This window comes from Pedobacter sp. N36a (assembly GCF_014472395.1).
Classification (GTDB): Bacteria; Bacteroidota; Bacteroidia; order Sphingobacteriales; family Sphingobacteriaceae; genus Pedobacter.
On record NZ_JACSZW010000002.1, the window covers coordinates 115,344 to 173,014 of the forward strand.

Annotated in this window: 48 protein-coding genes and 1 pseudogene (1 of these 49 only partly in view); 28 read left to right on the forward strand and 21 right to left on the reverse strand. The window is 42.2% G+C overall.

All coding sequences use genetic code 11. The features are described 5' to 3' along the window. The 8 genes from H9X96_RS04285 to H9X96_RS04320 all read left to right on the forward strand — a co-directional run. Positions 1 to 273 carry the 3' portion of a RagB/SusD family nutrient uptake outer membrane protein gene (locus tag H9X96_RS04285; protein ID WP_187665106.1) on the forward strand. The gene continues 1,170 nt to the left of window position 1, outside the view, so 273 of the gene's 1,443 nt are visible here — the last part of the coding sequence; the start codon falls outside the window, past its left edge; the stop codon is at positions 271 to 273. Positions 274 to 291: 18 nt separating this feature from the next. Continuing rightward, complete coding sequence (locus H9X96_RS04290; protein WP_187665107.1) at positions 292 to 1,050, forward strand: DUF4397 domain-containing protein; 759 nt, start codon at positions 292 to 294, stop codon at positions 1,048 to 1,050. A gap of 61 nt (positions 1,051 to 1,111) precedes the next feature. Further along, a complete protein-coding gene (locus H9X96_RS04295) occupies positions 1,112 to 2,035 on the forward strand; it encodes an ABC transporter ATP-binding protein (RefSeq protein WP_187665108.1) in 924 nt (307 codons plus the stop codon). Between the two features lie 14 nt (positions 2,036 to 2,049). Beyond that, positions 2,050 to 4,359: a Gldg family protein gene (locus H9X96_RS04300; protein ID WP_187665109.1), complete on the forward strand. Its 2,310-nt coding sequence runs from the start codon at positions 2,050 to 2,052 to the stop codon at positions 4,357 to 4,359. 2 nt (positions 4,360 to 4,361) lie between these two features. Next, positions 4,362 to 7,028 (forward strand): hypothetical protein, encoded by a 2,667-nt coding sequence (locus H9X96_RS22830; protein ID WP_255430987.1) that lies wholly within the window; start codon positions 4,362 to 4,364, stop codon positions 7,026 to 7,028. Between the two features lie 7 nt (positions 7,029 to 7,035). Further along, positions 7,036 to 9,819, forward strand: a complete 2,784-nt coding sequence (locus H9X96_RS04310; RefSeq protein WP_187665110.1) for a pitrilysin family protein — start codon at positions 7,036 to 7,038, stop codon at positions 9,817 to 9,819. 10 nt (positions 9,820 to 9,829) lie between these two features. Beyond that, positions 9,830 to 12,118, forward strand: a complete 2,289-nt coding sequence (locus tag H9X96_RS04315; RefSeq protein ID WP_187665111.1) for a Gldg family protein — start codon at positions 9,830 to 9,832, stop codon at positions 12,116 to 12,118. 1 nt (position 12,119) lies between these two features. Further along, positions 12,120 to 12,911, forward strand: coding sequence for a sterol desaturase family protein (locus H9X96_RS04320; protein WP_255430988.1), 792 nt, complete (start codon positions 12,120 to 12,122; stop codon positions 12,909 to 12,911). 223 nt (positions 12,912 to 13,134) lie between these two features. On the opposite strand, the gene H9X96_RS04325 is transcribed toward H9X96_RS04320, so the two are convergent. After that, positions 13,135 to 15,495 carry a mechanosensitive ion channel family protein gene (locus H9X96_RS04325; protein WP_187665112.1) on the reverse strand — a complete coding sequence of 787 codons (2,361 nt, stop codon included), beginning with the start codon at positions 15,493 to 15,495 and terminating at the stop codon, positions 13,135 to 13,137. A gap of 144 nt (positions 15,496 to 15,639) precedes the next feature. On the opposite strand from H9X96_RS04325, the gene H9X96_RS04330 reads away from it, so the two are divergent. From H9X96_RS04330 to H9X96_RS04350, 5 genes are all read left to right on the forward strand, one after another. After that, entirely contained in the window at positions 15,640 to 16,086 is a 447-nt protein-coding gene (locus H9X96_RS04330) for a GMC family oxidoreductase (protein ID WP_187665113.1), read from the forward strand. Next, the gene (locus H9X96_RS04335; RefSeq protein ID WP_187665114.1) at positions 16,086 to 16,355 is read left to right on the forward strand and encodes a hypothetical protein; all 270 of its coding nucleotides are present in this window, start codon (positions 16,086 to 16,088) and stop codon (positions 16,353 to 16,355) included. The genes H9X96_RS04330 and H9X96_RS04335 overlap by 1 nt, the downstream gene beginning before the upstream one ends. A 20-nt stretch (positions 16,356 to 16,375) precedes the next feature. Next, positions 16,376 to 16,777, forward strand: a complete 402-nt coding sequence (locus H9X96_RS04340; protein WP_255431022.1) for a gluconate 2-dehydrogenase subunit 3 family protein — start codon at positions 16,376 to 16,378, stop codon at positions 16,775 to 16,777. Positions 16,778 to 17,230: 453 nt separating this feature from the next. After that, complete coding sequence (locus H9X96_RS04345) at positions 17,231 to 18,595, forward strand: glycoside hydrolase family 105 protein (protein WP_187665115.1); 1,365 nt, start codon at positions 17,231 to 17,233, stop codon at positions 18,593 to 18,595. Between the two features lie 18 nt (positions 18,596 to 18,613). Next, positions 18,614 to 19,870, forward strand: a complete 1,257-nt coding sequence (locus H9X96_RS04350; RefSeq protein WP_187665116.1) for a DUF2264 domain-containing protein — start codon at positions 18,614 to 18,616, stop codon at positions 19,868 to 19,870. Between the two features lie 43 nt (positions 19,871 to 19,913). On the opposite strand, the gene H9X96_RS04355 is transcribed toward H9X96_RS04350, so the two are convergent. After that, positions 19,914 to 20,072, reverse strand: a complete 159-nt coding sequence (locus H9X96_RS04355) for a hypothetical protein (RefSeq protein ID WP_187665117.1) — start codon at positions 20,070 to 20,072, stop codon at positions 19,914 to 19,916. A gap of 54 nt (positions 20,073 to 20,126) precedes the next feature. Continuing rightward, positions 20,127 to 20,678, reverse strand: coding sequence for a type 1 glutamine amidotransferase domain-containing protein (locus H9X96_RS04360; RefSeq protein ID WP_187665118.1), 552 nt, complete (start codon positions 20,676 to 20,678; stop codon positions 20,127 to 20,129). A gap of 165 nt (positions 20,679 to 20,843) precedes the next feature. Here H9X96_RS04360 and H9X96_RS22835 point away from each other — a divergent pair, with 165 nt between their 5' ends. Together H9X96_RS22835 and H9X96_RS04370 are read left to right on the forward strand one after the other, a co-directional pair. Further along, a complete protein-coding gene (locus H9X96_RS22835; RefSeq protein WP_255430989.1) occupies positions 20,844 to 21,059 on the forward strand; it encodes a mechanosensitive ion channel domain-containing protein in 216 nt (71 codons plus the stop codon). Positions 21,060 to 21,274: 215 nt separating this feature from the next. Next, a complete protein-coding gene (locus H9X96_RS04370) occupies positions 21,275 to 22,486 on the forward strand; it encodes an FN3 domain-containing metallophosphoesterase family protein (RefSeq protein ID WP_187665119.1) in 1,212 nt (403 codons plus the stop codon). Positions 22,487 to 22,644: 158 nt separating this feature from the next. Here H9X96_RS04370 and H9X96_RS04375 read toward each other — a convergent pair whose 3' ends face one another. From H9X96_RS04375 to H9X96_RS04415, 9 genes are all read right to left on the reverse strand, one after another. Continuing rightward, complete coding sequence (locus tag H9X96_RS04375; protein WP_187665120.1) at positions 22,645 to 23,223, reverse strand: Crp/Fnr family transcriptional regulator; 579 nt, start codon at positions 23,221 to 23,223, stop codon at positions 22,645 to 22,647. 35 nt (positions 23,224 to 23,258) lie between these two features. Then, positions 23,259 to 24,275, reverse strand: coding sequence for an NAD-dependent epimerase/dehydratase family protein (locus H9X96_RS04380; protein WP_255430990.1), 1,017 nt, complete (start codon positions 24,273 to 24,275; stop codon positions 23,259 to 23,261). A gap of 468 nt (positions 24,276 to 24,743) precedes the next feature. Continuing rightward, positions 24,744 to 25,889 carry a TlpA disulfide reductase family protein gene (locus tag H9X96_RS04385; RefSeq protein WP_187665121.1) on the reverse strand — a complete coding sequence of 382 codons (1,146 nt, stop codon included), beginning with the start codon at positions 25,887 to 25,889 and terminating at the stop codon, positions 24,744 to 24,746. 18 nt (positions 25,890 to 25,907) lie between these two features. Further along, positions 25,908 to 27,320 carry a RagB/SusD family nutrient uptake outer membrane protein gene (locus H9X96_RS04390; RefSeq protein ID WP_187665122.1) on the reverse strand — a complete coding sequence of 471 codons (1,413 nt, stop codon included), beginning with the start codon at positions 27,318 to 27,320 and terminating at the stop codon, positions 25,908 to 25,910. Between the two features lie 3 nt (positions 27,321 to 27,323). Continuing rightward, positions 27,324 to 30,824: a SusC/RagA family TonB-linked outer membrane protein gene (locus H9X96_RS04395; RefSeq protein WP_187665123.1), complete on the reverse strand. Its 3,501-nt coding sequence runs from the start codon at positions 30,822 to 30,824 to the stop codon at positions 27,324 to 27,326. Between the two features lie 269 nt (positions 30,825 to 31,093). Next, the gene (locus H9X96_RS04400; protein WP_187665124.1) at positions 31,094 to 32,275 is read right to left on the reverse strand and encodes a FecR family protein; all 1,182 of its coding nucleotides are present in this window, start codon (positions 32,273 to 32,275) and stop codon (positions 31,094 to 31,096) included. 100 nt (positions 32,276 to 32,375) lie between these two features. Next, positions 32,376 to 32,918: a sigma-70 family RNA polymerase sigma factor gene (locus H9X96_RS04405; RefSeq protein WP_187665125.1), complete on the reverse strand. Its 543-nt coding sequence runs from the start codon at positions 32,916 to 32,918 to the stop codon at positions 32,376 to 32,378. Between the two features lie 388 nt (positions 32,919 to 33,306). Then, positions 33,307 to 34,149 carry a hypothetical protein gene (locus H9X96_RS04410; protein WP_187665126.1) on the reverse strand — a complete coding sequence of 281 codons (843 nt, stop codon included), beginning with the start codon at positions 34,147 to 34,149 and terminating at the stop codon, positions 33,307 to 33,309. Between the two features lie 220 nt (positions 34,150 to 34,369). Further along, complete coding sequence (locus H9X96_RS04415; protein ID WP_187665127.1) at positions 34,370 to 34,705, reverse strand: helix-turn-helix domain-containing protein; 336 nt, start codon at positions 34,703 to 34,705, stop codon at positions 34,370 to 34,372. Positions 34,706 to 34,805: 100 nt separating this feature from the next. Here H9X96_RS04415 and H9X96_RS04420 point away from each other — a divergent pair, with 100 nt between their 5' ends. After that, on the forward strand, positions 34,806 to 35,162 hold the full coding sequence (locus tag H9X96_RS04420) for a DUF4440 domain-containing protein (protein WP_187665128.1): 357 nt from the start codon (positions 34,806 to 34,808) through the stop codon (positions 35,160 to 35,162). Next, complete coding sequence (locus tag H9X96_RS04425) at positions 35,155 to 35,991, forward strand: DNA alkylation repair protein (RefSeq protein WP_187665129.1); 837 nt, start codon at positions 35,155 to 35,157, stop codon at positions 35,989 to 35,991. The genes H9X96_RS04420 and H9X96_RS04425 overlap by 8 nt, the downstream gene beginning before the upstream one ends. 87 nt (positions 35,992 to 36,078) lie before the next feature. Here H9X96_RS04425 and katG read toward each other — a convergent pair whose 3' ends face one another. After that, positions 36,079 to 38,361 carry a catalase/peroxidase HPI gene (katG, locus tag H9X96_RS04430; protein ID WP_187665130.1) on the reverse strand — a complete coding sequence of 761 codons (2,283 nt, stop codon included), beginning with the start codon at positions 38,359 to 38,361 and terminating at the stop codon, positions 36,079 to 36,081. Positions 38,362 to 39,017: 656 nt separating this feature from the next. On the opposite strand from katG, the gene H9X96_RS04435 reads away from it, so the two are divergent. Further along, positions 39,018 to 40,022, forward strand: a complete 1,005-nt coding sequence (locus H9X96_RS04435) for a metallophosphoesterase (RefSeq protein WP_187665131.1) — start codon at positions 39,018 to 39,020, stop codon at positions 40,020 to 40,022. Positions 40,023 to 40,064: 42 nt separating this feature from the next. Here H9X96_RS04435 and H9X96_RS04440 read toward each other — a convergent pair whose 3' ends face one another. From H9X96_RS04440 to H9X96_RS04450, 3 genes are all read right to left on the reverse strand, one after another. Further along, positions 40,065 to 40,244 carry an AraC family ligand binding domain-containing protein gene (locus H9X96_RS04440; protein WP_187665132.1) on the reverse strand — a complete coding sequence of 60 codons (180 nt, stop codon included), beginning with the start codon at positions 40,242 to 40,244 and terminating at the stop codon, positions 40,065 to 40,067. 164 nt (positions 40,245 to 40,408) lie between these two features. Then, positions 40,409 to 42,394, reverse strand: coding sequence for a sialate O-acetylesterase (locus tag H9X96_RS04445; protein ID WP_187665133.1), 1,986 nt, complete (start codon positions 42,392 to 42,394; stop codon positions 40,409 to 40,411). Positions 42,395 to 42,427: 33 nt separating this feature from the next. After that, positions 42,428 to 42,823: a GH36 C-terminal domain-containing protein gene (locus H9X96_RS04450; RefSeq protein ID WP_255430991.1), complete on the reverse strand. Its 396-nt coding sequence runs from the start codon at positions 42,821 to 42,823 to the stop codon at positions 42,428 to 42,430. Between the two features lie 146 nt (positions 42,824 to 42,969). Here H9X96_RS04450 and H9X96_RS04455 point away from each other — a divergent pair, with 146 nt between their 5' ends. Both H9X96_RS04455 and H9X96_RS04460 read left to right on the forward strand, forming a co-directional pair. After that, on the forward strand, positions 42,970 to 45,096 hold the full coding sequence (locus H9X96_RS04455) for an FUSC family membrane protein (RefSeq protein ID WP_187665134.1): 2,127 nt from the start codon (positions 42,970 to 42,972) through the stop codon (positions 45,094 to 45,096). A gap of 160 nt (positions 45,097 to 45,256) precedes the next feature. Beyond that, the gene (locus H9X96_RS04460) at positions 45,257 to 45,865 is read left to right on the forward strand and encodes an SDR family NAD(P)-dependent oxidoreductase (RefSeq protein WP_187665135.1); all 609 of its coding nucleotides are present in this window, start codon (positions 45,257 to 45,259) and stop codon (positions 45,863 to 45,865) included. Between the two features lie 93 nt (positions 45,866 to 45,958). Here the strand turns inward: H9X96_RS04460 and H9X96_RS04465 are convergent, their stop codons facing one another. Then, positions 45,959 to 46,225 carry an alpha-L-fucosidase gene (locus H9X96_RS04465; protein WP_187665136.1) on the reverse strand — a complete coding sequence of 89 codons (267 nt, stop codon included), beginning with the start codon at positions 46,223 to 46,225 and terminating at the stop codon, positions 45,959 to 45,961. Between the two features lie 501 nt (positions 46,226 to 46,726). Here H9X96_RS04465 and H9X96_RS04470 point away from each other — a divergent pair. Further along, the gene (locus tag H9X96_RS04470; RefSeq protein ID WP_187665137.1) at positions 46,727 to 47,113 is read left to right on the forward strand and encodes a hypothetical protein; all 387 of its coding nucleotides are present in this window, start codon (positions 46,727 to 46,729) and stop codon (positions 47,111 to 47,113) included. 137 nt (positions 47,114 to 47,250) lie between these two features. After that, positions 47,251 to 48,666, forward strand: a complete 1,416-nt coding sequence (locus H9X96_RS04475; RefSeq protein WP_187665138.1) for a PLP-dependent aminotransferase family protein — start codon at positions 47,251 to 47,253, stop codon at positions 48,664 to 48,666. A gap of 26 nt (positions 48,667 to 48,692) precedes the next feature. Here H9X96_RS04475 and H9X96_RS04480 read toward each other — a convergent pair whose 3' ends face one another. The 3 genes from H9X96_RS04480 to H9X96_RS04490 are packed head-to-tail and all read right to left on the reverse strand — an operon-like array spanning position 48,693 to position 50,266. Continuing rightward, positions 48,693 to 49,073 carry a DUF2809 domain-containing protein gene (locus tag H9X96_RS04480; RefSeq protein ID WP_187665139.1) on the reverse strand — a complete coding sequence of 127 codons (381 nt, stop codon included), beginning with the start codon at positions 49,071 to 49,073 and terminating at the stop codon, positions 48,693 to 48,695. 25 nt (positions 49,074 to 49,098) lie between these two features. After that, positions 49,099 to 49,692 (reverse strand): pentapeptide repeat-containing protein, encoded by a 594-nt coding sequence (locus H9X96_RS04485; protein ID WP_187665140.1) that lies wholly within the window; start codon positions 49,690 to 49,692, stop codon positions 49,099 to 49,101. A 25-nt stretch (positions 49,693 to 49,717) separates the two neighbouring features. Then, on the reverse strand, positions 49,718 to 50,266 hold the full coding sequence (locus H9X96_RS04490) for a TetR/AcrR family transcriptional regulator (RefSeq protein WP_187665141.1): 549 nt from the start codon (positions 50,264 to 50,266) through the stop codon (positions 49,718 to 49,720). Between the two features lie 90 nt (positions 50,267 to 50,356). On the opposite strand from H9X96_RS04490, the gene H9X96_RS04495 reads away from it, so the two are divergent. Continuing rightward, positions 50,357 to 50,617: a hypothetical protein gene (locus H9X96_RS04495; protein ID WP_187665142.1), complete on the forward strand. Its 261-nt coding sequence runs from the start codon at positions 50,357 to 50,359 to the stop codon at positions 50,615 to 50,617. An 18-nt stretch (positions 50,618 to 50,635) separates the two neighbouring features. On the opposite strand, the gene H9X96_RS04500 is transcribed toward H9X96_RS04495, so the two are convergent. After that, positions 50,636 to 51,187, reverse strand: coding sequence for a hypothetical protein (locus H9X96_RS04500; RefSeq protein WP_187665143.1), 552 nt, complete (start codon positions 51,185 to 51,187; stop codon positions 50,636 to 50,638). Between the two features lie 36 nt (positions 51,188 to 51,223). On the opposite strand from H9X96_RS04500, the gene H9X96_RS04505 reads away from it, so the two are divergent. The 5 genes and pseudogenes from H9X96_RS04505 (at position 51,224) to H9X96_RS04520 (ending at position 57,650) form a co-directional block, all read left to right on the forward strand. After that, complete coding sequence (locus H9X96_RS04505; RefSeq protein ID WP_187665144.1) at positions 51,224 to 51,610, forward strand: hypothetical protein; 387 nt, start codon at positions 51,224 to 51,226, stop codon at positions 51,608 to 51,610. A gap of 110 nt (positions 51,611 to 51,720) precedes the next feature. Next, a complete protein-coding gene (locus H9X96_RS04510; RefSeq protein ID WP_187665145.1) occupies positions 51,721 to 52,101 on the forward strand; it encodes a hypothetical protein in 381 nt (126 codons plus the stop codon). Positions 52,102 to 52,180: 79 nt separating this feature from the next. Then, a complete protein-coding gene (locus tag H9X96_RS04515) occupies positions 52,181 to 55,948 on the forward strand; it encodes a CusA/CzcA family heavy metal efflux RND transporter (RefSeq protein WP_370576709.1) in 3,768 nt (1,255 codons plus the stop codon). 21 nt (positions 55,949 to 55,969) lie between these two features. Beyond that, a pseudogene (locus tag H9X96_RS23060) lies at positions 55,970 to 56,512 on the forward strand (TolC family protein); the annotation flags it as partial. Position 56,513: 1 nt separating this feature from the next. After that, a complete protein-coding gene (locus H9X96_RS04520) occupies positions 56,514 to 57,650 on the forward strand; it encodes an efflux RND transporter periplasmic adaptor subunit (protein ID WP_187665146.1) in 1,137 nt (378 codons plus the stop codon). The last annotated feature ends 21 nt before the right edge of the window (positions 57,651 to 57,671 follow it).

The following is a 57,671-nucleotide window of genomic DNA, read 5'->3' on the forward strand; positions in this document are numbered from 1 at the left end:
AACGTCATTCGTGCGCGCGCTGGTGTTACTGAGCTCCCAATGGGGCTTTCCAAGGCAGCGGTAGTGCTCGCGATTGAGAAAGAAAGAAGAACAGAGTTTTTCGTAGAATGGGGACACCGCTGGTTAGACCTGAAAAGAACAGGAAAGGCACATGATGTGCTCTCTGTTATTCCTATAAAACAACCTTGGGCAGGAGATTATCAGTTGCTATATCCAATTCCTGTTTCTGAGATCCAGTCAAATAATAAACTGACTCAAAATCCGGGTTATTAACTTCCTAAACTGAACCACATGAAAACTTATAAATTTCAATATATACTATTCATCAGCCTGCTGTGCTTTGCTATTGTTTCCTGCAAAAAAACAGAAGAAGCACCGGTACTTACGCATCTCACGCTATTTAATGCGATGCCTGGGGAGCTCAGGCTGTTGCCTAGCTTTAGAGGAACCGAACCTTTAAATCGCTATTATGATGCTACACTATTTTATTATGGGTCCTTTAATTTAGTTGGCAAATATGCAATTACCAAAGAAGATCAGCCGCTTGCAATTTACAGCTACCCAGATACCCTGGTGCCTAGTAAACCGCTATTTGACCTTCAGCTTAAATTAAAAAAAGGCAGTATCAATACGTTATATTTTCTAGGGAAAAAGGAGGCTCCTGATTACCTGCTGGACACTTATCTTCCGCCTGCGCATCAGGCAGCAGACAGTACATTTGGCGTTCGCTTTATGAATCTTTCTTATGGAAGTCAACCTGTCAGTGTGTACCTGATTAAGGATGGGGAACGTAAAGAAGTGGAAGGATTGGCTTATAAAGACAGGACTGACTTTAAAAGTTATACTGCAACTTTAGAAACCGGCAACTATACCTTTGAATTCCGTGATCAGGCTACACAGCAGCTCCTTGCGAGTTATACCACGGCAGAATTTGGAAAGCCTTCTGAGAACAAATGGCGATTCAGGAATTTTACCATTGCCCTGATTGGCTTGCCTGGGGAAAGTTCCGAGCTGCTGAAACAAAAAACCTTTTTGTTCGACAACTATTAACACACCAAAGCAGGCTTTATTAAGCCTGCTCTTCAATACATTTTCTTAATCCAATTTAACTATGGAACCAATCGTTCGTATTAGCGGTTTGTCGCATCGTTATAGTACCAGCTGGGCTATACGTGACATCAATATTGAGATCCCAAGGAGTGGGATTGTAGGCTTATTAGGCTCCAATGGAGCAGGTAAATCTACAACCATGAATATTCTTTGCGGCGTACTGTCACAAACCGCAGGAGAAGTCATCATCAATGGGATCAACCTGAGTAAAGAGCCGGAACGGGCTAAACAGGAAATCGGATTTTTACCGCAGACTCCTCCGCTGTATATGGATTTAACGATAGATGAGTACCTCAGACATTGTGGGATTCTGCGTTCTATAGATAGCAAAAAGCTGAAATTTGCCATGGATGAAGTGAAAGAGCGCTGTGGGTTGACACAGATCAGCAAGCGATTGATCAAGAATTTATCCGGTGGTTTTAAGCAAAGGGTAGGGATTGCTCAGGCCATCATTCACCATCCAAAACTGGTGGTATTTGATGAGCCCACCAATGGACTGGATCCCAACCAGATCATTGAAGTCCGAGGTCTCATCAAAGACATTGCCACAGAACGTGCAGTGATTCTTTCTACTCACGTGCTGACGGAAGTACAGTACCTCTGTAAGCAGATCGTGATGATTGAAAGCGGCAGGATTGTGTTTTCAGATACCATGGAAGCTTTCGACAATTATGTGGCACCACACAGCATGATGGCGCTGATGGAAAATGCGCCTGCGGTTGATGCATTGCTGGCTATTGAAGGGATTACCAGAGTAGAATACCTCACTGAAAAACAGCTCAGACTCTATTTTAATGGCGATCGCAGCATCTCTGAAACGCTGGTGCTGGAAAGTGCAAAGCAAGGATGGCGATTGCGCGAGCTGAATATGGAGAAGAGTTCATTAGATGAAACCTTTGCCCAATTGTCCAGATTCTCTAATTAAGTACGACCACACAAATGAAAAAAATAGTACAAATAGCCAGACTGGAATTGAGCCTGCTATTTTATTCCCCAATAGCCTGGCTGCTCATTATGATCCTGTTCCTGCAAATGAGCTTTGACTTGATTCCGGCGATAGACGAAATACAACATATCCAGCAATACATTCCTGCTTTTTCTTTCCTGACGGATAAATTTTTTACCATCAGTATCAAAGTAGGGAACCTTCCATATGGGATCTTTTTTGGCATTCTTTCCAGCTTGTATTTATATACTCCTCTGGTGACGATGGGAATGATCAGCAGGGAAACCAGCAGCGGGACGATTAAATTGCTGTACTCCTCGCCAGTAAAATTGAGCCAGATCGTTTACGGGAAGTTTCTTGCCATGCTGGTATATAACCTGGTGATCATTGCTTTAATGGGGCTTTTCCTGATTGTCGGGATTTTATTTATTGAGAATTTCGACTATCCGCACCCATTGGTGGCCTTATTGGTTACTTTTTTACTGTTGAGCACTTATGCGGCAATCGGGATATTTATGTCCAGCTTAACCACTTATCAGGTGGTAGCAGCAATCTGTACTTTCGCCCTGCTGGCATTTATGAATTACATCGGTAATTTCGGACAAAGTCTGGATTTTGTGCGCGACCTGACTTACAGTCTTTCCATGCCAAGCAGAGCGGAACGTATGGTTGCCGGCCTTTTGAATAGTCGTGATGTGATCTATTACCTGGTGGTTGCAGGAATTTTTCTCGGTTTTACGATTGTTAAATTACAGCTGGGTAGAGTCAGCAAACCATTTCTTTATCATGCGGGCAGGTATCTGCTGGTATTGATCATTGGCTTGTCGGTCGCGTATCTAAGTTCTCGTCAGCCTGCAATTGTCTATTATGATGCGACCTATACAAAAGTCAATACCATTGTTCCAGCCACTCAGGAGATTTTAAAAGCCATGGGCGAGGAGCCATTGGAAGTGACCGCTTATGTGAATGGCCTACATGGTTCCTATAGTTTTGCGGCACCTGCTGGCCGTATTCCGGCCACCGCACGCTGGGAACCTTACCTGCGTTTCAAATCTAATATCAACCTGAAATGGGTTTATTATTATGATTATCGCGATCCTCAGTTCTATATCTTGAATCAGGGGAAAAGCTTAAAAACATTATTCTCAGAACGTGCCAAGGCATTCGAGATGGATACTGCTGGATTTTTAAATCCGCAAGAGATCCGTAAACAGGTAGACTTGCGCGGCGAAAATGACAGGCTGGTATTCCAGCTGAAATATAAAGGTAAAACCACTTTCCTAAGGACTTTTGATGATGCTACTTTCTGGCCGGGAGAGCCTGAAGTCGCAGCAGCGATGAAACGGTTAATTGTGACTCCTCCAAAAGTTGTTTTTGCAACAGATGGCTATCAGCGGAGCATGGATAAATTGGGCGACAGGGATTATAAAATGTTGGCAAATAATAAATTTGGCAGATCCTCGATGATCAATATTGGCTTTGATATAGACAGTGTTTCTTTGGAGAATAGCGAGATTCCAAGTGACATTGCCACATTGGTAATTGGTGATCCCAGAGTTCAGTTTAGTCCGGCTGCAAAAGCCAAACTTCAGAAATATATAGCAGATGGTGGTAACCTGTTGATGGCAGGAGAGCCAGGTAAACAATCCATAGTAAATCCTTTACTGGATTCCCTGGGCGTAAAAATGTTGGAAGGAACTCTTGTGCAAAGCAGTACAGACTTTTCTTATGGATTGGTGACGCCAACATTTGCCGCTGCGGCAGTCACCATGGCGGCTGATTTAGAAAAAGCTTACAAAGAAAAGGCGAAAATAGCGATGCCTGGCGCAGCAGCGTTAAGCGATCAGCATATCGAGGCTTTCCAAGTCCAACCGCTTTTAATGACCAATGAAAAGATCGCCTGGATTAAAAACGGACAGTTTGTACTGGATTCTGCGGCTTTAATGTTCGATGCGAAAAGCGGTGATCAAAAAGGTGCTTTTCCTACTGCATTGATGCTGACCAGGAAATTGAAGAATAAGGAACAACGGATTATAGTGGCCGGCGATGCTGATTTCTTTAGCAATAAAGAATTGACCAGGAGTAATATAGAGGTGCTGAACGGGACTTTTGGCATCAGCTTTTTCAGCTGGTTTGCCCACCAGGAATTCCCTGTAAATATGTCCCGTTCAGAATCCAGAGATAACAAATTACTGCTGACGAAAACTGGCGTCGGCACTTTAGAAATATTGTATTATGGGCTGATTCCAGGCACCATACTCCTGTTCGGAATGGTGCTGCTGATTCGCAGAAAACGTAAATAATTATGAGCTTTATAACTGATAAACAAACGATCGATGATCTGAATATCTTCTCCAAATCTGGGAGTGATTCGATCTACCATATTTTTAATAAAACCTATACCCAAGGTGGGGCTGCACTACTGGAAGACCTGTTTCGAAATCCGCTTTCGGATGAGAAACTGATCAATGAAAGGGTGGCCATCCTACGGTATTTTCAGGGAAATAAAGCTGTTTTTCCTTTGCAGGGAAACCGTTTTGAAGAAGCAGAAAGATACCTGGCCAATACTGATCCCCGCAGCCGCCTTTCTAACCAGGGCTTTAGCATGGCAGATTTTAAAGCGGCCGGAGAAAGTGTCACCGCATTAACGGAAATCTTACAGGGATTGAGAAGCTTTATGCTGGAAATTCAGCCAAAAGTGACCGATCATCCCTACGGTAAAGAAGTAGAAAAAATCCTGGAACTTGTGAATTCCAGAGCATTGGAAATTATATTTACAGACCATGGAAAGGGCAAAATCTCTTCCGGTAAAATTGTAGAATACGACAATATTTTACGCTTTCAGCAGCGTCCGCTGATGGAGAAAATCCTGCAGCACATTTACCACCTGGATGTATATATTTCTATAGCCAGGGTAGCTGAGGAACGAGGTTACAGCTTTGCTACGGCATTAAAGCGTGATGCCAACCGATTAAAGCTGATAGGTTTAGGTCATCCATTGCTGAATAAACCGGTGACCAATGCTTTGGAGATGACGCCAGACAGCAATATTGTATTCCTCACCGGAGCCAATATGGCGGGCAAGTCTACCTTTATGAAATCACTTAGCATTGCAATGTACCTTGCACATCTTGGTTTCCCAATTGCGGCAAAGCAAATGGAGTTTTCCGTATGTGATGGCATGTACACCACCATTAACCTGCCGGATAACCTGGCCATGGGTGCCAGTCATTTCTATGCAGAAGTACTGAGGGTAAAAAAAGTAGCGGTTGAACTTGGTGCCGGAAAGAACCTGTTTGTTGTGTTTGATGAGCTGTTTCGTGGAACCAATGTGAAGGATGCTTATGAAGGGACGATTGCCATTATGGAAGCATTTGCTGGTAAGCCGCATTCGTTATTTGTGATTTCTACACACATTATGGAAGCTGGAGCGGTCTTACAGCAGAAATGTAATCACATGATTTTCCGCTATTTGCCTACCCGAATGGAAAATGGAAAACCAGTTTATACCTATACGCTAACGGAAGGGATTACCGACGATAGACATGGGATGATCATCATCAACAATGAAGGTGTATTAGAGCTGATCAGCGGTAAAAAAGAAGCTAAAAAAACACAGGCCAATCTTACTGCTGATCAGCAAACTATTGAGGATCTGAATTTGCAGGGAAAGTTCAAACAGCAATCTGTCTACAGTCTGTTTAATCGCCTGCAAACCAGGGGTGGAGAGCAGGTACTGGAAGGTATGTTTGCACAGCCTTTGAATCATCCAGAACTGATCAATAAACGCAGTGCTTTATTCGCTTTTTTCCAGCAGCACCGGGTGGTTTTTCCAGTGATCCGCTCACAGGTGGAGTCGATGGAAGATTATTTAGCCGGAGGAGCAGGCGCAGCATTGCCAAGCGTGGCCTGGAGCATCTTTACTAAGAAATTTCAGCAAACGCTATTCCATAGTGCAGCGCTACTGCAATTACAAGCCGGACAATCTGTAACAATTGAAGTTTTACAAGCATTTCAGGAGTTCTTCGCTGAGCTGAAAGGAAAAGCTGGTGTTGGCGTGTATCAGCAAAATCTGGATACGGCCATAAATATCCTTCAGGATGCCAGGTTACAGGCTATTCTTACTAAAGGAGCGGAGCAGCCTTCCTTGATCCAGCTGATCAAAAACGATCATGTCATTCGTCATGCGATGATGAACCAGATGGAAACATTGCTGAAACTCATTTATGAACTGGATGTATTTGCAGGTGTAGCCGCAGTTGCCGCCGAAAATGATTTTGTGTATGCTACAGCATTACCTGGCGATCAAATGGTCTTGAATATGCAGGCTTTCCGCCATCCCGGATTGAGGAATGGGATTGCGAATAACCTGCATTTAACGAAGGATCGCAACGTCCTGTTTTTAACCGGTGCAAACATGGCCGGGAAATCTACCTTCATGAAGTCTATGGGAATCGCTGTTTACCTCGCCCACATGGGTTTCCCTGTAGCAGCAAAAAGCATGGTGTTTTCAGTGAAAGATGGTTTATTCTCTTCGATCAACGTTTCCGATAATCTGGATATGGGTTACAGCCATTTTTATGCAGAAGTATTGCGCACTAAAACTGTGGCCAAAGCCGTAAGCGAATCCCTGGATCTTTACGTTCTTTTTGATGAGTTGTTTAAAGGAACCAACGTAAAAGATGCTTACGACGCCACATTAGCGGTTACAAAAGCTTTTGCAGCAAATAGGAACAGTTTCTTTGTGGTCTCTACACACATTATTGAAGTGGGAGAAGCGTTAGGAAAAGAATGTGATAACCTGCAATTCTCTTTCTTGCCTACGGTCATGAAAGATGGCGTTCCTACCTATCCGTATACACTGGCCTCCGGTATTACTACCGACAGACAGGGTATGATCATCATTGAAAACGAAAAGATTGTGGACATCATTAAAGCCAACGATCAGGTCATTCAAAAATCTTCTTTATAAGCGTATCATGTTCATCAAATATAAATATTTAAGCTTTTTATTTCTTGCGGCGCTTTGTATTCCTTTTGCCTGTAAAACGACGAAGGAAGCACAATTGCTGCTGCTGGATCCAGAAGTAAGAATGGGTAAACTCCCGAATGGTTTTACCTATTACATCCGTAAAAATAAAACACCGGAAAAAAGGGTGACCATGTACCTGGCCAATAAAGTGGGCTCTATTCTGGAAACAGATCAGCAAAGGGGGATAGCCCATTTTGTAGAGCACATGAACTTTAATGGAACCAAGCATTTTCCTAAGAAAGAACTCTCCAATTACCTGGAAAAATCAGGGATACGTTTTGGTGCAGATATCAATGCCAATACTGGTTTTGATGAAACAGTATACCAGCTTCCTTTGCCTTCGGATAACCCGGAATTGCTAGCTAATGGCCTGCAAATTATGCGAGACTGGGCGCAGGATGCTAATATGGCAGCGGAAGACGTGGAACGTGAACGTCATGTGATCCTGGAAGAAAAACGTTTCCGTCAGGGAATATCACAGCGTTATCTAGAGAAAAGTGTTCCCTTTTATACCAATGATTCCCGTTATGGTTCACGTTTACCTATCGGAACAGAAGAAGTATTGCTAAAGGTGAGCCCAGAAGAAATCCGCAGTTTTTATAAGGAATGGTATCGTCCGGATCTTCAGGCAATTTTGGTAGTCGGAGATGTGGATGTAGACCAGATGGAAAAAGACATCAAGGCCAAATTCTCAGACTTGAAAAATCCGGAAAATGCAAAAGAACGTCCGGTTTATCGTGTTGGCCTGACCGGTAAAAACCAATATATGCAGTTCATAGATGCAGACCTCACTGGAGTTTCCTTAGACATCATGAAGAAACAGCTGGCGGATACCATCAGAACCAACGCAGATTACCGTGAGGATCTGAAGAAAAAATTGCTGGCGGAACTGGTGAGCATCCGGTTTAGAAGACTACCGATTGTCGGTTTTACCCCGCTTTCAGGTGGAATAACCTCCTTATCTGTGAACCTGAGCACTAAGCCAGGAGAAACCGAGCAGGCATTGAAAAGTGTATGGCTCGAACTTCGTCAGATGGAGGAACAAGGTTTTACAAAGTCAGAATTGGAAAGGGTTAAAAAAGCCTATAAATTCCAAATGGATGAAGCTTTGAGAGAAAAAGATAAGACCAGTTCTGAAGTATTGATCAAACCTTATCTTCAGCATTTCTTAAGGGGCAATGCTTCACCTGGTATGATTCAAGAGTCGGAACTGACCAAAGAATTACTTCCGGAAATCTCATTGGATGAAATCAATGACTTGATGAAGGAGTATATGAAAGCGGAGAATCGGGACATTATTGTGAAATCCTCCGCTTACAATAAAACATTTCTTCCAGATGAAGCGACCCTGCTGAAATGGATAGAAAGTGTATATACGCAAACCTTACCAGCTGTAGAGGAGGAGGAATTAGACCTGCCGCTGCTGAGACAAGCACCTGTTCCAGGAAAGATTACCGCTGTAGAAGAAGTTAAAAAAGCTGGTATTCAAAAGATTAAGCTGAGCAACGGCATGACGGTATTGTTGAAAAAAACAGACTTTCAGAATGATCAGATCCTGATCAAAGGCTTTGCAGCAGGAGGAACTTCTTTATCTGGCGATGCGGATTATGAAAGCGCCTTGAATGCGGCAAATATTATTGCTGCGGCCGGTGCTGGTAATTATGATGCCCTGCAGCTGGGGAAAATCATGACCGGAAGAAAGGTGCAGTTGAGCCCTTTTATACTGGATCAGTATCAGGGATTTAACGGCAGAACCTCGGAAGAAGACTTGCCAGCTACGCTGGAGCTGCTGCATGCTTATTTTATGGAACCCCGCAAGGATGAGGAGTCTTTTCAAATGCTGATCGGAAGAGCAAAAGAGCAGCTGATCAATAAAGAAGATAATCGATCACAAGTGTTTATGGACAGCGTGAACCTGGTTTTGGGAAATTACAGCAGTCGTAAAAAGCCGCAAAGCATCAGTCGCCTGGAATCGATCAAGCTAGATCGTGCCTTTGAGATTTACAAAGCACGTTTTGCCAACGCTGCTGCTTTTACCTTCCTTTTTGTAGGTAATATCGATCCCGAAAAAGTTAAACCTTTATTGGAAAAATACCTGGGCTCCCTACCTTCGAAAGGAGCAGTTGAAAAGGCTAAGGATCTTGGAATTAATATCCCTGCCGGTCGGATTGCTAAAACCGTATATAAAGGCACAGAGCAGAAATCAAGTGTGATCTTAGCCAATTCAGGTGATTTCGACTACAATTTTGAGAACACAATTAAAATGAATGCAATAGCGGATGCCTTAACTATTCGTCTGACGCGGCGTCTTCGTGATCAGGAGGGAGGAACTTATACCCCGAATGTGCAACTGAGTTTATCCAAATATCCAAAGAGTAGGTTTGCTATGGTCATTTCCTTCGACTGTGCACCGAAAAATGTAGAGAAACTGACTGCTTCTGTGCAGGATGAATTGAACAAAATGAGAACATCAGGCCCTTCTCCGGAAAATCTACAGAAGTTTAAAGCCGCGCGTAAAGTGGGACTGGAAACAGGTGCCAGAAACAATGAATTCTGGATGGATTACCTGGCTTCCCAGCTGATGAACAACGAACCCTTGACACAGTTTTATGATTATGATGCAGCTTTAAATCACATCAGCACAAAGTCAGTTCAGGAAGCTGCTGCAAAATACATTCAGGATAAAAACTATGTGAAACTGGTTTTAATGCCGGAAAAAACTAACCCTTGATTATAAGAATATGAAGAAAATCATACAAATAGCCAGACTGGAACTTAGTCTGCTATTTTATTCACCAATTGCCTGGCTTATGCTGCTCATCTTATTCGTACAGATGAGTATGGGTTTTACCCCCAGGTTACCTGATTTGGCACGTGGAGCAGGATTGAATGCGCTCACAGACAAACTGTTTGTCAATATGGAATATGCGGGTGTCCTGAGTGCTATTCTCGATAAATTGTACCTCTATATTCCGTTGATTACAATGGGCATCATTAGCAGAGAAACCAGCAGCGGGAGTATCAAACTGCTGTATTCTTCTCCGGTGAAATTGAGCCATGTAATCTGTGGGAAATTTCTGGCCATGATGGTCTACAACCTGATGATCATCGGAGTCATTTGCCTGTTTGTGTTGATTGGGGCTATTTATATCCCTCATTTTGACTATCCACATATATTAGTGGCATTACTGGCTATTTATTTAATGCTGAACACTTTTGCAGCCATAGGGATTTTTGTATCCAGCTTAACGACTTATCAGGCGGTAGCCGCGATTAGTACTTTTGTGGTACTGGCTTTTATGAATTACATTGGTAGAGTAGGACAAGGAATTGATTTTATCCGTGACCTGACCCATAGTCTGTCTATGCCGGACCGTACTGCGAGAATGATGTCAGGATTGCTGAATAGCCGAGATGTCATTTATTATCTGGTAATTTCTGGAATGTTTCTCGCTTTAACGATTACTAAACTGGAATTGGAACGGGTATCGAAAACCGTCCTGCAGCAAGCGATTCGGTATGCATTGATTGTGTTGATTGGTTTAACGATTACTTATGTTACTTCCCGTCAGCAGATGATTGGTTATTACGATGCAACAGCCACCAAGCAGAATACCATCAGTAAAAATACGCAGGAAATCTTAAAAAAAATGGGTGATGAACCTGTGGAAATGACCGAATATATCAACGGCATGGAAGATTCCTATCATCAGGCAAAGCCGAATCAGCGGATTGCTGACATTGCACGTTGGGAACCTTACCTGCGCTTTAAACCGAATATTAAGCTGAATTGGGTGTATTATTACGATAGTATTCCCGGGATCACGGAACAATTGAAACAGCAGAATTTCACTTTTAATCATTACGTGATGTTTATGTCTAACCTGAATAAACTGGACCTGCGTAAGTTTTTAACGCCTGCAGAAATCAAGCAGAAGATCAACCTGGAAGGTGAAAATGCACGTGTGGTGATGCAGCTAAAGTATAAGGGTAAAACTACTTTCTTGCGTACCTTTTCTCCTGACAGTTATTTCTGGCCAAAAGAAGCGGAAACTGGTGCTGCCTTGAAACGACTGATTGTAAATGCGCCGAAAGTTGTTTTTGCAACGGACGGTTATCAGCGCAGCATGAATAAAATAGGGGACAGAGATTATAAAACCTTGGCAAATACAAAGTTAAGCAGAGGCTCAATGGTAAATCAGGGTTTTGATGTAGACAGTATTTCTTTAGAAAATACAGAGATTCCTGCAGGTATTGCAGCATTGGTGATTGCAGATCCTAAAGTGGCTTTTAGTCCGAGGGCTATGGCTAAACTCCAGAAATACATCGATCAGGGAGGAAATCTGATGCTTGCAGGAGAGACTGGTAAACAAAGCGTGATCAACCCCCTACTGGATTCCCTTGGTGTGAAGATGATGGAGGGCACTTTGGTTCAGGAAAGTAAAGATTTCTCAAATGACCTGATTACCCCAAGTTTAGCTGCTGCTGCAGTGGCGATGACTCCGGAATTACAGCCATACTATTTACGGAAATGGGTGGTTTCTATGCCGGGGGCAGCAGCTTTAGCCTATAATCCTGAAGGATCTTTTACCGCTCATCCTCTGTTGATGACCAATCCGGAAAGCAGCTGGCTGAAAAATGGAAAACTGGTGCTGGATTCTGCTGCTGCTGTATTTAATGCGCAGGCCGGAGATCAGAAGGGGAGTTTTCCTACCGCGTTGATGCTGACCAGAAGTCGTCACCATAAAGAACAAAGAATCATGGTTTCTGGAGATGCCGACTTTTTAAGCAATGCGGAATTTTCAAGGATGAATATGCAGACCATGAACAGCGGTTTTGCTTTAGGCATTTTCAAGTGGTTCGCCTACGGAGAATTTCCGATAGATACCAGCAGGCCTGATCCAAAAGACAATACGACAACGCTGACCAAAACTAGTGCAAAAACCTTACAGATAATTTATTATGGCGTAATCCCAGGTGCTTTCTTCCTACTCGGACTAGTGATCCTGATTCGCAGAAAACGTAAATAATATGAACCAATTGTTTGAAAATATTAGCTGGGCATTTCTCCTCACTATAGGTCGTTATTTTATCATTGCAGGTATCTTTTTTTTAGTTTTTTACCTGCTTTTCCCCAAAAGCTTGCTGCGAAATAAGATTCAAGGCAAGCTGGCGGGTAAGGCCGATTTCCTACGGGAAATCCTGCATTCTTCGGTATCTAGCCTGGTGCTGGCCATCATGGCCATCATCGCGCTCTCCGAAGGAATCCGTGGATATACGTTCATCTATACGGATGTGCAGGCGTATCCGATATGGTGGATTCCGGTAAGTTTATTGCTGACCTTATTGGTTCATGACACTTATTTCTACTGGATGCATCGGATTTTACACCATAAAAGGTTGTTTAAGGCCACCCACCTGGTCCACCATCAATCTACCAATCCTTCTCCATGGACATCCTATTCTTTTCATTTTCTGGAAGCTATCGCAGAAGGAGCAGTCATGATTGTATTGGTTTTTGCCATGCCTTTGCATCCCATCACATTAGGATTGTTTGCCCTATCTTCTTTTGTAATCAATGTTTATGGACATCTGGGCTATGAAATTATGCCTAAAGCTTTCCGAAATACGTTCTTATTCGAGATCGTAAATACTTCTACTTTTCATAACCTGCACCACCAGAAGTTTAAAGGAAATTATGGCTTGTATTTAAGAGTATGGGACAGGTGGATGAAAACAGAACACCCGGATTATGTGAAAGACTATGACCGAATGCAGGAACAGCGATTTGGGAAATTGCAAAGTGATACTTCAGTTGATTAAGAATTAAACCACCAAATTAAACCTGACCCGCATTCTAAATTTTAGATGCGGGTTTTTTAACATGCCTTTCTGTTATGGCTTAATGCAATTTTAGGTTGGTATTTAGAAAATGAATAACTCCAATTGACCTACTATAGTGCTACTTATTTAGGCATCAAGCTGTTTCTTTAAGCCAAAGTGAGAAAAGAAAATCATAAATCACGCGGGCAGCCCGTTTGCTGAACTATACCATCTCAACTTCTTTCTCTTCAAAGGCCTCAAATATCTGCGCAATAACGATGTTTCTGGTCATATCTGCATTGGAAATGTCCTTGCACCAGAAGTATATTTTAATATTGCTGTTCAGCTTACTCACTGGACTGATCATGATCACTGGTTCTTTGTTGATAAAGACATTGTTGTTATTGATAATTAGATCCCTGATTTGGTTCACTACTTCGGTTGAATTGAAAGGCTTAGCGATCGTTAGAGAGATGTCTATGCGCATCTGGTTATTGCTCAGCGTCCAGTTGATGATGTTGTTCGATAAAATGGCCCCGTTAGGAATAATAACTTCGGCACCCTCTTCAGTGAGCAGGGTACTGGCGCGAACACCAATTTCTTTTACCCTTCCTTTTTTATTACTCAGCTCCACCACATCTCCGATACGGATCGTCTTATCAAAAATAAGAATGATCCCGGATACGAAATTGCTCACAATATTTTGTAAGCCTAGTCCGATACCCACACCAAGTGCGCCAAGGATCACGGTGATTTTATCAATTGGAAGTCCGGATGCGGCAACGGCGATCATGAATCCTCCAATGAGCAGTACCAATCGCGTAATCAGTAATTTTGAACGCTGCCCTTTATTGTCTTCAATGTCGTCGTCACCGGTATCCCCAAAGAAATAAGCAATATATTTCTGTAAAAAGTTGGCGGTCCAGATGATTCCTAAAAACAAGACGATGCCCCCAAAGGTAAAGGAGAAGCTTCCGATCGTTCTTTTTTCGGTTAAAACCTCCATTAGAGATTCATACAAGCCGTTGAAAATGTTAAGATTCGTGGTGAAAATTACGAACCAAATGATGGTTGCACCAACACCGGTAAGCCTTTTAAGACCTGAAATCACCGGATGCCAGTCGAAATATTCAGGATAGCCTTTACGGATTCTGCTGCTTTTCATTTGAAGTAAAAATGCTTCCACCAGTACTTTAGCCAGTATGGTTAAGGAAATGGCATTCAGCAAAGAGTTGACACCTGTAGAATAGAAAATCTGGGTAAGGGTAAAGCGACCAAAAAGATTGCATAAAATAGCGATAGCGGCAAATATCGTATAGATATAGCCTGTCACCAGGATCATTCTATACCTTTTAGCCTGCTCATCCAATTTCCTCAGGATAATGGTGCCATAGACCGTAGAACTGATACTTAGGAACAGCAGCAGCCAGCGCTGAAACCTTGGCGGCATCCCTAAAAGGCGTAGAAAAACTGGTGCCAGCAACAGTATGGCGAAGACGCACCAATAGTAAAATAGCTGGGAAGAGATTCTTTTTCGGAAAAATAACGTCAGCAGAATGGCCAGTAAAATCTGTACCGATTCTATGTATAATGCCGGCGCCTTGAGGTCAAATATCGGTGCCAGGGTAAACAGCATGATAAAGGTAATCAGGTAGGGATGAGGATTCAGCAAAGAGAAATCGTCGAGCGCTTCCAATCGGTCGTGCCGCTTCATGCTCCTGAAATTAAAGAACACCCAAAAGAAGAAAGTCAAGCAGGTAAGGATGAGTAAAACACGGCTGCTGCGGGTGTAAACGAAGTAATAACCGGATATTTCCTGCTCGCCATGGATGAACTTCCTAAAGCCAACACCTTTGTTTCTACCGTTTGCCGATTCCCAGAGGTAACGGCGCTCTTTTCCAAAAGCTTTGATACTAACTGCATCGAGCTGTCTATCCGTAAGGTACATGAGTTCTTTAATGTTGATCAGGTTGGCTGAAGTTCTGGCCTGTAGGTTGTTTATGGAAAGCGTAGTCGTTTTTAGGAGACTGTCCATCACCAGGTGTTTTTTCTGAAGCTCTGCAAATTCGTATTTAAACAGGGTACGCATGGAAGGCAGCGTGAAAAGTTTAATCAGTACTGTATCTTTGCGCAGGTTAAGAATTTCCGTTTTTAGTTCCCTTAATTCTTTCTCATATTCATCAAGATCCGTCAGGCAATCTTTATTGTTGATTTGAAGCTCTTTCAGTAAAGTCTGATCCATCTGCAGGTTTTGCAGGTTCAGCGTTCTATCAGTTTGAGTGAGTCTGCTTTTAAGCAAAGCAAGCGCCGCCTCATCTTGTGTTAAATGTGTGGCTATCGGAGTCAGTTTCTTAAAAGAGCTTACCGTAACAGGAACTTTATTGACCGTTTCAAATACTTTTTCAAGATGAGTGAGGTAATCGCTTTTAGTTAGCGTGGCCGAGTCAGAAAGGATAGAAATGTCCTGATGATCCTGATCTGTAAGCTTGTTTTTCTGCGCAGCAGCAGGAATAGCAAGGCACAGAGCGAATAGTAAGGCGATTGTATGGCGTATGGATATGGAAAAAAGATGTCTTTCTGTCATTGGGTTTATAGGAAGTAGAGAAGAGCGATCCATCGGCATCAGAGCTGCTGGATTTCACAAAAATAGTTAATAGATTGTGATAACCCATAAGTTTTGATAGGAAGGATAAACTTCAGAAAATCGTTATTAGGACTAAAAGTGCTAATGTTAGAGCGTGGAGGGCCTTATGATCATGTTAAAGATTATAATACTGCTCATAAAAATCCCTGGGAAATGGAACATCGCGGCCGTACCACACAAAAACAGAAAAAGTACTATCCGGTGATTCATCGGGGTTGGGCAGCTGCCGAAGAAGTCATGGATGGCTGGGCAAATGAACAGGACTGTCCTTATACAGAAACCAAACCTTTTACCTGGTGGCGCAGCTATCGCATGGGTGGCCGCTCTATTTTGTGGGGAAGGCAGTCCTACCGCTGGAGTCCGATGGATTTCGAAGCCAATGAAAAGGATAATGTTGGTGTCCCATGGCCAATTGGTTATGATGACCTCGCCCCATGGTACGACCATGTAGAGACATTTGCAGGAATTAGCGGCTCTATTGAGCAGCTTCCGCAATTGCCAGATGGTCAGTTCTTACCGCCTGGATTCTGATGAATTCCGCTACTGAAGTCTGGCCGGAAGGTATGGGCAGCAGCAGTGGAGAATTGGGGCACAATGTGATGGACCACCATTATAATATTGGGGCTTCTGGAACTGTAGATGGATTTGAAGACCAATATGTGTACGGTAGAAGAGCGAATGGATTTTACATCCCAAGGTTTGTTAATCTAGGTGCGATAAACGGGATTACCTGCGTGGTTTTGGTTACCAGGGAGCAGCAAGGCCCAGCTTATTTACGGAGCAGGATCAGTCCTTTTTAGACGAAGTAGCCAATACGATACTGCCTGATACGGCTAAGAGTCCGGGTGCAAAAGCGGCAAAAGTTGGCGCATTCATGACGGTTATCGTGGATGATTGCTATGAAGCAAAAGATCAGAAAGTCTTTAAGGAAGGGATAACACAGCTGGATGCAGCCTGCAAAAAAATGCATGGTACGGACTTTCTTCAAGCAAGCGCTCCACAGCGCTTGTCCCTGTTGCTCGCATTGGATAAAGAAGCAAAAGACTACCAGGCGAACAAGGGAGATTTGCCTTCTCATTATTTTACGATGATGAAGCAGCTGGCTTTCTTTGGATATTTTACTTCTGAAGTGGGTGCAACGAAGGCCATGCGTTATGTGGCCGCACCGGGTCGGTTTGAAGGTAGTGTTCCCTATAAAAAAGGGGATAAATCCTGGGCCTAAATACACCCAAACAAACGTTTGCGTTGAGATATCCCTAGTCTTAAATACTTAAGGCTAGGGATATTTTTGTTTTCCGGTAAACGGCTCTGTTTTGTTACATTAATTAGTCTTTAAGCGTAAGATCTATTCCTGAATTATGGAATAGAAAACATGGGATAAAAAACTATTGGTAAATTCTGCAAACGTTTGCGCTATTTCAGTATGCAAATTCTTTTTTTTAACATCTTTCCTGACGTAATATTAGTTATAGAACTGAAATGTTGGCAAAAAAGAAAGCGCATGCTCGTTGGTGCTTTGCTTTATGAAAACGATTACATTTTATTCGCTACATTAAGCAGGCTCGAAATGAGATAACGATCAGTACTACATTTATAACGCCACAAAATAAACTAACCCAACACAAAATATAGTAGCCAAGCGCTAAATAAATCAACCAAACACCAAATTAAACCAATGCGTAAACAAACATTTTTAATATTCTTGATTCCCCTGCTCTTAGGTGCAGGGGCTGCCAGGAGTCAAACGACTAAATTATCAGGAGAATCTATTTTCTATCAAATGAAAAAAGTAGCCGACTGGCAATGGAAGAGCCTGGAGACAGCAGGATGGAAAAATCCTAAAAAAGACTGGACCAGTGGCGCCATGTATACCGGGATGATGGCCTGGGCAAAGCTGGCAAACGATGAAATTTATTACCGAAAATTGATTCAGGTAGGAGAGGATAATAAATGGGAAGTCGGACGTTATCGGCATTTTGCAGATGATTATTGTGTCGGACAGCTGTATTCCCAACTGTATACTATTTACAAAGACCCTGAATATATTGCTAACTTTAAGGCACTGGCAGATACCATTACCATGTTGCCACATACGGAAGGCTTGGAATGGAAGAACCGCATTCATTTGAGAGAATGGGCTTGGTGTGACGCTTTGTTTATGGGCCCTCCGGCATTAGGTTATTTAACAGCAGCTACTGCTGATCCTAAATACCGGGATAAATCTGTGCAGTTATGGAATAAATCAACAGAATATCTTTATGATAAAGAGGAAGATCTGTTCTACAGAGACAGCCGGTATTTTGGTAAGAAAGAAAAGAATGGAAAGAAGGTTTTTTGGGGACGTGGCAATGGATGGGTAATCGGAGGCCTGGTTAGGGTGCTTTCGGTGATGCCTGAAACTCATCCGGAAAGAAAAAATCTGGAGCAGTTATTTGTGAGAATGTCGGAGAAACTGGCTGCTTTGCAGCAACCTGATGGGAGTTGGCATGCTAGCTTACTAGATCCTGAAAGCTATCCATCTAAAGAAACCAGTGGTACCGGTTTCATTTGTTATGCGATGGCCTGGGGCATCAACAACCACTTGCTTGCCGACAAAAAATACCTGCCAGTGGTGAACAAAGCATGGTTAGCGATGACTACTGCAGTACATCCAGATGGGAAATTAGGCTATGTACAGGCACAAGGTGCTGCACCTGATAAAGTAGGCTATGACGATACGGATGTATATGGCGTTGGGGCTTTCCTCCTAGCCGGAAGCGAAATGCTGCCTTTATACCTAAATCATAAAGAAAAGGTATTCATTAAAGAAGTTTACAATGGAACTGCTGCAGCAAAAAGAATGTCGGTCGCATTGAACTGGTCTGATCTAGCTAAGAAGATTAAGAAAAAAAAACCAAAAAATATATTCGTTAGAGACGGGGCAACAGGTGAATTTATCCCTGTGGTAATTACTTCAGTAAATGAAGTTCCGCAGGCATTGCGTTTTAGCGTAGATCTTTCCAGTGGAACGAGTAGATATTTTCAAATTAGTGCTAAATAACCCTAAAGACCTTGATTAATGAATAAACTTAAAAGCATGTTTTTGATGGTGGCCATTCTTATGGTTAGTCCTTTTGTTCAGGCGCAATCCTCAAAAAAAACGAAACAAAACCAAGTGACAACAGGCGCTCAGGACCGTCAATATTGGGCAGAACTCTTGTATAAAATATCCTCGCCGGTGATCTTAAATCTCGCCGATGGTACTTTGAAAAAAAACATGCCGGTAGAAGTACCTCCTGGCCAGCGCACAGATTTCTTTAAAAAAGTAACTTACCTGGAAGCTGTTGGCCGCACCATGGCAGGGGTAGCTCCATGGCTCGCTTTGCCAGATGATGCGACAAAAGAAGGACTGATGCGTAAGAACCTGCGTTTGGCATTACTAAAAGGCATTGCGAATGCCGTAGATCCGGCAAATCCAGATTACCTGAATTTTAGAACGGAGAGCCAACCGATCGTCGATGCCGCTTATATGGCCCAAGCATTTCTGAGAGCACCAAAAGCATTGTGGGAGCCATTAGATGCCCTAACGAAATCAAGAATTGCTGAGGAATTTAAAGCTTTAAGAACACGCACTGGCGCTTATAACAATTGGTTGCTTTTTGCTGGAATCAATGAGGCCTTCCTGCTGAGTATTGGCGAACAGCCGGATCCTGCACGACTGGAGTTTGCAAAAAGGAAAATCCTGGAATGGTATCAGGGAGATGGCTGGTACAGCGATGGCCCTAGCTTAAGCATCGATTACTACAACTCTTATGTGATCCACCCAATGCTGGTTGATTTTTTCAAAGTACTATCAGATCATAAAAGAATTAATGCAGAGATGTATGAGACTGCTGTAAAACGTATGGTTCGTTATTCAGAGTTTTCAGAGCGGATCATTGGGCTGGATGGAACATATCCACCAATGGGTAGGTCTGTCACTTACCGTACGGCTGCGTTTCAGGCCCTAGGTCAGGTCGCTTTGATGGATAAATTACCCACACAAATCAGCCCCGCACAAGTGAGATCTGGTCTTACCGCTGTGATGCACCGAATGTTTGAGCAATGTGATAACTTTGATAAAGCCGGTTGGCTAGTGCTGGGCTTCTGTGGCTCGCAGCCTGGCATTGCCGATAGTTATACCTCTACAGGGAGTTTGTACATGGCAACCCTTGGCTTTTTGCCTTTAGGCTTACCTGCCGACAATGTATTCTGGACGGCACCTGCGGCAGATTGGACGGCTAAAAAAGCATGGAGTGGGCAGCCGTTCAAAAAAGATTACCATGTAGAATATTAAATAATATTCGATTGTTAAATGGGGATTTGCTGCTGCTGATTGATCAACTGGCAAGTCCCCATTTAGAAAACACGAAAAATAACAGGATCATGATGACGATCAGTAATCCATTGATCCAGTGCCTGTTTTTCCATGGTTTCAAATCCACTACCTGTTTGTTTTGCGCGATGTATGGAGTTTCCATCGGGAAGATTCTTCCCATGATCAGTATCAGAAGATCCTATGGCAGCCTCAGTTTATCAATGAACAGGGGAAATTAATGGTTAAAATAACCTGCAAACTCTGCTACAATCTTGTTGTTAAAAGCAGGAAGGTCGGCTGGACTACGACTGGTCACCAGACCTTGATCAACAATGACTTCCTTGTCATGCCAGTCTGCACCTGCATTCAGCAGGTCAATTTTAATCGTTTTAGTGGAAGTTAACTTTCTGCCCTTCACCACCTCCGCAGTAATCAACACCTGCGGGCCATGACAAATCGCAGCTACCGGTTTTCCTGCACTAAAAAATGCTTTCACAAAGGCAACAGCATCGTCATTCTTTCTTAAAGAATCAGGGTTTAATACCCCCCCAGGAATAAGCAATCCATCATAAGCATCCGAATTGGCCTCCGTAATGGTTTGGTCAACATCCACCTCAATCGTCCATTCCTGATCGCCCTTCATCGCCCTTATCTTACCTGGTTTGGAAGAGATAATATGAACGGTGGCACCTTCTTCTTTTAACCTTTGAACTGGGCTGGTCAATTCTGTTTCTTCAAAACCGCTTTCCGATAAAACGGCGATCGTTCTATTATTTAATTGTCCCATAGGGTTTTGTTTTTTGTATTCATGATCTATACTTACCAAAACAAACCAATGTAGAATATGTTTTTTAAGGGGCTCATCGTACTGCCTACTGATCTTTTTTAGATATCCAGCTTACGATTTTTGCCGCATTAAATCGGGTCTAGTAGGGGTGTGTTGATTCTTATATTGAGAACTTTTCGTGTCTCCGATAATATTACCGCACAGGGAAAGGAGGGAACAGTCACCTCGATCCAGCATTCCTTTACCGTAGTAACTACTTTTGACAATCGAACGGTAGTAATTCCTAATTGTAAATTATCCCATGAGGTGATCATCAATATCAGTGCAAAAGGCAGTCGGCGGCTGTACCTGCAAAAGGCAAAACAGATACTCGATGAATAAATGCCTGGTTAAATTCCCATGGCTTTCACGATTCAAGGTTAATGTTCCAGAAAAGACTGCTGGAAAATCTAAAGGCTTCCGGGATTAAGCTTCCTAGACTGGAGGTCGCTAAAGCTTAGTAAATCTTCTGTAAATCTGCGCAAACGGTTGCGTTCCAGAATTTTTGCAATCCCAGTTATTTATAATTAGCATTGCGATGAACCAAATAAAGCCGCATGAAACAACATTTATTGAAGGAAAATAGAAGGAGCTTTCTGAAAGGAGGGCTTGTGATTGGGGGACTGGCCTTACTAAATCCAGAAAAGGCGATTTCAAGTTCCAAGACTAATCTTGAGGAAGACTTTAAAATCATTACCGGCCCTTATCTGCAGACGAATTTCGGCAATAGTATCTCCATTTTGTGGATCACCAGTAAAGACAGTTCCAGTTGGGTAGAGTACGGAGAATCGCCAGATCAACTAGATAAAAAAGCTTATGGTAAAAGCGAAATGGGATTTAAACCTGCTGGACGATTAAACTGCGTTAAACTGGAGCATTTGAAACCAGGCGCTACCTACCATTATAAAATTGTTTCTAAGGAAATCAAGGATTTTCAGCCCTATAAATTGACCTATGGAGAGACCATTTCCGGAAATACGGAAAGCTTCTTAAACACGGATCCTGCGAAAGCAGAAGTTTCTTTTGTGATGATCAATGACATTCACGATCGGCCTAAATCTATCGCCCATCTTTTGGAGCTGGATAAAGGGAATCAGCGTGATTTTGTCTTCTTCAATGGAGATGTTTTTGATTACCAATCGGATGAAAAACAGATTGTAAATAATATGCTGCAGCCTTGTGTAGACTACTTTGCAAAAAAAACTCCTTTTGTCTATGTGCGTGGAAATCATGAAACCAGGGGTAAGTTTGCACGTGATTTTGCTGCCTATTTTGATCATGTAGGGAATACGGCATTTACATTGGGACCAGTTCGGTTTGTGATCCTGGATACTGGTGAAGACAAAGACGATACACATCCTGTATACGCTGGAATTGTAGATTTCGATCAATATAGAGCAGAGCAAGCGGTATGGCTGGAACAGGAAATTAACCGTAAGGAATTTAAAAATGCAGCCTTCCGTGTCGTCATGATGCACATCCCTCCGCGTTATTCAGGTGATGAACATGGTGCTGCTCATTGTACAAAATTATTTGAACCCCTCATGAATCGCGGAAAAGTAGACCTGGTTTTAAGTGGTCATACACACCGATATAAAATTCATCCCCCAGCTAAAAATTTGAATAATTACCCGATTATCATTGGAGGAGGACCGAAGGATGGCAATAGAACTTTGACTAAAATCAAAGCGACAAACAAGCAGATTCAAGTGAGTATGCTGGATGATTCTGGCAAAGAGGTGGGAAGTTATTTAGTTGCGAAACGATAGACATTAAAACCTGCAGCATTAAGACAAAGTAAATCATTGCGCTAAAAATTCCTGAAAGTATTTTAGCGCAATGATTGAGGTATTCAGCACAGTGCAATTTGTCGGGTATGCAGTTTTTCTGCTATTCCGTTTTTCCTTGATGTATTTATTCAGTTATTTCAAGACATCAATTTTCTTCGGATACGGCTGAGACTTTCGGGCTTCATTCCAAGAAAAGAAGCGATATACGTAATTGGAACATGGTGCAGAATTCCAGGGTAGTTTTCGATCAGCTTCAGGTAACGCTGTTCCGCAGTCAGAATGGCTAATTCCACAGATCTTTTTTCATTGTAAATAATGGCTTCCTGGAGTACCTCAATGCTGAAATCTTTCATGGCCATGTTTTTTTTGGTCAGCGTTTCCAGGTCGGCCTTAGTAATTCGCAGCAATTCACAATCGGTAATACACTCCACATTTTCAGGCGATTTACACTCATTTATAAAATTGAAATAGGAGGTGAAAAAACCCGGCGGGCAATTAATATGTGTCGTCACCTCATCGCCATGTTCATTGTAATGGAATAGTCGCAGGTAGCCAGAAACAATATAGTAAAGATACTTAGGTACTTTTCCTTCTTCTTCAATGATGCGGTTTTGGGGATATAGAACCGGTTCAAAATATTGTATGATCAAATCCGTATCAGCTTTTGATAGGGGATGTCTGGATTTGAAAAAATCAATTAATTGTTGCTGCAGCATAAATGAAAATAATTTAATCGTGGAAATTACAATAACTATTTCAATAGCGCAGTATGCGTCATTAAGTAGGCCAATGCTTCCCGGACTGCCTGATTAGGAGCTTTCGGAATAAAACCCAGCTCTTTCCTGGCTTTACTGATGTCAAAATCCTGCTGTAAGCCTGAAAACATGGCAATGTTATTTCTGGTGATTACGGGAGTCTGACCTCTCATTCTAGCGGAAAACTCCATTATTCCGGCAATCGTAAACAAGAGGAATTTAGGAACAGTACCAGGGATCTGAAGTTTCAACTCCGGGTAAAGGGTACGGGCCAGTTGCGTAGTCTCAGTAATGGTCATACATTGCTCATTTGCGAAGATGTAGCGCTCACCATCTCGTCCTTTTTCTGCAGCCAGCCAACAGCCTTCTGCCACATCTTTTACGTCGATCCAGTTCAGCGTAATTTTCGTGTCTATCGGGATTTCTTTGTTCAATATAAGCTTAAGGATGTTGTAAGATACATTTAGTGGCAAAAAAGCTTCGCCGCCAATCATTGCAGCAGGCATTACAGATACCAATTCTATGCCCAGCGTTTTAGCCATTTGGAAGGCCAGTCGTTCACCATCATTTTTTGAGTTGTAATAGCTCTCCCGGCGGTCAGGATTGTAACCATAGCTTTCTTTGGTGGGGGTTTTTGTGTAATCCAATGCGGCGATGGAACTTACATAGACAATTCGTTTAACACCTGCTTCAGCAGCAGCCTCAATGGTGTTTCTGGTACCCTCCATATTGACGTCGTAGATTTCTTTTTTAGGATCTTTCGCCCATAGCTTGAATGCAGCGCCGACGGCATAAAAGGTTTCTACTCCCTGAAGCGCTTTTACGAATGAAGCTTTGTCTGTAATGTCCGCTTGAACCACCTCGACATCCAGTCCCGCAAATGGGGTTTTATTGCTAAGATTGCGAACGGAGGCCCTCACCGGAACGCCTTTGTCAATAAGGAACCGAACCAGATTATTTCCTAAATGTCCGTTTGCTCCGGAAACCATAGCTAATTTTTTTGTAGTCATCATGTTGATTTGTATTGATGACACAAAGTTCCCTTAGCCACTCCCAAAAACACTTGACATTTGTTAGGAATATCACCTTTAACCAGGAATAATGAAGGTAAGTTTTAAGGTAGCTGGTAAGTTCTATAACTGTTGAAAAGTTTTAAAGTATTAACCTGAAACAGGTTTCTTTGTCGTCAGAACTGACCATTAGCTTGCCACCCTGCGCTTTTGCAATTTCACAACAAATATGCAGTCCTAGTCTCAACCCTTCTGTACCATTCTTTCCTTCTCCTCATGGCCTAAAATGGCAATGAATTGTTCCCTTAGTTTTAGGGCCTGACGCTCTTCTTTTAGCTGTAATTCGGCAATATCAACCTGATGTTCAATAATGACGCCATACCTGCTAGGGGAAGCACTATTCGTAAAAATACTAAAAAAAAAGGAATGCAATCCATAGATTGCAGTCCTTTTTAAAAAATAGCAGGCTGTTTATTTAAACAAATCAGCTAATGTTTTATTCAATTCTTCTCCTCTTAAATCTTTCCCTACTACTTTGCCATTTGGATCGATCAGAAAACTTGCAGGAACCGCTTTTACACCATATGTCGATGCGGTAGCACATTGCCATCCCTTTAAATCAGAAACCTGCGTCCAGGTTAATCCATCCTTGTCAACGGCCTTAAGCCAGGCTTCTTTGTTGGAGTCCAGTGAGATGCCAATGATTTCAAAGCCCTGGTCATGGTACTTTTTATAAGCTGCAACTACGTTGGGATTCTCTTTTCTACAGGGGCCGCACCAGCTTGCCCAGAAATCAATCAGTACATATTTACCTTTAAAATCCGACAAATGAACGATTTTTCCATCTTTGTCAGACATGCTAAATGCAGGAGCAGGTTTACCCTTAGCCGTTTTTGCATCAATTGCTATTGATTTCGTAATCGAAGCGCCAATAGAAGATTGCTGGGCCTCCTTTGTTAAAGCAGCAAAAAGCTCCGTGGCCGCAGGATAGTTTGGATAGGCTATAAAACGATCATAAATAATTGCTGCAGATCCAGCGGAGGAAGGGTACTTACTGATATATTCTTTCACTGCGGTCCTGTTTTGTAGGTCCAGGGCGGCAAATTCCTGGTCAAAACCTGCACGGGTCAAGGAATCCACCTTAGTCCCGGCAGCTTTTGCTGCGGCTTCTGCTTTGTCGATTTTACCGTAAATAGTACCTGCTTTTGTGGTGATTTCTTTCCATGGGGCATTGTAAAAACCCATATACACATCATATGCAGCAGAACCTTTAATCTCGATTCTAGCCAGACTGTCGGCCGGTTTCGTCACTGTAATCGCCGAATTCTCCAGAATAAATTGAATAGGATATTTCAGGCCTTTATGCGTCAGATTGTAAAATTCAGGAGATCTAACGGCCCCTTTAAATACAAATTCGCCGTTTACCAGTGTCGTAGAATCCACCTTTACCGGGCTGCCATTGACTTCATGGCCCAGGTAAACTTTACCAGTCAGATGAGCAAGATTTCCTTTTAAAACGTACTTGCCATTTTGAGCAAAACTTTGCAAACCAGCACATAGGAGGATGGCTGTGAGTGGTAGTATAGGGAGTGCTTTTAAGCTATTTTTAATTTTCATGTGATTAGAAGGTTGGGATTATTTACTTACATTTTGTTGAATGGTACCATTACCTGGGTTTTTAGCGGCTCCTTGTGGGAAAGGCATGGTCCACAGATGGGAAGCCGGAGCAAGCTTATAAGACTGACCGTTTTCTGTTTTCGTCAATGTGGTCGCATAGTTTGGATCTTTATTTAAACGACGTGCATCAGCGAAAGTCGTAATGCTGTTGATCAGCTCATTTGCTTTTGTGCGTTGGATCAGCTTCACTGCATCGATCGTATTTGATGCAGACAGCGGGCTATAGTTTTGCGCAAAGATTCTTTTAACACGCACCGCATTCAGCGTATTCATCGCCTCAGGAACTTGGTTCAGGCGAGCCTGGCATTCCGCTTTAATCAGGTAAACCTCAGTAGTGGTCAATCCCCCATAGTTATAAAAACCAATGGTGATGCTGGTGTAATAGGTATCGGCCGCTACAGTTCTCAACTTCCAGCGGGAAGCAAATCTGGCATCGCCGGTTTCAAAGCGTGGCGCACGATCCGTTCTCAATGCAGATTCACGACCAGAGCTATAGGTGCTGCCATGGCGATAGTAATAGTTTTCTGCAAAATCGAAGCCCATTGGCGATGGGGAATTGTTGTACTTGTCAGGGTCTTCAATCAGTGTTTTGTAAGTCGCATAATACTGCGTCCAGTCGTACAGTTTGTCATTATACTTTAAGGCTTCATTTGCAGCACTGAGCGCATTCGCATATTGTCCCATAGTCAGATAGATACGTGCTTTAAGTGCATAAGCCGCACCTAAATTTGGATGTAAAACTGTCGCGCTGCTCACACGAAGATTTGGAATGGCTTCCTCAATATCTTTCAGCATGAAAGCATATAACTCCTTTATACTTACTTGTGTATACGGTGCATTGATATCTGCGCTTAGAATAAGAGGTACAGATAGTTTACTGGCAGCATTTGCTTCCTCGTAGGTGTCAGCATAATAGTTGGCCAGTACATAAAAGTTCAATGCCCTTAAAACTTTTGCTTGAGCCACCAGCTGCGCTTTATCAGCTTCAGAACCTTCCGTTGCCACTGGAACATGCTCAATCAGTAAATTACTGGTCGATATAGCGGTATAAGCATTATAGTAGGTCGTCTCGTCACTGATATTTAAAGCGATCCGGTCTGTCTGCTCATTCCAGAAATAATTCGCCGCATACAGCGGATAATAATTCAGGTTTGATGTCGTCTCAAACTTGTCATTCAACAGCAATATCGCCTGTGTAATGGTGGTGCGCTGATTTCCATACTCATCACGTATCATGGCATCATAATCGGCCAATGTAGTAGGAATTTTGACTCCTTTCGGAACAATTTCCAGATATTTCTTGCAGCTGCTAAAACTAATTAATAATAGCAGTCCACCTATTTTTAGTGTATTTGATAGTATCTTTTTCATCGTCTAAAAATTAACATAAACACCCCATACAAAATTTGCCGGGCGATATCCGTTCAGTAAATACTTTGCTGCTTTGCTTTTCGCTATCGTGAAGGCATTCTCCACATTAAACTGGAACCTTACATTTTCCATATATGCCTTTTTGACCAGTGTTTTCGGTAAATGGTAGGCGAGGGAGACGTTTCTAAGTCGGATATTTGAAGCATCAATCACATTGAGGTCTGCTTTTTGATAGATCTCTGCACTCTGGCTATTATAGGCCGGATCTTCTCCAAATACGAGTCTTGGAATATCGGTTCTGTTCTCATCACCAGGAGTTTTCCATCGGTCAGTAATGTCTTTATTTACGGCAGTAATTTGAGTCGCATAGCCTCCAAGGGCTCCATTATAGGCACTTCCCAATACTGGCAGGAAGGTATTCCTCATCTTATGTCCACCTTCAAATGTGAGCAGGAAGGAAAGAGAGAAACTTTTATACGCTAACAAGTTATTAAATGCACCGCTATAAGTTGGAACAGTAGAACCGCTGTACACAATAGATCCTAAGGTGGCTGGCGAATTCAATACTTTCTCGCCCTTTTCATTATAAACCTGTGGTAAGCCGTCTGCATTTAATCCTGCCCAACGGTAACTATAAATCGCATTGTAAGGATTTCCGATGCGTGGATAGGCTTGCGGGTAATCCAATTGCAGGTAATATACCGGTGCTTCGACGTTCACATAGGTCACTTTGTTTTTGTTGTTTGCATATAAAATGCTGGCATTCCAGGTCAGGTCTTTGCTGCGGATCAGGTCGCCGGAGATCGACAATTCAATCCCTTTATTCGTCATTTCACCGTTGTTAATCGCGTAGGTGGAATAGCCGAATCCCTCAGTTGGTACACCCATAGTACTTGCTAAGAGGTCTTTCCCTTGCTTCTGGTAATAATCCATGGATCCACTGATGCGGTTTCTGAAAACACTAAAATCCAGGCCGACGTTGTTCGTTGTCGTTTTTTCCCAGGACAATAGCGGATTGGGTCTTGCACCTATGCTTCCTTGTAAGCCACCTACGTTGTTATTATTGCTATAATAAGCGGTCATGTATGGCGCTACATCCTTGGCAATATTTCCAGCAATACCATGAGATACCCTTAATTTTAACAGGTCTACCCAGTTCACATTAAAGAAGGACTCTTTGTAAATGTTCCATCCTGCACCGACAGACCAAAGTGGTTTATTCTGATACTTGGAATTGGTACCCCATAGGTTGGAACGGTCCCAGCGCAAACTTCCTGTTAACAAGTATTTATTGTCGTAAGCATAAGCCGCGTTTCCATAGATAGATACGAACCTATTGACGTTTTCACGCTGACTGGCGATGTTGTTGTTCGAAAAGTTTCCACCTCCAAGAATTGGACCCTGTAAAAGTGCTAAAGACTTGGCATTGATCAGGTCAAATGTCAATACATTCGGATCATAATTGTACAGATACTGATCTTCGAATTCTATCTTCGCATTCTTGATTTCAGTACCAACGATGGCTGTCAGGTTGTGTTTTTCTCCAAAAGTCTTGTCGATATTAACTTGCTGACGGAAATTATAAGCGGAAGTAAACTGATCCTGATCGTAATTGATATTTCCGTAAGGCAGGTTAAACGTAACTGGTCCATTGGCTACCTTTGTCGCAAAGGTGTTGACCATATTTCTCACATAGTAAGTGTTTTTGTCATACAGTTTATTGAAACGATCTGAACTGAACTCATATTGGAAAGTAGAGCGGTAAGTTAACCATGGTGTGATTTCTGCATTTAGTTTAATAAAGGACCTGTTGCTGAAACTTTTCAATTGACCAAGGTTCTTATTTTGCTCCTCTAGTGGGTTAATGTCTACCTTGTAAAGGCCATTACTATTGATCAGCGACATGGTATTTGCACTCAGCCGGGAAGCCCCGGTAGAAATAAATTTACTGCCATCATCATTCCTCAGACGGTCGTAAGGCAGGAAGGTGTATCCAGGAGATAAGGTGTTGTAATTCTGCTGTGTCCCACCGTTATAAGCAAGGTAATTGCTGAGCTCCAGAGTCAGCCACTTATTAATTTTTGTGGTATTATTAAGATTTAAACCCAGACTTTCGTCTTTCGTGTATTTGTCTGCAAACTTATTATTTTTGTAGGTCAGTGAGGAATAAAAAGAGTTACTTTCAGCAGCACTGCCCACACTGATGTTGTATTGCTGATAGAAGGGGTCACGCTTGCTGTATTTTTCTGCATCATCATAATATTGATAACCTGAGGAAGCCAGCTGATTTAACTTGTCCTCCATTTGTGAGGAGGTCAATGTCCCAGCATATCTGGCAAGGATGGCTTTAATGCCCTGGCTCTGATAACCCACATTTGCCAATACATTCGCTGCATAAGCAGCCGCATTTGTAGCCTTTAACTTTGGATTATTCCTTTCCCATTCCCTTTCCAGGTCAACAATATCTGCACTATTAGTCAGGTTGTCGGTATATAAAGCACCTGAGGAAAGTGTAAATGTACTGGAGGCAGAAATTTGAGGTTTCCCTTTTTTAGGCTTTTTTGTCACAATAACAATCACCCCATTTGCTGCCCTTGCGCCATAAATGGAAGCTGCTGCAGCGTCTTTCAGAACGGTAATGCTTTCAATATCTTCCAGATTCAGACCTGGCACATTTTCGGTAATTGAACCAGAAGTATTGTATTTTGTGTTCTCTACGGGAAAGCCATCAATCACGTATAAAGGAGTGGTCACGCCTTTCATCGAGGTAGTTCCCCTGATCAGGCCATTGTTGTATCCCGCAATCCTGCCTTCTAGTAAAGAGCTCAGACTACTGAGCCTTTGCCGCTCGAGCTGCTTTGCCGATACGCTGGAAAATGCACCTGTCACACGTTCTTTTGGAAGGGTCTGGTATCCTGTAGAAACGGTCACTTCTTCCAGCTGTCCTGTTTGCTCAGTCAGACTGATGCTTCCCAGATTCTCCTGAGCAAGGACTTCTTTATTCTCATACCCCAGAAACGAAATGACAAGGACCGCTTTATCTTCAATATGACTCAGCGTAAATTCTCCTGCAGCATTTGTCAGGACCTGCTTTTTTGTTCCTTTGACCTTTACTGTGGCTCCAGGAAGGGGGAGGTTGTGCTGGTCCAGCACTTTTCCTTTCACCTCAATCTCCTGAAACCGCTGGATCAGTTTGTCAATAAAACTGCTTTCCTTTTTCTTGATCAACACCGTTTTGTTGTTGATGCTGAATTCTAATGGCTGCTCTTTAAAGATCTGGTCCAGCACGTCCTTTAATGGGGCATCCTTTACATTGATGTTCACTTTGTGGGCATCTTTCAGCAGGGAATAAATGACAATAAAATCATAGCCGCTCTGATCGCTGATCTTATCAAAAACATTGAACAGCTCCTCATTTTTTACAGATAAGGTGATTTTTTGCGCATAGGTCCCGGCACTGACTTGCATGATAAATGCAAATAAGAGAAAAGTGGTTAGCTTCATGATTCTCCATAGTTTATACTGCCCGTGCAGGAAGCACAGCAGATGAATGCAATTTTTGTACATTTGTATAGTTCGGTTTAGCTTCTGGCCTTGTATTTTCGAGATCGCGGCCTTTAGCGGTTAGTTGACAAATTTTTGTGGATAGCCAGCCTTACTTATACCAGTTCGATTGGAGTCGGACTGGTATTGTTATTTTGCTGATGACCCAATCATAGTTCTTGATAAGGCATCATAAATCGTTCGTCTGGCAATTGGAATTCAGGTAGTTTTTATTGCATAACCCTGAGCCTCCTTCCTTCAACCTTAAATTTCACTGCTTTGGAATAGCTGAGCATATTTAATACCTCGCTAATATTTTTATTTCGGGAGATGTTTCCACTGAATTTTTCTTTGGATATCGGTCCCTGATAAGAGACCTCAATGTCATACCATCGGCTGATTTTCAACATGACCTCCTCGATCTGAGCTCCATTAAACCGGAAGTATCCGTTTTTCCAAGCCATAGTAGATTTGAGGTCGGCCGGGGAAATGAGGATTTCCGCACCTTCATTCACAAGCGATTGTTCACCAGGCTTGATCAGCTGTTGCTTTTTAGCGCTGTTGGTAATCCGAAGACTCCCTTCCAATAAGGTAGTTCTGGTATTTCTTTGGTCTGGATCACTATTGATGTTGAAATGTGTGCCCAAAACCTGTACTTCCTGCTGCTCCGTTTTCACGATAAAAGGATGTTCCTTATCCTTTGCAATCTCAAAATAGGCTTCTCCTTTTAGTTCTACTTTACGATCTTTCAGACCGTCGAAAGAAGCTGGAAACTTTATACTGGAGGCCGAATTCAACCATATTTCAGTATGGTCTGGCAGCTGGAGCCTGTAGGTTTCTCCGTTACCGGTAGATAAAGTATGTATTTTGCTGGAAGCATGAGCGTCCTGACCGGTTACGCGGTACAGCAGCTGCCCATCAGTTGATTTACTAATCACAATTCCTGATTCCGCACTCAGCTGTCCGTTGCTGGCCCCTGATAGCACAATTTTCTGACCGTTGTCCAGGGTTAATGTTGCGGATTGTTTTCCAGCTGGAATATCATTAAGAAAAACATTAGCCGACTGCTGTTGCTGCTGACTGGTTTTTTGAAAGACTAGTCCAATACCCACGATCATAAAAATGGCCGCTGCAGCAGCTGAAATCCTGAGCCATAAACTGATCGGCTGATGTTTTTTTTCCTCAGCAGGATGTTCAGCGGCGACTTGCTGCTTGAATGCTGCCCATTTGCTATTGGTGTCGAAAGCATGGTAAGCTTTTAAAGCTTCCGCAGCATCCACTCTGATATCCTGAAGTTCTTTCAGCAAACTTTCTTCTTCAGCATTCAGTTCCAGACCAGCGGCTTGATTTGCCTCCAGTTTTTCCAGAACCTTATCCCAATCCGGATCAAAAGGCGTGAGGTTATTTTCCATAATCAATACAGTGTCGTAAAGAAGTAGGAGATGGGTGACAGTAGATTGTAAAAAGCAGGCAATTAAATTTCAATTCACTGATTATTAGTGATTTAAAATACTATAGTATGCCCATCAATAGTCCAAATGTTTTAGTTCTTAAAGCGGAATAAGCTCTGCGCAGCTGGGTTTTTACGGTATTGATGGAGATACTTTGTTGCTCGGCGATCTGCGCATGACTAAGTTTGTCCATCGCATGTAACATGAAAATCTTTCTACGTTCCTCTGGCAGAGACTGAATCATCTCTACAATCTTGATATAGCGCTGTTGCTGAAGATCCTGATCATCTGCTTCATCTGCAATCGCCAATTGCTCTTCGGAAATCGCCAGCATGATATTGCGCTTTTGGGCAGTGGCGTTTTTGCGGAGATAGTCTATGCTCTTATATTTTACCGCCCTGCGTGCATAAGCTTCAAAGCTGGTGCTGAATTTTACCAGTTCCCGTCTTTGCCAGTAGTTGATAAAAAACTCCTGAACCAGGTCTTCCGCAATGAACTGGTCATGAACGTAATCCATAGCAAGCATACACAAGAATTTATGGTTCTTGCGAAAAAGTACTTCAAATTCATCGATGTTGAGTGCGCCCCGATCTTCCCCCACCATGCGCCAAATATAAAATATACTTATGGAGAATTAAACATTTCTCCAAGTGATTTACAGAAAACTCAATTTTTCTTCCTCCATGTCCAAAAACCTCAAATGTAATGATCTCTTCATTGACTATCACTTCCTCGTTATTTTTCTGATGCAGCTCATCTCTTTGTTGATTTAATATAGGAGTGAAGGTTTTTGAACAATCGTAGGCTGGTGGGAAGCTGTTTCTCGTTTTTCAATCCATCGGCATCACCACAGGAGCACATACTGCTGCTCAGCTACAAACTGCTAACCCTGATCAAGTCATTCACAACCTGATAGCGTTATTACCATTAATTGATTAAAAGGATGGAGGATCTGTTTATGGCCAGCATCCTCCTTTATGCATTTTACGATTTTACTCTCCTACTGCAGTGGATCTTACCCAGACCAATTTGTTACCGGCTCCAAAATGGTAAGTATCTCTCCACCATCTGGCTCCACCGCGACAAGAACTGTATAGCAGTTTTTTCTGCTTATCAATTGAAATATTGTTAAGTCCGGCGCATTTTGCCCTGGAATCATTAGGATCGATTAACTTTTCAAAACGTTTTGTGGCTGGCTGATATAAATAAATAATGAAAGTCCGGTACACCCCCATACCTGCATCGGGTATGGAAAAGGCAAGGTCATCATACCCATCAAAATTGTAATCAGCAATATAGCTGTTCCTGACATAATTAGGGGAGTCAAAATCTGGTAATTTGAAAACCTTTTTCTGTCCGTCTGGATAGGCAATGCTGAGCCGGTCGTGGTTCATATAATTGAAGGAAATTAATGCGCCATGCAGGAGGTACTTGTTTTCTCCGTCGTATTCACCTGTTTTTTGCCGAAGGTACTCCATCGAAAAACGCTTGCCATCCTTCTTTCTCACGTACCAGATGTGATCCAGATTTCGCAAGCCCTCCACCAATCCGTAGCTTCCGGTAACCTGGCCGTCAATTACTTCATCCCATACGTAAGTGGTCATATCCGGCTGGCGACTCTTACGCTCGGTGCTGTCCACACTACGGCTTTTTATCCGTAATGGGATGATGCCTTTCTGACCGACATATTGTACAAAAGCACCTTTTCCCATTGCGCCATAGTAAACTTGGAAACGGAATGGCTTGGCCAGACCTATCGACTTAAAAGTAAAGGGTTGTGCATATAAGGAAGTTAAACTCAGCATCAGGAATATAACTATCAGGGCTCTTTTCATGGATTTCGATCTATTTTATCAGCTGGATCGATCCAGCTAGATAAACGAATAAAATTAAACAATAATTTTTAATCTTCATTTATGTTTTTGGCAAGCCATAGGCGCCACTGATCACATTGCCATTGACATCGTGGAACATGAATTGGGGAATAGAATGCTTTTTGAGGAGGGATGACCTGAGATGAACGATAATCGTTTGACAATGATTGAAATAGATAAATTAGGTTACTGGTTTTAGTAATTCAATACCCCAATCGTTGAGGTTCCAAAGCGCCGCAACCAGCTGATTGCCTGAACTGCTTAATTCATATTCTACTTCTAATGGTTTTTCTTTGATGATGGTCTTGAAGATGATACCGCTTTCTTCCAGTTCTTTCAATTGTCTCGTGAGTACCCTTCTGTTCATATCGGCAATGTGCAGAAAGAAATCGGCAGGCCTTTTTACACCCTGATGGAGGTGCCATACAATTGGGATTTTCCATTTTCCACTGATGGTATTGACCGCATGTTCTAATGGACAAATTTTATTCTCAGTAATGCGGAGTTTAGTTTTCATAAGCAACAGGCAATTTAGCAAAATGGCAGGGACAAATTTGTCCATTATTGTTTTGAAGGGATGAGTGCCCGAAATTAGCATTTCAAATAACATTCATCAAATGAGAACAAAAATAAATCAGAGAAATGACCAGTTCAATCAGGCAATTCATCATCAGGATGGCCATGCACTTTCGTTATTATACACCGGGGAAGCAGTGCTTTATCCCCCGAAACAAGCAATCGTTCAAGGTAGGGAAGCAATAGCGCAGTTTTTTAATGCCGTTTTTAATATGGGCGTGTGTAAAGGAGGTTTTAGCACTAAAGATCTGGTCATCGCAGGGGATTACGCTTTTGAATCTGGTGAATATTTCTTGGGAAATGCGGAAGATCAGCAGTTGGCAAAGGGGTTTTATATGTATATCTGGCAGTATGTGGAAGGAGATTGGTATATCATAAACGACATTTGGAATGACTAAAAGAGAGGTCTTTCGCGGTAGGAAAGGGGCAGCAAAATCTAAAGATATCCCTGCTGAAGTGCTCATTGAATTGAATAATGGAACAATTGAAAGTGTGAATCTTACAGAATGGCTTGCGGTAGATCATATGGTGCTGCTTCAAAATGTGCGCTTTGATCAGCCGGTTTTGCTGCAAGCTTGTGAAAATCAGTTGGGGAAACTTCAAGAAGCCAGTGTAAGGACGATGATCGTTGAGATCAGTAAGGCCGTATTTGTTGGTTTAAATGAAAAGAAAGCAGCTCAATTATTTGAATATCTTGCTCATCATCCTTCTGATAGTGTTCGCTGCTGGGCAGTTTACAGAGTTGGACTGGATAATAAATTAAGTATCGAAGAGAAGTTTAAAGCGATTTATCCATTTGCAGCGGACACTCATTTTGGGGTCCGAGAACTTGCCTGGATGGCCATGCGGGAAACTATTGAGAACCATTTGTCGGAAAGTATTGACATTCTTATGGATTGGACCAGCAGTACTGATGAAAATATCAGACGCTTCGCAACAGAAGCGACAAGACCCCGTGGGGTATGGTGTAAGCACCTTATAGCATTAACAGCGCAGCCAGAAATGGCCTTGGGATTGCTGGAAGCTTTAAAAGCAGATCCCTCTCCTTATGTGCAGCACTCTGTGGGTAATTGGCTGAATGATGCAGGTAAAAGCCGGCCTGATTGGCTGATTCACGTGTGTAAATCATGGCTGACCAATAGCTCAAATCAGCACACGATGAAAATTGTGAAGCGTGCCAGCAGAAACATTCCGACTTTCGACAAGGATCTGACGCTGGAAGTATAGGCCTGGTTAAGTACTTGTTAAAATAAAAATCCCTTATGAAATCAGGTTTCATAAGGGATTTTGAGCCGTATTTTGACAGGTGTATTGTTATTTTATTTTCAAGTCAAACCTGTCCAGGTTCATCACTTTAGTCCAGGCGGCAATAAAATCTTTTACAAATTTACTTTGAGCATCTGCACTAGCATACACCTCAGCCACGGCTCTCAGTTCGGAATTAGATCCAAAAACAAGATCTGCTCGAGATCCTGTCCATTTTACCTGATTGCTGGCACGGTCACGTCCTTCATAAACTTCTTTGTCTTCTGATACGGCTTTCCATACGGTATTCATATCCAGTAAATTGATGAAGAAATCATTGCTGAGTATACCAGGTCTTGAGCTGAAAATGCCAAGCTTCGATTGGTCAAAATTGGCATTTAAGGCGCGCATACCACCTATCAGAACAGTTAATTCAGGTATAGTCAGTGTCAATAAGTGTGCCTTATCTATCAGTAACTCTTCTGTGGATACCGGAATTTTTGACTTACGGTAATTGCGGAAACCATCAGCTAATGGTTCCAGGAAGCCAAATGATTCAACATCTGTTTGTTCCTGTGAGGCATCCATACGTCCGGCTGCAAAAGGAACGGTACTGGGATAGCCTGCATCTTCAGCCGCTTTTTCAACTGCTGCAGAACCTGCAAGTACGATTAAGTCTGCCATAGAAACCTTTTTTCCATCAGTCTGCGCAGCATTAAATCCTTGTTGAATGTTATCCAGGATGCTCAATACTTTTTGCAGCTGCGCCGGTTGGTTTACCTGCCAGTTTTTTTGTGGAAACAGGCGAATTCGGGCGCCATTGGCACCACCGCGCTTGTCAGTGCCACGGAAGGTAGAAGCCGAAGCCCATGCCGTAGAAACCAATTCCGCGATACTTAGACCTGTCTCCAGGATTTTTGCTTTCAATGCGGCTGCATCATTTTCATCAATTAGTTTGTGGTCAACAGCAGGAATTGGGTCTTGCCATAGCAATTCTTCCTGTGGAATTTCCGGACCCAGGTAACGGTCGCGCGGGCCCATATCACGGTGTGTTAATTTATACCATGCTCGTGCAAAAGCATCAGCGAACTCATCCGGATTTTCGAAGAAACGACGGGATATTTTCTCATATACCGGATCAAATCTTAAAGCAAGATCGGTGGTGAGCATGGTTGGAAGATGTTTTTTTTCGGTATCAAAGGCATCAGGAATAATGGCTGCTGCATCTCTTGCGACCCATTGGTGTGCGCCTGCTGGACTGGTGGTTAATTCCCATTCAAAACCAAATAGGTTTTCAAAGAAGTTGTTGCTCCATTGGGTCGGTGTGGTAGTCCATATGACCTCCAGTCCACTGGTAATCGCATCCGGACCTTTGCCTGTGCGGTAACCGTTGGCCCAGCCTAAGCCCTGCATTTCAAGGTCTACCGCTTCAGGTTCTTTACCCACATTATCCGCAGGTGCTGCCCCATGTGTTTTGCCAAAACTATGTCCACCTGCAATTAAAGCTACGGTTTCTTCATCGTTCATGGCCATGCGGCCAAAGGTATCACGAATGTCTTTGGCGGAAGCCACCGGATTTGGATCGCCATCCGGGCCTTCTGGATTCACATAGATCAATCCCATTTGTACTGCAGCCAATGGATTTTCCAGTTTACGGGAGTGGGTTACGCCATCCGGATCGTCATCAGAGACCAACACTCCATGATCTTCTGTTACACCTTCTGAGCCCTGTGCATACCTGATATCGCCGCCGAGCCATTTGGTTTCAGAACCCCAATAAACGGATTCGTCCGCTTCCCATAAATCGATACGTCCACCCGCATAGCCGAAGGTTTTAAAGCCCATGGATTCCAGCGCTACGTTACCGGTCAGGATCATTAAATCTGCCCAGGAGATGTTACGGCCATATTTTTGTTTAATTGGCCATAACAGCCGACGTGCTTTATCCAGACTGACATTATCCGGCCAGCTGTTGAGCGGTGCAAAACGCTGTAGTCCTGCTCCAGCACCGCCACGTCCATCGCCTACACGATAGGTCCCTGCACTGTGCCAGGCCATCCGAATAAATAAACCGCCATAATGACCAAAATCTGCAGGCCACCAATCCTGAGAATCAGTCATGAGTGCATGAAGGTCTTTTTTTACTGCTGCGAGGTCCAGGCTACTAAAAGCTTCGGCATAATCAAAATCTTCCCCCATAGGATTGGATAAAGAAGAGTGCTGACGTAGAATGCTCAGTTTTAACTGATTTGGCCACCAATCGTGGTTCCTGGTACCGCCGCCAGCAACATTGTGTTTCAAGCTGCCATTATGAAAGGGGCATTTACTGATGTCATTTGATTCGTTTTCCATATTTAAAATATTATATGTTAAATGATGCTTGTTCCTCGCTAATCGTAAAGCAGTATAAAAATAACATAATTGAGGAAAGAATCACAATCAAATGACTATATAATAGTGGATTAAAAGAAAATCCGGCTCTTCCTGGAAGAGCCGGATTTTTCAAATAGCGCAGCTTAGAATTTTGCTGCGAATTCTTTTGCGAAATCTCCATCCATGAACAAATATCTATTTATACCCCTGTTAGCTGTTTTTTCTTTAGCTGCAAAATCCCAGAAGGCTTCTGGTCAAATGGTCGACAGTGTTAAAAAATACTTAGACACCAGTCTCCTGATTATAGAAAAAAACGCATTAAACAGTGATAAAGTAAATTGGCAAGCGTTAAGGAATTCGGTCTATAAAAAGACTGAGGGGGGCAAAGACTTATGAGGATATTCTTCCGATGTACAGCTATATTTTTGAGTAGATTGACGATCACCATTGCAGCTTGAATTTTAAGAACAAAACTATGGATGGACTGGAAAGGACCAGCCAAAGGTGAAAAATCAAGAGATAAGGTTAACAAAAGGTTAATGTTGAGTTGAACTGAAGGGGAATTAAAGGAAGTAGTTTCGCCCTTTGATGGATAGAAATTTTCATCGACCTAATAAATAACCTTTAACCAGTATATGAAAAGAAGAGATTTTGTGAAGAGCACCGCTTTTACCGCATTGGGAGCCAGTTTTTTAGCGCCAATACAGGCAATAGCGACCGATGTAGAAACCCATTTTGAAAGTGAAGATGTTGCAGCCACTGCAGCATTAAAGAATGATTATCCGCTGCATTTTGTAGCCATCGGAGACTGGGGCAGGAATGGTTACGACCATCAGATCCATGTCGCCAAGCAAATGGGAAAATGGGCTACCGAACATCCAAATGATTTTATCCTCTCTTTAGGTGATAACTTTTACCCCAAAGGAGTGGTTAGTGAACATGATCCCTTATGGCATTATTCTTTTGAAAACATTTACACTGATTTTTCACTTCAGGAAGATTGGTTCCCGATCTTAGGAAATCACGATTACCAGAGCGATCCTGATGCACAGGTAAGGTACAGTAAAGTGAGCAGAAGATGGAAAATGCCTGCGCGTTATTATTCGAAAGAAATAGCGCTTGGAAATAAGGGTGATAAAGTATTGATGGTTTTTATTGACACTTGTCCACTGATACCGGAATTTCACAACAATCCAAAATATGCACCGTATATAGACGATCAGCACCCTGAACGCCAACTGGCCTGGATTGATGAAACGCTAAAAAATGCCGGACCAGAGGTGAAATGGAAAATGGTAATGGGCCACCATCCCATATATACCGTTGGACCAAGGATAAAAAACTACGATACACTCGCAGTTAGAAAGGTGCTTAAAGATATTTTCGAACGCAATAAAGTGGATGTTTATTTATCAGGACACGACCATTCTTTACAGCATTTGAAACCGGAAGGTTATACGCATCAATTCATTTCTGGCGCCGGATCTGAAGTTACACCAGTTAGCGCAGGAGTAGCCTACAGTAAATTTGAGGCCGCAGCGCCTGGTTTTATATATTTTTCAATAGACAATAACCGGTTGAATGCACAGATCATTCATCATACCGGAAAAGTAATGTATGAAACAACCTTGCGCAAATAAGGAAATGCTATCAGCTGCTGGCAGATTTTCTTTTGTAAAGTACTACACATGCATATTTTTTCCACTGAAGTGTACCCAGTAAATGGTCCATGGATCTTGTTCATCTGCTCCGTAACTCATCGGTTCTTTTGTACCGTGCACGATAATAAATTCATTCGGACTGACATCAAAATGCTTTCCATTATGTTTAAACCAACCTTTCCCACGGATACAGTAAATCAATAAGCCTTAAATGTTTGCTACGCTGTAGGTTATCGGCGAATAATCGATGTGAATAGCCGGATATCCTATTTCTATAGGAACAGAAAACTACTATTTATCAAACCCGAATCCAGGTTTTATAAGGAGCTTTTTTGTAAAGAGAAAGGCAGAAACCGGGCCTTCTCTTATTTTTTGTTTAAAGTACTGTCGGCCCAATCATCTGTTTTGAAAGGGCTAGCAGGAAGACCCGCTTGATTTGAAAGATTAGATTCCGGATTATTCGCCCATGCATAACGAACTGCTTTAGGAGCGGTAACACCAGGAGCACTAACTACCACCTGATTGCCGGTGATCCGGGCATCTGCCCAATGAAATACCTGATCTGCTCCAGCAATAGAAAAGCCTTTTAATGCTGCGCCATCTTTTGTTTTTAAACCAGCATCACCAGGATTGAAATCCAGTTTAACCACTTCTTTTTCAATGGTGTAATTCTTTAATTCTGGTCCGGAATAAGGAATTTGTTTTCCGTAAGTTTTAGCCAATGCGATTAAGGCTAATCTTCGTCCTACTTCCTGTTTGTTTTTAGGGTGGATATCAGTTGGATTACCAATGTCAATCGCTACTGCCATTCCAGTATGATTTAATTTTAAAGTGCCTTTCTGAGCATCTCTAAGTTCTGCCCATGAGGAAGCAGCAGGTTTAGGTTCCGCTTTCATATAGTCGGCGAGCTGTACAAAGTAGAACGGGAAATCTCCGATATTCCAGGCTTTTCTCCAGTCGTTGATCATCGCAGGGAAAAGCGTACGGTATTGGTGTGCACGATCGGCATTACTTTCTCCCTGATACCAGATCGCACCTTTAATTGCGAAATTCAGGAAAGGGTGGATCATTGCATTGTACAATACGGTTGGACGATTTGGCTGATCATCACTGACCGGCATAGCTGGAACTTTCTTTAAATCCAGGCCTACTTTATACTGCCAATCTCCAGATAGATCAATGCTTTCCCCATTTGCCGCAGTAATGGACAGCTGACTTGGCTGTCCATAAATTCCACCGCCGCCACTACCATCAAAAACCCTGACCGAGATGGTATTCTCATCGTCTACCAATTGGTCGGCAGTGATTTTGTAATTTCTGCTCAGGTTATAACCTTTGGTTTCGCCGATTTTTTTCCCATTAAAATAAGTCAGGTCGTTGTCGTCAATAGTCCCCAGGTGTAAGGTTAATTCCTGGCCTTTCCAGGAAGCAGGTAAGGTTATTTTTTTACGGAAATACACTACGCCGTCAAAATCCGGCAATGCCGAATCTTCCCAAACGCCAGGTAAACGCATCACTCTCCAATTGGATTCGTCGGTCTGTGCATCCAGCCAATGAGGCGCGCCAGCTTTATAACCTTCATCCCGATCTAAGACCATTTGCTCCCATTCCTGCAATTGTTTCTCGTACTCGGCCTTATTTTTTACTTGCTTTTGTTTTTCAATGGCTTCCGCAAATTCCGGGAAGCTTTTTAGTCCGGCAGCACTGGTCCAGGCCTCTGCGATGGTACCTCCCCAGGAGCTATGAATTAGTCCAATTGGGATGCCCGTTTTTTGATAAATTTCTCTGGCAAAAAAGTAGGCTGTAGCAGAAAAATCAGGGATGTTTTCAGGACTGCAGACCGTCCAGCCGCCATTTGCTAAATTCAACGATTCCAGTGGAGTACTGCTTGCAGTATGGTTTACTTGCAGCAGCCTGATTTTTGGATAAATCGCATCTTTAATTTCCTGCTGAAAATTATTGATTTTGCCCCATCCAGCCAATGGCATTTCCATGTTGGACTGACCTGAGCAAATCCAGACATCCCCCAGCATCACATCAGTAAGCTGGAAAGGGCTGCCGTCAGAAATGTTGATTTTGTAGGGACCGCCAAAACCTGGTGTCGGGATTTTTATCGTCCAGTTTCCGTCTTTGTCCGCGGTGGTTTTAAACAATTTTGATCCCCAGCTTGCCTGGAGATCAACCGTTTTTCCTGGGTCTGCTTTACCCCAAATGGCTACATTTGTCTTCTGCTGAATCACCATGTGGTCACTAAAAACTGGTGATAAAGTGATTTTGGCATTGACCTGAAAGCTTGCAGCAACCAGGGCCAGTAGGGCAGCAGTGCTAAGGTACGGGTGCTTTAATTTCATTGTTTTGGTTAAGGTTATTTGCTTGTTCAATTTTTAAAATGACTCTGGTTCTGCCCGAATTACATCCGGATTAAAGCCAAGGGTACACAGGAAATCCCCAGAGTATAACTGATTGCCTTTTATGCTAGAAATAGTACCTGGATAAAGGTTAATTTCGTGGATCCTGTAATTTTTTGAAGGGTCTAATCCTTTCAATAAAATAGGGGACCTACTGTTTGTACGATATCTATTGTTGACAAGATAATTAAAAATAACACCAGTTGTTTCAAATCTAAGGTCTTTTTCTGCCAGCTCAGACACGACGATATCAAAACCTAACTTGCCCATCATGACCACATCTGTACGGAATTTTATCGGCTGTTTGCCCCAATCCGTCACGTGATTTGCTGTGGCTATGGAAGGATAGAAGTAGGAGTATGCCCATTGCATAAAAATTGTTTTTTATCTGATGAACAGGGAATGTTAGAAGTTTTAAGCGAGCAGATTGCCATTGACAGAATAAATCGAGTAAATTTCAACCACATTAGTTTTATTTACAATAATTTTGCGGCGAAATAATAAATTCATAACGCATTATGTTTAGTAAGGATCTGCTGAAATGGGATAACATAAAAGCCAGGTTGATCAGTTTAGTATATGGTGAATATTTTACGGATGCCTTACGAAATACCATCACTATAGTTTTACCTTTTGTACTGTTATTTTATTATCATCAGCCCAATATGGCCATTGGAATGGGGGTTGGTGCATTGCTGATCAGCTTAACTGATGCGCCGGGAAATCGCGCAAATAAGTTCAAAAGTGCCATTGCCAGTATCGTATCCTTTTTTTTTAGTGCCTTGATTATTGCCTCCTCCTTGGGGAATCCATGGCTGATTACTTCCAGCATTTTTCTGCTGACTTTCATCTTTTCTATGCTGGCGATGTTTGGCAGCAGGCTGGCTCTAACAGGAACGATGGCAATTATCCTTGGGATATTCACCCTTGGTTTACACCCGGTAAATCCATTGTTATTTAGCTGGTATATTCTTCTTGGAGGCTACTGGTATTACCTGATCAGCTTGATTCAGATCGTTTTCTGGCCATACCGATCGTTACATCAGGCCATATTTGAATGTATCACGACAACCGCTGTATTTCTGAAATCTAAAGCCCGTTATTATGATCGCGAAGTAAATCTGGAGGATTGTTACAGCGAAACCATTGCTTTGCACATTAAGGTAAGTGAAAAACAGGAGCTGGTGAGGAATCTGCTGCTGAGTGATAAAGCCGCGATGAAACCTGCAAATGAACGCGGACAACAATTGCTGCGTACGGCTGTCAGTGTAATTGATCTGTACGAGCAAGTGACTGCCATTCACTATGATTATACTTACGTCAGAAAAAAACTGGATAAAACCGGTGCCTTGAACCTAATTATGGAGTTAATTGAAATTCTGGCGGAAGAGTTACAAGTACTTAGCCATGTGTTTTTAAGGCCAAACCAGGCGCATTCAGATGCTAGATTGCTTAAATATGAGGAGGCCAAAGGAACGCTGAGCAAGCTTGCTAGTTCAGCAGACGAAGCGAATGCCCAGATTATCTTAAAGGTATTAAAAAACCTGGAAGGAATTGTGCTGGATATTCAGGTGATTAAGAACAGTCGACCGATGTCTGCAATTCCCGCAAATCTGGATGCAGAGGAGATCGCTTACGAAGAATTTTTATCCCCTCAGCTGTTTAGCCTGCAATCATTAAAGCAGCATTTTTCTTTAAGTTCTCCTGTCTTCAGGTTTTCTTTGAGGCTGGCGCTGATGTGCGGTATTGCTTATTTATTCACGCTGGCATTCCCATTAGGGAAATATAGTTATTGGTTGCTGCTCACGATTGTGATCGTTGCAAAACCAAGATTTGGGCTCACCTGGAAGAGGAATGTAGAGCGTTTATCGGGTACATTTATTGGTGCAGTACTGGGGATTATTTTATTGCTAACCATATATCAAACTACAGTGCTGTTGGTTTTATCGGCATTCATGTTACTTGGCTTTTTCACCTTCAACCGAATAAAATATTCAGTCAGCGTGGTGTTTGTGACCGCAATGGTGATCTTGTCGCTTAGTGTTTATGATGGCCATTCCGACCATATCATTATGGAACGGGTTTTATATACGATTGTGGGTTGTATCATCGCTTTTCTTGCGGCTTTTCTTTTTCCAGTCTGGGAGATTAAAAACTTAAAATCACTGATTTCAAAAATCATGGAAGCGAATAGCAATTACCTGAGTAAAGTAAGGGAGGAGTTGTTAGGCACAGCAGCAAGTGTAACGGCATCAAAATTGGCCAGAAAAAACAGTTACATCCAGCTGGCCAAATTTTCTGAAACACTTCAATATTTGCACCTGGAGCCGAAAAGTAAGCAGCTGGATATGAAAGGGGTTTTTGCGATTCAGATCTTGAGCTACAGAATCAATTCTATTGTGGCTTCCTTATCATTGTCGGCCAAGCGAAATACGATGGAAGCATCGGGAATATCATTGGTTTCTGAGGCATTAGTCAATATGAAATACTGCCTTGAAAATAGTGATAAACTGAACCTGCAAAGTATCAAAGAAGTGGTACATAAAGAGAAAATTGAAGAATATAACAATGGCGAAGGCACGCTTCAACATCGGTTAAATCTACTGCTCGCTTTGTCTGTGGAATTGAAAATGTATTTCATTTAATCATACGCTCAGTCTTTATTGTCTCCGTTAATCGTAGTAATTTTCCTTGATTAGGACACTAAACCGGTTTTTTTTTTGGTTTTTAGCTTAATTAAGCTACCTAGTTCTGTTAACTTAGCTGAGCAAGAAAAACTTGTTAAATTGCGAAAGAGCAGGGAATATGAATAGTAAAACATATCTAATTTATGGGATTAGTAAAGGGTTGGGCAGGGCGCTTACACACTTGCTTCCCTCGGCTAATGATCAGATTTATGGTGTTTCCAGGACTCCACCTTCCTATCTTAAGGATCAGGGAAATTTAACCTGGATTGAAGCGGATTTGTCGAACCCGATAGCAGCATGTAATGAATTAAAATCAAAAATAGGCGGACAGAAGATTGATTACCTGATCTACAATGTTGGAATCTGGGAACAAACTGCTTTTTCCGAAGACTATAACTTTCAGGAAATTCAGCCGGAAGAGACCTTAACGATGATGAATACAAATATAAGTTCTTGTATTTTGGCATTACAGTCTTTCATTGAGAACCTGAAACTATCGGAAAGTGCCAAGATCGTTATTATTGGTTCTACCTGGGGACTAGATAACCACAATGGAAAGGAAGTCGCTTTCTCTGCTGCAAAATTTGCAGTAAGAGGCATTTGTAACCAATATCAAGGCGATCTTTATTGGGTCACGATTTCCTGTAACTGGTTTTTCATGGTCGCTACAAATTTAGTCATGTCGCGCTGTGGATCCCGATTCCCGTCATTCACACGGATAGGATAATTGGGATCATGTCAATCTAAAACTGTAAAATAGACACAAAACTTTAGGTCGTGCTTTTTACAAGCCTTAGCGAGCTCGCCAACAATGACTTTTTTATACTTTAGCCGTTTTTACCCAGGCATCTGCATCAAATAATATAGGATTGAACTCTTTAAATAGGTTGTCGTATTCTTGTGCAGGGACGCTGGGGCTTCTGCTCCAGCCGATTTCGGTACCTCGGAAGGTAACAGGCCCCCAATGGATAAAAAGACCAAAACGCTGGTCCATAAAATCATTTAAGACGGCTTTGGGAGTTTTTATGGCCGGGTTAATTGCTGTAGTCTGGCCCTGACTTTGAGAAAACAAGCAGAGGAGTACCAAAAGGGTGAATAGCTGTTTAATGGTGTTCTGGTTTATATTGGTTTAGGAATCACTAAATTATTGCCTTTAAATTCACAGAACAATGAACTATTCTTTTTTTTAATGGATTATCAGATGATTTCGGCCTTAAATTAAATAAGAAAAGCGCATGGTAAAATGCGCTTTTCTTATAGAGTAATTCATCGATCCATTTAAATACCTGCTATGGAAGCAGGAAAAGAAACCTCCTTAATTATTTTTTTAGGTTAACATGATGATCGCAGCAGCCATAAAGCCTAGGATCAGGGATCTGATGTCTAATGTGATTTTCATAATTTAATGGTTTGTGTGTGATTTGAATTTACACTTTAATTAATAGCTTGATTTTGTATTGCTGTAATTTGTTCATTACACAGGGATAAGAGAGATTAGGGTGTTATGTCTGTGTCCTAAAATAATCGTTTTTCTGTGTCTGTATCTAGTGGTGTTTGGTGTCTATTTTTGTGATCTAATATCTACGTTATGAACATACAAAATCCAAAAACTACGACCATCAAGTTCCGAAAAGTATACCTGTCTGACCTGAAAGCGGTCATCAGTATTTATCATAAGAAAATTGAGGCGCCAATAGCAATGGAATTGACTTCAGACTTTGGCCTTCCTCTAAGTCTTGCTGTAGATCATAATGAGGTCATCGGCGTTGCATTTGCTTCAATTAATGAGCAGGGAAAAGTGGTGTTAAATGCTCAGGTAGTACCAACTTTTGAAACTGCTTATGTTGAAGATACCCTGGAGGCGGAAGCAGAAAATATTCTCTATTCCACATTTGAAAATATCAAAAAAGACCATACGCCATTAAAGCATTCCATCCAGCAACTGGTGGGCTGGCTGAACAAGTGTGCGAATTAAGATATTATAGGATACAGGTTTGTTTTTTGTAATTTTACAGGGCACAGTATGTGCAAGCTAAAAGCCTCCATGATCTAACAGGCTGCAGCATATAAATACAGCCTACAAGAAAAGTTACCGCATAGCAAATGGCTCAAATGAAAAAGGAATCTTTATACCTTAAAATTGCAAAAGTGATGGAGGAGCAGATTGCAACTGAGACCCTAAAATTAGGGGACAAGCTGCCGTCGATCCGTATGGTTCAAAAACTCTATAATGTCAGTATAAATACAGCTAAGCAAGCCTATTTAGAACTGGAAAGTAAATCACTGATTGAACCAAGATCTAAATCCGGTTATTTTGTGAGCAAGGCTTCTATGCGGAAGTTTTCCTTGCCATCTGTAGGTAAAATGAAAAAATCCAATCAGGAAAAGGAGCCCGTAGATCTAATCAGTAAGGTCTTTAATACCTTGAATGATAAAGAAATTACCCAGTTTTCGTTGGGTGTTCCTGCGAATAGTATGCTGCCGATTGCAAAATTAAACAAAGGGGTGATCAGTGCCATTCGGAGAATGGAAGATGGAGGAACGGCATACGAGCCGGTAGAGGGGAGTACCAACCTGAGAAGAACCCTTGCCAAATGGTCATTTGTATTGGAAGGCAAGCTGAGCGAGCATGATATCATTACCACATCTGGTGCGATGAATGCGATCTTTAACTGTTTAATGGCGGTGACCAAGCCTGGTGATACCGTTGCTGTGGAAAGCCCTGTATATTTTGGGATTCACCAGATTATAAAATCGCTGGGCCTAAAAGCGATTGAAATCCCTACGCACCCGGTTACAGGAATAGACTTAGAAGCGGTGAAGAAAGTACTGCCACGACTAAATGCCTGCTGCTTCATCAGTAATTTCAGCAATCCACTAGGTTGCCTGATGCCCGATGAACACAAAAAGGAACTGGTGAGGATGCTGACGGAGTATGATATTCCACTGATCGAGGATGATCTTTATGGTAATTTATTCTTCGGTACGGAGCGACCAAAACCCTGTAAATACTATGATGAAGCTGGTATTGTGATGTGGTGCGGTTCTGTATCTAAAACATTAGCTCCTGGATATCGGGTAGGCTGGGTGGCCCCTGGGAAGTATAAAGAAAAGATCATCAGGCAAAAGTTAGTTCAAACGATCTCTACGCCTTCAATGTATCAGGAAGTGATCGCTGATTTCATGGAGCATGGTGGGTATGACCATCATTTGCGTACGCTGAGAAGTAAACTTTATACCAATTGCCTTAAATATCAGGGGGCAATTGAAGCGTATTTTCCTTACAATACCAAAATATCACAGCCTCAAGGTGGTTTTATGCTTTGGCTGGAATTAGATAAGAAAATAGATACGGCTGAATTATTTGACCAGGCGATCAAGCAAAAGATCAGCTTTGCTCCCGGCAGGATGTTCACGCAATACCACCAATACAACAACTGTATGCGGTTAAACTTTGCTTTGGACTGGAATGATAAACTCGAGTCCGACATCAAACGCTTAGGTCGATTGGTCAAAGCAATCCTCTAAAAGCATCAGAAATCAGTCGAATAGACTTATTTTCTAAATCTCTGAGATAGCAGTAAGCAAACTAGTGTACCTGCTGTATAAGCAAGCAGGTCTGTCCATAGAAAGCCGCGACCCAGCACCAATGCGCCAAAAGTGTTGTTCCTTATCTGGTTGATCCATGGCGCATTGTAGAGCTGACTAAATTCAATCAGAAAACATATGGATAAGCTGATGAGCCCAATTTTTCGGTAATCTGCATGAATGAGCAGGAATTTGACCATTAAGAATATCATCACTGCATATAATGCGTCACCTATGATGGCTGGTATCAGCGTCGTTTTCCTGGAGAGTAGCCCTGCAATGATGACGATAACGATCCATAGGCCGCAGATGAGCCGTCTTTTATAGTTGCTGTTTTGTAATTTCATACCCATTGTAAAGAACGGTATTTTCCTAATGATCGAAGCTAATGTCCAGGTTATACTGATACAGTAACCCCGCAAGGTTCATCGAAGAAAATTTTGCCTGTTTTACCTTGTTCACTGCAGGATCCAGGCTGAAGTTTCTTGCCGTACGGAAATCTGCTTTTTCCAGGATAGACCTGACAAATGTGGCTCCTGAAAGGTCACAATTGTGGAATGTACTGGAAGTTAAATCGGCCTCTTCAAAATCAGTTTCTTTAAGTGAGCAATCTGTGAATTTGGTTTTACGCAGTTTAGTGCCGTAAAATGTAGAGTAATCCAGGTGACATTGCTCAAACTCGAAAGAAAACAAGAACTTATTGCATTTAGAAAAGTCGATGCCCAGCACTTTGCAGCCGCTGAAAGTAACGTCTTTAAATCCAGTACCCCTGACCACTGTCAGTGAGAAATTACACTGTTTAAACTGACAATCCATAAAGTCATTGCGACTTAAATCACTTTTCGAGAAGTCACAGTTTACAAACTCACATCGTATAAATTCTCTGTTCTCTAATCGTTTCTCTGCATAATTGATGGCAGTAAATGTTTTGTCCTCATGGACGATAGCTTCATTTGAATCGTTCATCTTGTGTTGATAATGGGGGCTGTGTTTACAGCTGGGCTAATTTATCTATGATTTGGTGTTTCTTCTGCTCGCTGATGTTGTAAAAGCCAAGGTTATCCGCGTACCACAAGCCATCAGTCACTAACATAATGATCAGGTTGTTGAGCGCTAAGTCTTCCGCATTGCCTCCGGAAATATGCGCTTCAAAAGAATCCTGCCACATTTTTTTGTATTTGTCGTTGAACAGCGCGGCCTTTAAGATCACTTTCATCGTTCTTCTATAATGAAGATCATTACTCTTCTTGACCACGAAACGAAGAAATGCCATAGCTGGAAGTTCATCATTAGTGCTTTTTTTTGTTTCCGAAAGCCAGTCTGTCAATTCCAGAAGACTCAGTTTTACCAGTTCTTCCAGCAACTCTTCCTTATTGCGGAAATGATGTATAATGCCTCCTTTACTCAATCCTGTTAGATCAGCAATGGCTTGGAAAGTCACCTGATTCCAGTCGGCGCCTGCGCCAATTTGGGCAGCAGTCTCCAGGATCAGCTGTCGGTTCAGCTCAGGCTCTTTCTTTCTTTTATAAGGGTTATCCATTCAGCAAAGATACCGAACAGTTGGTTTGTTTACAAATTATTTAATACATTTGACACACCTACAGGGCAGTATATTATAAAAATCAGAAATATGTCTAGCTACATTATCATCTTATCCAGTACCATTGACAGCCCAGTTGATCTGCAAAATATTGAGCAGGTGATCACAGGTTTTTCGGAAGTATTATCCTGGTCTGTGGATCTTGAAGACTGTGATAAAATATTGCGCCTGTCTTGTACCAGGGACATTGGCGCTGAATTAATGAACGTGTTTAGCCAGGCATCAGTAAATGCGGCACTGTTGGAAGTTTTTGACGAACAGGGGAGGTCTATTACTGCAGAAGTTAGTTAGTCATGCGAAGCCATCAGTTTAAGCATGCTTCTCCATCAACTCTTTGGCTACGTTTTTAATAAACAAGTAATTTATCGTTCCACCAATTACTCCGCCTACTACCGGTATCAAACGGCGACTGACTTTGGAGCCTAAGCTCATGAAAATCTTCTCTGCCACTTCTTCCATAATGTTTTTACTCAATACCAATTTGGTATCGGCTTTCACAGAGGAAGCTACAATCTTGAAAAAGTCTTCAAAACTGATCTTAGATTTTCCGGTATGGTGATAGGATATCGCTAATGTGACGCGAAATTGCTGGGTGATAATGTTGATCATATCCACTGGAGTTCCAATCAGCATGGTACTGATACCGCCTACTCCGGTAATTAATCCAGAGCCTGCCGCCAAATACGCGCATTGATTGATAAACTTATCGATGCCAAGCGTGTCCACACCTTTTTTTATGTTTAACTGATCTATCCTACTGAAAATCTGCTTAAAACCTCCTGTGGCTAGGTTGCTTAAACCTTGTCCTACATCTTTCTTTACTTTTTTAAAGTTAATCCGCTTAATCGAGGGTAAGTTCATAGTTATTAATTTGATAAATAACACTGTACTACTTTCATGCCAGAGCTGAAATGTCGGGTCTATTATTTATCTAACCCATTACTTATCTTTTTTAGTGAGGAGCGTACCATTGGAAGCTATACTTTTACCATCAACAACCTGCTTTTATTCATGACCATCATGGCCACCTCAGTCATCATCTCTAAAGTAGTATCTTTTTTTGTGGCGGATCGTGAGGTGGCAAATCATAAATTAGGTCGTCAGGGAATAGGCAGCTGGCTACTGCTGGTACGTATTTCGATCTTGTGTATCGGCTTTTTTTTAGGGGTTGCCGCGGCAGGAATACCGGTAGACCGGATTACTATTGTTTTATGGGCATTAGGTGTAGGAATTGGCTTTGGCCTTCCCATTTGCTCAGCAGGAAATTTTCATTCGAAATTTTGATCAAAACACGGAGAAGGAAGGATAAGTCCTGTAAAATCAGGATTTTTTTACATGAAATTGTTACCGGTTTTTTCTTTTTTAGGAGCAAAGAAACCAATACATTTGCGGAGTTGAAGAAGCACGTATCCATATTTGTAACTATAGTCCTCCTCATTTTTTCTACCGGATTGCAGGAATTAATCAAACTGCCCTTACTTTTTCAACACTACTTTGAGCACAAGGCTTTAAATGAGGATATTAGCTTTTCTGTGTATCTTTTTGACCATTACAATTCTATTCCCCATACGGATAACGACGAAGACCGTGACAATCAATTGCCCTTTAAATCGATTGATAAAAACTCCATTTTAACTAGCCCGGCAACTCCGCCATTCCACAAATACACCATAAAAGCATTTAGTGCTTTATTAAAATTAAATCCGGTGATCTATCACGATGACCATATTCCTTATGCCTACCTGGATACCATCTGGCAACCACCAAAAGTTTGATTTATGCTACTAAGCCAGAGAAATAACCTCTTGGTTTAGCTTTTATTGTTAGAAGAATAAATTATAATACAATCTTTTTATGTTGAATAAAATCATTGGGTTTTCTGTAAAGAATAAACTCATAGTGGCGCTATTTACTATTGCGCTGGTTATCTACGGTATTTTTGAATTGACAAAACTGCCAGTAGATGCAGTACCTGATATTACGAATAATCAGGTGCAGATCATCACCACAGCGCCTTCTTATGGCGCAACAGATATTGAAAGGCTGGTTACTTTTCCGGTAGAACAGGCGAGTAGCAATATCGCAGGGATTAAGGAAATCCGAAGTTACAGTCGTTTCGGACTTTCCCTGGTTACCTTAGTTTTTAATGATGATGTAGATGTTTATTGGGCTCGTCAACAAGTTTCAGAACGTTTGCTGACCGTGCAGGCTAGTATTCCTGATGGAATTGGAAAGCCGGAAATGGGACCTATTTCTACCGGACTCGGAGAGATTTACCAATATGTATTGAAGCCCAAAAAGGGCTATGAAAGCAAATACGACATTACCGAACTGCGTACCCTTCAGGATTGGATGGTGAGGCGACAGTTGTTAGGCGTAAAAGGCGTAGCTGAAGTGAGCAGTTTTGGAGGTAAACTGAAGCAATATGAGGTGGCCATCAATCCTAATAAACTACAGGCACATGGGATTACCATTGCTGATGTGTTTAATGCGTTAGAAAGCAACAACCAGAATACCGGTGGTTCCTATATAGAAAAGCAGTCGTCCGTAAGCTATATCAGAAGTGAAGGATTGATCGAAAATAAAGACGACATCGAGAATGTAGTCATCAAAAACAAGAATAACAATGTGCCTTTATTGGTTCGCGATGTTGCCGAAGTAAAAATCGGTTCAGCAACCAGATATGGTGCTTTAATCTATAATGATGAAGGTGAGGTTTCCGGCGGAATTGTCATGATGCTGAAAGGCGCCAACAGTAATGTAGTGATCGAGAGCATCAAAGCGAAAATTTCGGAGATTCAAAAGTCCTTACCAGAAGGAGTAGTCATAGAACCATTCCTGGATCGTACAGATATGGTGAGCAATGCGATTGATACGGTAAAAACGAACCTGATGGAAGGGGCATTGATCGTGATCTTTGTATTGGTTTTGTTCTTAGGAAATGTGCGTGCAGGGCTATTGGTGGCCTCTGTGATTCCATTGTCCATGCTTTTTGCCATCATCATGATGAATTTGTTTGGCGTAAGCGGCAACCTGATGAGCCTTGGCGCGCTGGATTTTGGGTTGATTGTAGATGGTGCGGTGATTATTGTGGAAGCAGTGATGCACCAGCTAACTCATAGCAAGAAATTTGCCGGACTAAGAACCTTATCCCAGCAGGAAATGGATAAAGAAGTGAAAAGTGCTTCTTCTAAAATGATGAACAGTGCGGTATTCGGGCAGATCATCATTCTGATTGTGTACCTGCCGATTTTCAGCTTACAGGGGATTGAAGGAAAGATGTTTAAGCCAATGGCACAAACGGTCGCTTTTGCATTGTTGGGGGCCTTTATTCTGTCGCTAACCTATATTCCTATGGTGAGCAGTGTGTTTTTAAGCAAAAAAATCAGCGATAAAAAGAACTTCTCTGATCGCCTTATGGCAAGTATAGAAGCGGGTTATAGTAAAATATTGACTAAGGCATTGGCGATTCCAAAACTGATACTGAGTGTAGTGGTCCTCCTGTTCGTGTTTGCAGTGTTTTTATTGACAAGACTAGGCGGCGAGTTTATCCCTTCTATTGAAGAAGGAGATTATGCGGTAGAAACCCGGGTTCTTTCTGGAAGCAGTTTAAACACTACCATTGAAAATGTACAAAAAGTATCTGCGATTCTCAAATCCAGGTTTCCGGAAGTAAAAAACATCGTGACTAAAATAGGCAGCAGTGAAGTGCCTACAGAGCCGCTGCCAATGGATATGGGCGATATGATCATCAACCTGAAGAAGAAAAGTGAATGGACTTCTGCGAATTCCTTTGATGAGCTGTCGGAGAAAATGAGCAAAGCAGCGTCGGAGGTTCCAGGGGTAACCACGAGTTTCCAGTTTCCTGTTCAGATGCGTTTTAATGAACTGATGACGGGGGCCAGGCAAGATGTAGTGTGTAAGATTTATGGCGAGAACCTGGATACTTTGAGTGTGTACGCTAAGAAATTGGGGAATATTGTGAGAAGTGTAGAAGGGACTACGGAGCATTATGTAGAACAGATCAGCGGAACTCCTCAAATCGTGATTAAATACAACAGGCCGGCAATTGCGCAATATGGATTGAACATTTCTGACATCAATAGAAACATCAATGCGGCTTTTGCAGGACAAAGTACCGGTTTGGTTTTCGAAGGCGAGAAGCGTTTTGAGTTGGTGGTTCGGCTGGATAATGACAATAGGAAAGACCTGGCCGATGTGCAGCAGCTGCTGATTCCAACACCGGCAGGAAACCAGATTCCATTGAGTCAGGTGGCCACTGTAGCACTAGTGGATAGCCCAAGTCAGATACAAAGAGAAAACACGCAGAGAAGGGTGTTGGTAGGCTTTAACGTAAACGGACGCGATGTAGAAAGCATCGTGAATGAGCTGCAGGAAAAAGTTGAGCAGCAGATCAAATTGCCAGCGGGTTATACGGTAGCTTATGGAGGATCTTTTGAAAACCTGAATGAGGCCAAATCACGTTTGTCAGTAGCAGTTCCGGTTTCCCTGATCCTGATTTTCCTATTGTTATACTTTGCTTTTGACTCAATAAAATATGGACTATTGATCTATACAGCCATTCCATTATCGGCAATTGGCGGGATTTTTCTGCTGGCAATGAGAGGTATGACTTTCAGTATCAGCGCAGGAGTAGGCTTTATCGCCTTATTTGGCATAGCGGTGTTAAATGGAATTGTATTGGTTGCAGAGTTCAACCGCATTAAAAAATCAGGGGAAACAGATATGAAAAATGTAGTGATGCAGGGCACGATGACCAGATTAAGACCGGTATTGATGACTGCTTTTGTAGCTTCTTTGGGCTTCTTGCCAATGGCATTGAGTAATGGCGCCGGTGCTTCTGTACAAAGACCACTGGCTACAGTAGTGATCGGAGGATTGATGATTGCCACATTGCTGACACTCTTTGTGCTGCCGATCTTATATGTTGCTGTAGAAAAAGGGATTAAGCCTGGTAAGCATAGCAAAACTGTAGTTACGGTGATCCTGCTGTTTTTTGCTTTCAGCCCTGCGATTGCACAAAAGCCAATTGGCTTGCAGGAGGCATTGGATAGTGCTGCAGCTGGAAATATGCTGTTGAAAGGCCAAAAGCTAAGGGCTGATCAAGCCAGGTTGCTGATTAAGACAGGGCTGGATATTCCTCAAACTAATCTGTCAGCTCAATATGGAAAGTTCAATAGTGCTTTAATTGATAATTCAGTTGGATGGAGTCAAAGTTTCAGCTTGCCAGCGGTTTATGGGCGACAAAAGCAAAGGTTAACGGAAGAGTGGAAGCTGAAATTGCTAGAGGTGGATTTAAAGCAGTCGGAGCTGAGAAAGATGACTACCTCCATGTTTTATGAACTCTTAGTAATTGCAGAGAAACAAGCCTTGTTGAAATCTATGGACAGTACTTATCGGGAGTTTCTTCGGATTGCTGCATTGAGGTTCAAAGCTGGAGAAACCAATATGCTGGAGAAGGCAAGTGCTGAAAATCAATTGACACAAATCAGCAGACAGCAGAAAGAGCTGCAAAAGGAGTTTAGTTTCCTCCAGCAGCAATTCCTTTTGCTGATCAATGCAGGCGAAATGCGATTGCCCCAAGCTGCCGCTTTTAAATAGGAATTTGAGGAGGCAGATCCGGCATTGCTCGAAAATCATCCGGTTTTGAGATTTCATCAGCAAGGAGAGCAGCTGGCCAAAAGCAGCATTAAAGTGGAGCAGTCAAAATTGCTTCCGGAACTCAGTTTAGGGTATCAGAATATGAGCCTGCAAGATGGCATCCGCTATGATCTGGGCTCCAGATTTCATTCGGTTCAGCTGGGTGTGGGTATTCCGATTTTTTCCGGCGCGCAAAACGCAAGGATTAAATCTGCAAGAGCACAGCAGGAGGTTGCAGCAGTCGAAACGGGTTACGCCCGGAAGCAGCTGCAGGCAGAGATGGAGGATGGCCTTCAGCAGCTGAAAAAGAACAAAGAAATCGTGCATGATTTCGAAGAGAATGCCCTGAAAAATGCCAGAGACATTACCGGAACGTTAAACAAGCAGCTGCAAAAAGGAGAGATCAATTACCTGGAATGGACCCTGTTAAACCAACAGGCTTTAACGCTCCGCATGGATTATCTGACCGCCGTTAGCAACCTGAACAATAGTATCATTCAATTGAATTACCTTTTATCAAAATAACATGAAATCTATCATTTTTAAATATTTGCCAGTATTATTGATCCCTGTACTTATTTACGGATGCAGCAGCAGTGCCCATGAGGAGTCTAAAGTAAAAACAAATACAGACGAAAGTATCGTTCAGCTGAGCCCCGAACAAGTAAAGCAAATTGATTTACAGCTTGCCGATGTGCAGCAAAAGGAGATCAGTACGGTGCTTAAACTCAACGGACAGATCGAAGTACCACCACAAAATCTGGTGTCCGTGAGTGTACCTTTAGGGGGCTACCTGAAGTCTACGCAGATGCTGCCGGGGACCAAAATCAGCAAAGGCCAGCTACTGGCTACGATCGAAGATCCGCAGTATATCCAGTTGCAGCAGGATTACCTGAGTACTAAAAATAAACTGGGTTTTGCACTGAAGGAATATAACAGGCAGCGGGAGCTCCATTCAGCGAGAGCTGGGAGTGATAAGGTTTTTCAACAAGCTGAAAATGAGTATAAAAATTTTAACATTGAAAGTAAAGCTTTAGCAGAGAAGCTGAGGTTGATTGGTCTTCATCCAGCTAAGCTTACTGAGGATAACATCAGCAGGACGATTGGTATTTACTCGCCAATCAATGGTTATGTGAGCAAGGTGAATGTGAATATCGGAAAATATGTGTTGCCTTCGGATGTGATTTTTGAATTGGTGAATCCGAATAATATTCACTTAAATCTGACTGTATTTGAGAAAGACCTGGGCAAGATTAAAATCGGTCAGCAGGTGATGGCTTACAGCAATGCAAGGCCTGATCAGCAATACCGCACAAAGGTGGCGCTGGTGAGCCATGCCTTAAATGAGGAAAGAAGTACAACCGTTCATTGTGATTTTGAGCAGTACGATCAAAAGCTGGTGCCAGGGATGTACATGAATGCTTCGGTACAAGTCAACAATGATAAAATAGATGCGCTGCCAGAGGATGCTTTTGTAAATTATGAGAACAAAGACTATGTTTTTCTGAGTAATGGCCCTCAGACTTTCAAGATGACGGAAGTGAAAAAAGGAATTACGGAAAAGGGTTATACCGCATTAAATTCAGATTTAAAAGGAAAGAAGATCGTGGTAAAAGGTGCTTATTCCCTATTGATGAAATTAAAAAATACGAGCGAAGAGTAAGTGTTTTTAAAAGATAACAGC

Excerpts from the sequence above, each read along its gene's own strand:
- H9X96_RS04415 (WP_187665127.1), bottom strand. The coding sequence starts at position 34,705 with ATGAAAACTAAACTCCGCATTACTGAGAATAAAATTTGTCCATTAGAA.
- H9X96_RS04475 (WP_187665138.1), top strand. The coding sequence starts at position 47,251 with ATGAAAAAGGAATCTTTATACCTTAAAATTGCAAAAGTGATGGAGGAG.
- H9X96_RS04335 (WP_187665114.1), top strand. The coding sequence starts at position 16,086 with ATGAATTCCGCTACTGAAGTCTGGCCGGAAGGTATGGGCAGCAGCAGT.
- H9X96_RS04420 (WP_187665128.1), top strand. The coding sequence starts at position 34,806 with ATGAGAACAAAAATAAATCAGAGAAATGACCAGTTCAATCAGGCAATT.
- H9X96_RS04515 (WP_370576709.1), top strand. The coding sequence starts at position 52,181 with ATGTTGAATAAAATCATTGGGTTTTCTGTAAAGAATAAACTCATAGTG.
- H9X96_RS04450 (WP_255430991.1), bottom strand. The coding sequence starts at position 42,823 with ATGCAATGGGCATACTCCTACTTCTATCCTTCCATAGCCACAGCAAAT.
- H9X96_RS04485 (WP_187665140.1), bottom strand. The coding sequence starts at position 49,692 with ATGAACGATTCAAATGAAGCTATCGTCCATGAGGACAAAACATTTACT.
- H9X96_RS04355 (WP_187665117.1), bottom strand. The coding sequence starts at position 20,072 with ATGGGAAGAATCTTCCCGATGGAAACTCCATACATCGCGCAAAACAAA.
- H9X96_RS04300 (WP_187665109.1), top strand. The coding sequence starts at position 2,050 with ATGAAAAAAATAGTACAAATAGCCAGACTGGAATTGAGCCTGCTATTT.
- H9X96_RS04395 (WP_187665123.1), bottom strand. The coding sequence starts at position 30,824 with ATGAAGCTAACCACTTTTCTCTTATTTGCATTTATCATGCAAGTCAGT.
- H9X96_RS04360 (WP_187665118.1), bottom strand. The coding sequence starts at position 20,678 with ATGGGACAATTAAATAATAGAACGATCGCCGTTTTATCGGAAAGCGGT.
- H9X96_RS04390 (WP_187665122.1), bottom strand. The coding sequence starts at position 27,320 with ATGAAAAAGATACTATCAAATACACTAAAAATAGGTGGACTGCTATTA.
- H9X96_RS04320 (WP_255430988.1), top strand. The coding sequence starts at position 12,120 with ATGAACCAATTGTTTGAAAATATTAGCTGGGCATTTCTCCTCACTATA.
- H9X96_RS04435 (WP_187665131.1), top strand. The coding sequence starts at position 39,018 with ATGAAAAGAAGAGATTTTGTGAAGAGCACCGCTTTTACCGCATTGGGA.
- H9X96_RS04520 (WP_187665146.1), top strand. The coding sequence starts at position 56,514 with ATGAAATCTATCATTTTTAAATATTTGCCAGTATTATTGATCCCTGTA.
- H9X96_RS04405 (WP_187665125.1), bottom strand. The coding sequence starts at position 32,918 with ATGGTGGGGGAAGATCGGGGCGCACTCAACATCGATGAATTTGAAGTA.
- H9X96_RS22830 (WP_255430987.1), top strand. The coding sequence starts at position 4,362 with ATGAGCTTTATAACTGATAAACAAACGATCGATGATCTGAATATCTTC.
- H9X96_RS04375 (WP_187665120.1), bottom strand. The coding sequence starts at position 23,223 with ATGCTGCAGCAACAATTAATTGATTTTTTCAAATCCAGACATCCCCTA.
- H9X96_RS04505 (WP_187665144.1), top strand. The coding sequence starts at position 51,224 with ATGCCAGAGCTGAAATGTCGGGTCTATTATTTATCTAACCCATTACTT.
- H9X96_RS04490 (WP_187665141.1), bottom strand. The coding sequence starts at position 50,266 with ATGGATAACCCTTATAAAAGAAAGAAAGAGCCTGAGCTGAACCGACAG.
- H9X96_RS04495 (WP_187665142.1), top strand. The coding sequence starts at position 50,357 with ATGTCTAGCTACATTATCATCTTATCCAGTACCATTGACAGCCCAGTT.
- H9X96_RS04310 (WP_187665110.1), top strand. The coding sequence starts at position 7,036 with ATGTTCATCAAATATAAATATTTAAGCTTTTTATTTCTTGCGGCGCTT.
- H9X96_RS04330 (WP_187665113.1), top strand. The coding sequence starts at position 15,640 with ATGTTAGAGCGTGGAGGGCCTTATGATCATGTTAAAGATTATAATACT.
- H9X96_RS04480 (WP_187665139.1), bottom strand. The coding sequence starts at position 49,073 with ATGAAATTACAAAACAGCAACTATAAAAGACGGCTCATCTGCGGCCTA.
- H9X96_RS04400 (WP_187665124.1), bottom strand. The coding sequence starts at position 32,275 with ATGGAAAATAACCTCACGCCTTTTGATCCGGATTGGGATAAGGTTCTG.
- H9X96_RS04425 (WP_187665129.1), top strand. The coding sequence starts at position 35,155 with ATGACTAAAAGAGAGGTCTTTCGCGGTAGGAAAGGGGCAGCAAAATCT.
- H9X96_RS04445 (WP_187665133.1), bottom strand. The coding sequence starts at position 42,394 with ATGAAATTAAAGCACCCGTACCTTAGCACTGCTGCCCTACTGGCCCTG.
- H9X96_RS04290 (WP_187665107.1), top strand. The coding sequence starts at position 292 with ATGAAAACTTATAAATTTCAATATATACTATTCATCAGCCTGCTGTGC.
- katG (WP_187665130.1), bottom strand. The coding sequence starts at position 38,361 with ATGGAAAACGAATCAAATGACATCAGTAAATGCCCCTTTCATAATGGC.
- H9X96_RS04455 (WP_187665134.1), top strand. The coding sequence starts at position 42,970 with ATGTTTAGTAAGGATCTGCTGAAATGGGATAACATAAAAGCCAGGTTG.
- H9X96_RS04380 (WP_255430990.1), bottom strand. The coding sequence starts at position 24,275 with ATGATGACTACAAAAAAATTAGCTATGGTTTCCGGAGCAAACGGACAT.
- H9X96_RS04470 (WP_187665137.1), top strand. The coding sequence starts at position 46,727 with ATGAACATACAAAATCCAAAAACTACGACCATCAAGTTCCGAAAAGTA.
- H9X96_RS04315 (WP_187665111.1), top strand. The coding sequence starts at position 9,830 with ATGAAGAAAATCATACAAATAGCCAGACTGGAACTTAGTCTGCTATTT.
- H9X96_RS04385 (WP_187665121.1), bottom strand. The coding sequence starts at position 25,889 with ATGAAAATTAAAAATAGCTTAAAAGCACTCCCTATACTACCACTCACA.
- H9X96_RS04370 (WP_187665119.1), top strand. The coding sequence starts at position 21,275 with ATGAAACAACATTTATTGAAGGAAAATAGAAGGAGCTTTCTGAAAGGA.
- H9X96_RS04410 (WP_187665126.1), bottom strand. The coding sequence starts at position 34,149 with ATGAAAAGAGCCCTGATAGTTATATTCCTGATGCTGAGTTTAACTTCC.
- H9X96_RS04295 (WP_187665108.1), top strand. The coding sequence starts at position 1,112 with ATGGAACCAATCGTTCGTATTAGCGGTTTGTCGCATCGTTATAGTACC.
- H9X96_RS04325 (WP_187665112.1), bottom strand. The coding sequence starts at position 15,495 with ATGACAGAAAGACATCTTTTTTCCATATCCATACGCCATACAATCGCC.
- H9X96_RS04500 (WP_187665143.1), bottom strand. The coding sequence starts at position 51,187 with ATGAACTTACCCTCGATTAAGCGGATTAACTTTAAAAAAGTAAAGAAA.
- H9X96_RS04345 (WP_187665115.1), top strand. The coding sequence starts at position 17,231 with ATGCGTAAACAAACATTTTTAATATTCTTGATTCCCCTGCTCTTAGGT.
- H9X96_RS04350 (WP_187665116.1), top strand. The coding sequence starts at position 18,614 with ATGAATAAACTTAAAAGCATGTTTTTGATGGTGGCCATTCTTATGGTT.
- H9X96_RS04460 (WP_187665135.1), top strand. The coding sequence starts at position 45,257 with ATGAATAGTAAAACATATCTAATTTATGGGATTAGTAAAGGGTTGGGC.